Origin of the sequence: Streptomyces sp. NPDC053431, from assembly GCF_044544925.1 — a bacterium.
Lineage (GTDB): Bacteria > Actinomycetota > Actinomycetes > Streptomycetales > Streptomycetaceae > Streptomyces.
The window spans coordinates 56,332-111,580 of sequence record NZ_JBITXX010000019.1; the positions used below are offsets into that span (position 1 = coordinate 56,332).

General features: G+C 72.5%; 53 protein-coding genes and 2 pseudogenes (1 of these 55 cut by a window edge). 28 read left to right on the plus strand and 27 right to left on the minus strand.

Annotated elements, in window-relative coordinates; translation table 11 throughout:
• Positions 1-33 precede the first annotated feature (33 nt).
• Together ACIGXE_RS31730 and ACIGXE_RS31735 are read right to left on the minus strand one after the other, a co-directional pair.
• Positions 34-1,206 carry a peptidoglycan-binding protein gene (locus ACIGXE_RS31730; protein ID WP_399752793.1) on the minus strand — a complete coding sequence of 391 codons (1,173 nt, stop codon included), beginning with the start codon at positions 1,204-1,206 and terminating at the stop codon, positions 34-36.
• Positions 1,203-1,700 carry a hypothetical protein gene (locus ACIGXE_RS31735; RefSeq protein ID WP_399752795.1) on the minus strand — a complete coding sequence of 166 codons (498 nt, stop codon included), beginning with the start codon at positions 1,698-1,700 and terminating at the stop codon, positions 1,203-1,205. Before ACIGXE_RS31735 ends, ACIGXE_RS31730 begins: the two co-directional genes overlap by 4 nt.
• A gap of 89 nt (positions 1,701-1,789) precedes the next feature.
• Between ACIGXE_RS31735 and ACIGXE_RS31740 the strand changes: the two genes are divergently transcribed.
• A complete protein-coding gene (locus ACIGXE_RS31740) occupies positions 1,790-2,449 on the plus strand; it encodes a response regulator transcription factor (protein ID WP_399752797.1) in 660 nt (219 codons plus the stop codon).
• Positions 2,446-3,732, plus strand: a complete 1,287-nt coding sequence (locus ACIGXE_RS31745; RefSeq protein WP_399752798.1) for an ATP-binding protein — start codon at positions 2,446-2,448, stop codon at positions 3,730-3,732. The genes ACIGXE_RS31740 and ACIGXE_RS31745 overlap by 4 nt, the downstream gene beginning before the upstream one ends.
• 28 nt (positions 3,733-3,760) lie before the next feature.
• On the opposite strand, the gene ACIGXE_RS31750 is transcribed toward ACIGXE_RS31745, so the two are convergent.
• Positions 3,761-5,632, minus strand: a complete 1,872-nt coding sequence (locus tag ACIGXE_RS31750) for an AMP-dependent synthetase/ligase (protein ID WP_399752800.1) — start codon at positions 5,630-5,632, stop codon at positions 3,761-3,763.
• Between the two features lie 54 nt (positions 5,633-5,686).
• The gene (locus tag ACIGXE_RS31755) at positions 5,687-6,265 is read right to left on the minus strand and encodes a TetR/AcrR family transcriptional regulator (RefSeq protein WP_399752954.1); all 579 of its coding nucleotides are present in this window, start codon (positions 6,263-6,265) and stop codon (positions 5,687-5,689) included.
• A gap of 174 nt (positions 6,266-6,439) precedes the next feature.
• Between ACIGXE_RS31755 and ACIGXE_RS31760 the strand changes: the two genes are divergently transcribed.
• Positions 6,440-7,012 (plus strand): dihydrofolate reductase family protein, encoded by a 573-nt coding sequence (locus ACIGXE_RS31760; RefSeq protein ID WP_399752802.1) that lies wholly within the window; start codon positions 6,440-6,442, stop codon positions 7,010-7,012.
• A gap of 174 nt (positions 7,013-7,186) precedes the next feature.
• Here ACIGXE_RS31760 and ACIGXE_RS31765 read toward each other — a convergent pair whose 3' ends face one another.
• Together ACIGXE_RS31765 and ACIGXE_RS31770 are read right to left on the minus strand one after the other, a co-directional pair.
• Positions 7,187-8,521, minus strand: coding sequence for a dicarboxylate/amino acid:cation symporter (locus ACIGXE_RS31765; RefSeq protein WP_399752804.1), 1,335 nt, complete (start codon positions 8,519-8,521; stop codon positions 7,187-7,189).
• 372 nt (positions 8,522-8,893) lie between these two features.
• Entirely contained in the window at positions 8,894-9,160 is a 267-nt protein-coding gene (locus tag ACIGXE_RS31770) for a DUF4229 domain-containing protein (protein WP_399752806.1), read from the minus strand.
• Positions 9,161-9,278: 118 nt separating this feature from the next.
• Between ACIGXE_RS31770 and ACIGXE_RS31775 the strand changes: the two genes are divergently transcribed.
• Positions 9,279-9,821 carry a GNAT family N-acetyltransferase gene (locus tag ACIGXE_RS31775; RefSeq protein ID WP_399752807.1) on the plus strand — a complete coding sequence of 181 codons (543 nt, stop codon included), beginning with the start codon at positions 9,279-9,281 and terminating at the stop codon, positions 9,819-9,821.
• Between the two features lie 3 nt (positions 9,822-9,824).
• On the opposite strand, the gene mqnE is transcribed toward ACIGXE_RS31775, so the two are convergent.
• Both mqnE and ACIGXE_RS31785 read right to left on the minus strand, forming a co-directional pair.
• Positions 9,825-10,988 carry an aminofutalosine synthase MqnE gene (mqnE, locus tag ACIGXE_RS31780; RefSeq protein WP_399752809.1) on the minus strand — a complete coding sequence of 388 codons (1,164 nt, stop codon included), beginning with the start codon at positions 10,986-10,988 and terminating at the stop codon, positions 9,825-9,827.
• A 57-nt stretch (positions 10,989-11,045) separates the two neighbouring features.
• Complete coding sequence (locus tag ACIGXE_RS31785) at positions 11,046-11,501, minus strand: Lrp/AsnC family transcriptional regulator (RefSeq protein ID WP_031013392.1); 456 nt, start codon at positions 11,499-11,501, stop codon at positions 11,046-11,048.
• A 113-nt stretch (positions 11,502-11,614) separates the two neighbouring features.
• Here ACIGXE_RS31785 and ACIGXE_RS31790 point away from each other — a divergent pair, with 113 nt between their 5' ends.
• On the plus strand, positions 11,615-11,749 hold the full coding sequence (locus ACIGXE_RS31790; RefSeq protein WP_399752811.1) for a hypothetical protein: 135 nt from the start codon (positions 11,615-11,617) through the stop codon (positions 11,747-11,749).
• Here the strand turns inward: ACIGXE_RS31790 and ACIGXE_RS31795 are convergent.
• The 3 genes from ACIGXE_RS31795 to ACIGXE_RS31805 form a co-directional block, all read right to left on the minus strand.
• Positions 11,746-12,432, minus strand: a complete 687-nt coding sequence (locus tag ACIGXE_RS31795; RefSeq protein WP_399752813.1) for a UbiX family flavin prenyltransferase — start codon at positions 12,430-12,432, stop codon at positions 11,746-11,748. The genes ACIGXE_RS31790 and ACIGXE_RS31795 overlap by 4 nt on opposite strands.
• Before the next feature lie 87 nt (positions 12,433-12,519).
• On the minus strand, positions 12,520-13,422 hold the full coding sequence (mqnP, locus tag ACIGXE_RS31800) for a menaquinone biosynthesis prenyltransferase MqnP (RefSeq protein WP_399752814.1): 903 nt from the start codon (positions 13,420-13,422) through the stop codon (positions 12,520-12,522).
• Positions 13,419-14,876 carry a menaquinone biosynthesis decarboxylase gene (locus ACIGXE_RS31805; RefSeq protein ID WP_399752816.1) on the minus strand — a complete coding sequence of 486 codons (1,458 nt, stop codon included), beginning with the start codon at positions 14,874-14,876 and terminating at the stop codon, positions 13,419-13,421. Before ACIGXE_RS31805 ends, mqnP begins: the two co-directional genes overlap by 4 nt.
• Before the next feature lie 90 nt (positions 14,877-14,966).
• Between ACIGXE_RS31805 and ACIGXE_RS31810 the strand changes: the two genes are divergently transcribed.
• Together ACIGXE_RS31810 and ACIGXE_RS31815 are read left to right on the plus strand one after the other, a co-directional pair.
• A complete protein-coding gene (locus ACIGXE_RS31810; RefSeq protein ID WP_399752818.1) occupies positions 14,967-15,359 on the plus strand; it encodes a PLD nuclease N-terminal domain-containing protein in 393 nt (130 codons plus the stop codon).
• A pseudogene (locus ACIGXE_RS31815) lies at positions 15,359-16,234 on the plus strand (LysR family transcriptional regulator); the annotation flags it as partial. The gene ACIGXE_RS31810 and the pseudogene ACIGXE_RS31815, both read left to right, overlap by 1 nt.
• Here the strand turns inward: ACIGXE_RS31815 and ACIGXE_RS31820 are convergent.
• Entirely contained in the window at positions 16,146-17,126 is a 981-nt protein-coding gene (locus ACIGXE_RS31820; RefSeq protein ID WP_399752820.1) for a DMT family transporter, read from the minus strand. The pseudogene ACIGXE_RS31815 and the gene ACIGXE_RS31820 overlap by 89 nt on opposite strands.
• 133 nt (positions 17,127-17,259) lie before the next feature.
• Complete coding sequence (locus ACIGXE_RS31825; protein WP_399752822.1) at positions 17,260-17,778, minus strand: MarR family winged helix-turn-helix transcriptional regulator; 519 nt, start codon at positions 17,776-17,778, stop codon at positions 17,260-17,262.
• A 128-nt stretch (positions 17,779-17,906) separates the two neighbouring features.
• Here ACIGXE_RS31825 and ACIGXE_RS31830 point away from each other — a divergent pair, with 128 nt between their 5' ends.
• From ACIGXE_RS31830 to ACIGXE_RS31855, 6 genes are all read left to right on the plus strand, one after another.
• A complete protein-coding gene (locus tag ACIGXE_RS31830; RefSeq protein WP_399752823.1) occupies positions 17,907-18,752 on the plus strand; it encodes an NAD(P)H-binding protein in 846 nt (281 codons plus the stop codon).
• Between the two features lie 51 nt (positions 18,753-18,803).
• On the plus strand, positions 18,804-20,213 hold the full coding sequence (locus ACIGXE_RS31835; RefSeq protein WP_399752825.1) for an MFS transporter: 1,410 nt from the start codon (positions 18,804-18,806) through the stop codon (positions 20,211-20,213).
• 30 nt (positions 20,214-20,243) lie between these two features.
• Positions 20,244-20,696, plus strand: a complete 453-nt coding sequence (locus tag ACIGXE_RS31840) for a nucleoside deaminase (RefSeq protein WP_399752826.1) — start codon at positions 20,244-20,246, stop codon at positions 20,694-20,696.
• Positions 20,689-21,597 (plus strand): isopenicillin N synthase family dioxygenase, encoded by a 909-nt coding sequence (locus ACIGXE_RS31845; RefSeq protein ID WP_399752827.1) that lies wholly within the window; start codon positions 20,689-20,691, stop codon positions 21,595-21,597. Before ACIGXE_RS31840 ends, ACIGXE_RS31845 begins: the two co-directional genes overlap by 8 nt.
• A gap of 110 nt (positions 21,598-21,707) precedes the next feature.
• Entirely contained in the window at positions 21,708-23,774 is a 2,067-nt protein-coding gene (locus ACIGXE_RS31850; protein WP_399752829.1) for a hypothetical protein, read from the plus strand.
• Positions 23,775-23,778: 4 nt separating this feature from the next.
• A complete protein-coding gene (locus tag ACIGXE_RS31855; protein ID WP_399752831.1) occupies positions 23,779-25,320 on the plus strand; it encodes an ABC transporter substrate-binding protein in 1,542 nt (513 codons plus the stop codon).
• Between the two features lie 66 nt (positions 25,321-25,386).
• Here ACIGXE_RS31855 and ACIGXE_RS31860 read toward each other — a convergent pair whose 3' ends face one another.
• From ACIGXE_RS31860 to hemL, 8 genes are all read right to left on the minus strand, one after another.
• Positions 25,387-25,917 (minus strand): SRPBCC domain-containing protein, encoded by a 531-nt coding sequence (locus ACIGXE_RS31860; RefSeq protein ID WP_399752832.1) that lies wholly within the window; start codon positions 25,915-25,917, stop codon positions 25,387-25,389.
• Between the two features lie 45 nt (positions 25,918-25,962).
• Positions 25,963-27,039, minus strand: coding sequence for a c-type cytochrome biogenesis protein CcsB (gene ccsB / locus ACIGXE_RS31865; protein ID WP_399752834.1), 1,077 nt, complete (start codon positions 27,037-27,039; stop codon positions 25,963-25,965).
• Positions 27,036-28,706, minus strand: coding sequence for a cytochrome c biogenesis protein ResB (locus ACIGXE_RS31870; RefSeq protein WP_399752836.1), 1,671 nt, complete (start codon positions 28,704-28,706; stop codon positions 27,036-27,038). The genes ccsB and ACIGXE_RS31870 overlap by 4 nt, the downstream gene beginning before the upstream one ends.
• A 10-nt stretch (positions 28,707-28,716) precedes the next feature.
• A complete protein-coding gene (locus ACIGXE_RS31875) occupies positions 28,717-29,454 on the minus strand; it encodes a cytochrome c biogenesis CcdA family protein (RefSeq protein WP_399752838.1) in 738 nt (245 codons plus the stop codon).
• A gap of 1 nt (position 29,455) precedes the next feature.
• Positions 29,456-30,058, minus strand: a complete 603-nt coding sequence (locus ACIGXE_RS31880) for a TlpA family protein disulfide reductase (RefSeq protein ID WP_399752839.1) — start codon at positions 30,056-30,058, stop codon at positions 29,456-29,458.
• Between the two features lie 78 nt (positions 30,059-30,136).
• A complete protein-coding gene (locus ACIGXE_RS31885) occupies positions 30,137-31,408 on the minus strand; it encodes a hypothetical protein (RefSeq protein WP_399752840.1) in 1,272 nt (423 codons plus the stop codon).
• 162 nt (positions 31,409-31,570) lie between these two features.
• Positions 31,571-32,257 (minus strand): histidine phosphatase family protein, encoded by a 687-nt coding sequence (locus ACIGXE_RS31890; protein ID WP_399752842.1) that lies wholly within the window; start codon positions 32,255-32,257, stop codon positions 31,571-31,573.
• Entirely contained in the window at positions 32,254-33,561 is a 1,308-nt protein-coding gene (gene hemL, locus ACIGXE_RS31895) for a glutamate-1-semialdehyde 2,1-aminomutase (RefSeq protein WP_399752843.1), read from the minus strand. The genes ACIGXE_RS31890 and hemL overlap by 4 nt, the downstream gene beginning before the upstream one ends.
• Before the next feature lie 885 nt (positions 33,562-34,446).
• Here hemL and ACIGXE_RS31900 point away from each other — a divergent pair.
• The 5 genes from ACIGXE_RS31900 to ACIGXE_RS31920 all read left to right on the plus strand — a co-directional run bounded on the left by ACIGXE_RS31900 (position 34,447) and on the right by ACIGXE_RS31920 (position 41,672).
• Entirely contained in the window at positions 34,447-34,950 is a 504-nt protein-coding gene (locus ACIGXE_RS31900; RefSeq protein ID WP_365348707.1) for a hypothetical protein, read from the plus strand.
• A gap of 91 nt (positions 34,951-35,041) precedes the next feature.
• The gene (locus tag ACIGXE_RS31905) at positions 35,042-40,093 is read left to right on the plus strand and encodes a caspase family protein (protein ID WP_399752846.1); all 5,052 of its coding nucleotides are present in this window, start codon (positions 35,042-35,044) and stop codon (positions 40,091-40,093) included.
• Complete coding sequence (locus ACIGXE_RS31910) at positions 40,090-40,410, plus strand: hypothetical protein (protein WP_399752848.1); 321 nt, start codon at positions 40,090-40,092, stop codon at positions 40,408-40,410. The genes ACIGXE_RS31905 and ACIGXE_RS31910 overlap by 4 nt, the downstream gene beginning before the upstream one ends.
• Positions 40,407-41,117, plus strand: coding sequence for a hypothetical protein (locus tag ACIGXE_RS31915; RefSeq protein ID WP_399752851.1), 711 nt, complete (start codon positions 40,407-40,409; stop codon positions 41,115-41,117). The genes ACIGXE_RS31910 and ACIGXE_RS31915 overlap by 4 nt, the downstream gene beginning before the upstream one ends.
• Positions 41,118-41,282: 165 nt before the next feature.
• Positions 41,283-41,672: a MerR family transcriptional regulator gene (locus ACIGXE_RS31920; RefSeq protein ID WP_399752957.1), complete on the plus strand. Its 390-nt coding sequence runs from the start codon at positions 41,283-41,285 to the stop codon at positions 41,670-41,672.
• 229 nt (positions 41,673-41,901) lie between these two features.
• Here ACIGXE_RS31920 and ACIGXE_RS31925 read toward each other — a convergent pair whose 3' ends face one another.
• Entirely contained in the window at positions 41,902-42,828 is a 927-nt protein-coding gene (locus ACIGXE_RS31925) for an ABC transporter substrate-binding protein (protein WP_399752960.1), read from the minus strand.
• Between the two features lie 377 nt (positions 42,829-43,205).
• On the opposite strand from ACIGXE_RS31925, the gene ACIGXE_RS31930 reads away from it, so the two are divergent.
• Positions 43,206-43,448 (plus strand): hypothetical protein, encoded by a 243-nt coding sequence (locus ACIGXE_RS31930; RefSeq protein WP_399752852.1) that lies wholly within the window; start codon positions 43,206-43,208, stop codon positions 43,446-43,448.
• Positions 43,449-43,549: 101 nt separating this feature from the next.
• On the opposite strand, the gene ACIGXE_RS31935 is transcribed toward ACIGXE_RS31930, so the two are convergent.
• Positions 43,550-44,125 (minus strand): TIGR03086 family metal-binding protein, encoded by a 576-nt coding sequence (locus ACIGXE_RS31935; RefSeq protein WP_399752854.1) that lies wholly within the window; start codon positions 44,123-44,125, stop codon positions 43,550-43,552.
• Between the two features lie 90 nt (positions 44,126-44,215).
• Here ACIGXE_RS31935 and ACIGXE_RS31940 point away from each other — a divergent pair, with 90 nt between their 5' ends.
• Both ACIGXE_RS31940 and ACIGXE_RS31945 read left to right on the plus strand, forming a co-directional pair.
• The gene (locus tag ACIGXE_RS31940; protein ID WP_399752857.1) at positions 44,216-45,088 is read left to right on the plus strand and encodes a DUF6597 domain-containing transcriptional factor; all 873 of its coding nucleotides are present in this window, start codon (positions 44,216-44,218) and stop codon (positions 45,086-45,088) included.
• 14 nt (positions 45,089-45,102) lie between these two features.
• Positions 45,103-45,615: pseudogene (locus tag ACIGXE_RS31945) on the plus strand (GNAT family N-acetyltransferase); the annotation flags it as partial.
• A gap of 127 nt (positions 45,616-45,742) precedes the next feature.
• Here ACIGXE_RS31945 and ACIGXE_RS31950 read toward each other — a convergent pair.
• Positions 45,743-46,192 (minus strand): GNAT family N-acetyltransferase, encoded by a 450-nt coding sequence (locus ACIGXE_RS31950; RefSeq protein ID WP_399752860.1) that lies wholly within the window; start codon positions 46,190-46,192, stop codon positions 45,743-45,745.
• A gap of 90 nt (positions 46,193-46,282) precedes the next feature.
• On the opposite strand from ACIGXE_RS31950, the gene ACIGXE_RS31955 reads away from it, so the two are divergent.
• A complete protein-coding gene (locus ACIGXE_RS31955) occupies positions 46,283-47,020 on the plus strand; it encodes a Mut7-C RNAse domain-containing protein (RefSeq protein WP_399752863.1) in 738 nt (245 codons plus the stop codon).
• Between the two features lie 127 nt (positions 47,021-47,147).
• On the opposite strand, the gene ACIGXE_RS31960 is transcribed toward ACIGXE_RS31955, so the two are convergent.
• The gene (locus tag ACIGXE_RS31960; RefSeq protein WP_399752866.1) at positions 47,148-47,708 is read right to left on the minus strand and encodes a TetR family transcriptional regulator; all 561 of its coding nucleotides are present in this window, start codon (positions 47,706-47,708) and stop codon (positions 47,148-47,150) included.
• 117 nt (positions 47,709-47,825) lie between these two features.
• Here ACIGXE_RS31960 and ACIGXE_RS31965 point away from each other — a divergent pair, with 117 nt between their 5' ends.
• Positions 47,826-49,253 carry an FAD-dependent oxidoreductase gene (locus tag ACIGXE_RS31965; protein ID WP_399752868.1) on the plus strand — a complete coding sequence of 476 codons (1,428 nt, stop codon included), beginning with the start codon at positions 47,826-47,828 and terminating at the stop codon, positions 49,251-49,253.
• An 86-nt stretch (positions 49,254-49,339) separates the two neighbouring features.
• Here the strand turns inward: ACIGXE_RS31965 and ACIGXE_RS31970 are convergent, their stop codons facing one another.
• The gene (locus tag ACIGXE_RS31970) at positions 49,340-49,813 is read right to left on the minus strand and encodes a hypothetical protein (protein WP_399752871.1); all 474 of its coding nucleotides are present in this window, start codon (positions 49,811-49,813) and stop codon (positions 49,340-49,342) included.
• Positions 49,814-49,931: 118 nt separating this feature from the next.
• Here ACIGXE_RS31970 and ACIGXE_RS31975 point away from each other — a divergent pair, with 118 nt between their 5' ends.
• On the plus strand, positions 49,932-50,267 hold the full coding sequence (locus ACIGXE_RS31975) for a YnfA family protein (RefSeq protein WP_399752874.1): 336 nt from the start codon (positions 49,932-49,934) through the stop codon (positions 50,265-50,267).
• 72 nt (positions 50,268-50,339) lie between these two features.
• Positions 50,340-51,104 (plus strand): SDR family NAD(P)-dependent oxidoreductase, encoded by a 765-nt coding sequence (locus ACIGXE_RS31980; protein WP_399752877.1) that lies wholly within the window; start codon positions 50,340-50,342, stop codon positions 51,102-51,104.
• Positions 51,105-51,183: 79 nt separating this feature from the next.
• Here ACIGXE_RS31980 and ACIGXE_RS31985 read toward each other — a convergent pair whose 3' ends face one another.
• Positions 51,184-52,377: an RtcB family protein gene (locus ACIGXE_RS31985; protein ID WP_399752879.1), complete on the minus strand. Its 1,194-nt coding sequence runs from the start codon at positions 52,375-52,377 to the stop codon at positions 51,184-51,186.
• 175 nt (positions 52,378-52,552) lie between these two features.
• On the opposite strand from ACIGXE_RS31985, the gene ACIGXE_RS31990 reads away from it, so the two are divergent.
• The 3 genes from ACIGXE_RS31990 to ACIGXE_RS32000 form a co-directional block, all read left to right on the plus strand.
• Positions 52,553-53,545, plus strand: a complete 993-nt coding sequence (locus ACIGXE_RS31990) for a DUF3558 domain-containing protein (protein ID WP_399752882.1) — start codon at positions 52,553-52,555, stop codon at positions 53,543-53,545.
• 121 nt (positions 53,546-53,666) lie between these two features.
• The gene (locus ACIGXE_RS31995; RefSeq protein WP_399752885.1) at positions 53,667-54,404 is read left to right on the plus strand and encodes a DUF3558 family protein; all 738 of its coding nucleotides are present in this window, start codon (positions 53,667-53,669) and stop codon (positions 54,402-54,404) included.
• Positions 54,405-54,512: 108 nt separating this feature from the next.
• Positions 54,513-55,249 carry the 5' portion of a DUF2637 domain-containing protein gene (locus ACIGXE_RS32000; protein WP_399752888.1) on the plus strand. 595 nt of this gene lie beyond the right edge of the window, so only the first 737 of its 1,332 coding nucleotides appear in the window; the start codon lies at positions 54,513-54,515; its stop codon lies beyond the right edge, outside the window.

The following is a 55,249-nucleotide window of genomic DNA, read 5'->3' on the forward strand; positions in this document are numbered from 1 at the left end:
TGTCGCCGTTCACGCCCTCGTGCATCTCGCCGTTCATACGGACGGCACCCCGACCTTCATGCCCTCGCGCAGCCCCCCGCCGTCGACCTCGACCCTGCCCTGGCCGAACAGGCCGAGCTCGACCCGGACGTCCCGGGTGCTCCCGCCCGGCTCGACGACCTGCACGCCGAAGCCGCCGCCGGGCAGCGCGAGCAGCGCGTTGACGGGGACGGACAGGACGTCGTGGCGGGTGCGGCCGGTGAGTTCGACGGTGACCGGGGACTGGTCGACGCCCTTGACCCTGCCGGGCTCGTCGAAGGAGACGGTGATCTCGATCTTCGGGGTGCTGTCCTGCGGGTCGGCCCCGGCGGACGCGGTCTTCCCCACCGCGGACACCTTCCCGGGCAGTTCGGTGCCGTCCGGCAGTCGCACCTTCACCCGGGTGCCGGCCTTCGCCGTCTCCGCCTCGGCGACGGGCAGGTCGAAGCGGACGACCCGCTCGGAGCCGGTCACGGTGAGCACCGGGGTGCCGGGGGTGATCCGGTCGCCGGGCGCGAGCCGGCCCTCACCGGAGCCGCCGCCCGTGCCGCCGCCGGAGCCGCCACCGTTCCCGCCGCCCGCGTCCTTGACGCGTACCGCGCTGCCCGCGAAGGCGATCCGGTCGGGGCCGATCGTGCCGGTCTGCTTCAGGTCGTGGGACTTCTGCCAGCGTGCGACGGCGGCGGCGGTCTTCGCCGTGTACTCCTCGTCGACGTCGAAGCCGGTGAACCCGAGCGCGGCCAGGTTCTCCTCCAGCTGCCGTACGTCCCTTCCCTTGTCGCCCGTCCTGAGCGTCCGGTACATGGGCTCGTCCCCGTACATCAGCCGGACCGGCTCGCCGTCGACCTCGTAGAGGCGTCCGTCCCGCTCGACGACCGAGCCGTTCGGGGCGAGCCAGGTGAGCGTGCCGCCGGCGCCGCCGGCGTTGATCCGGCGCTCGCCGAGGTGGCCGAGGGTGCCGTCGCGCTGGGAGCTGTCGCTGAGGTCGCCCCGGGTGACGGGGGCGGTGGCGGGCGGCAGCCCGCGGGAGCCGGCGGACCCGGGCCGCGGTTCCCCCTCGCGGCCGGCGGCCAGGGCGGTGACGGCGGCGCCGGCGCCCGCGACGGCGACGATCGCCACCAGGGCGACGAGCAGCCGGCGCCGGCCGAGCGGGCGTTCGCCCTCGCGGCGGTCGGTGCGCCCGCTCATCGGGCCACGCCCTCGCACGCCTTGGCGGCCTTGTCGAACTTCTGCTTCTCCGCGCCCTGCGGGATCGGGAGGGCCTGCTGCGCGCCGCCGTCGAACTTCGGGTCGGGCATGTTGAAGCCGTTCTCGCGCATGCACCGCGCGTAGGCGAGAGCCTTGTCCTTGTCGGCCTGGGTCGGCTCCTTGCCGAAGCCGGCCCCGCCGGCCTTGTCCTGGCAGGCCTTGAACGCCTGCTCCATCTTCTCCTTGGAGACGCCGTCGCCGCCGATCGTGAGCCCCACGCCGTTCTCCCCCGGCTTGGGCTCCGGCACGTCCAGGCCGTGCTCGCGGAGGCACTTGCGGTGCTCGAAGGCCTGGTCGGCCTTCCTGCCCTCCTCGCTCGCGCCGCCGTCGTCCCCTCCGGTCGGAGCGGCACCCGAACAGGCGGCGGTGAGAAGGGCGAGGGCCGCGGCCAGGGAGCCGGCGGCGGCCACGCGGGTCGTACGTCGCATCGTCATGGCGGCGAGGCTGCCGTGAAGGGATGTTTCGCTTCTCTCAGCGGTTTCGTTTACACCGGCGAAAGGTCCCCTTCGGATACACAGGGGCCATGCGCGTACTGCTGGTGGAGGACGAGGCGTTTCTCGCCGAGATGATCGCCGAGGGGCTGCGCCGCGACGCGCTCGCCGTGGACGTCGCGGGCGACGGCCTCGAAGCGCTGCGGAAGCTCGGGCTCGGGGAGTACGACGTCCTCGTCCTGGACCGTGACCTGCCCGGGATGCACGGCGACGAGGTGTGCCGCCGCGTGGTCGAGCAGCGGCTGATGACCCGGGTGCTGATGCTGACGGCGGCGGGCACCGTACGGGACCGGGTCGAGGGCCTCGGCCTGGGTGCCGACGACTACCTCACCAAGCCCTTCGCGTACGACGAACTCCTCGCCCGGGTCCTGGCCCTGGGCCGGCGCGCCCGGCCCGCGCTGCCGCCCGTCATGGAACGCGGCGGGATCGTCCTGGACACCGCCCGCCGCCAGGCCAGCCGCGACGGCCGCCACCTGCATCTGTCCCGCAAGGAGTTCGGGGTCCTGGAGGCGCTGCTGCGGGCGGAGGGGGCGGTGGTCAGCGGCGAGGACCTGATCGAGCAGGTCTGGGAGGAGCACACCAGCTACCGCACCAACGCGGTACGGGTCACCCTGAGCAAGCTGCGGGCCAAGCTGGGCGAGCCGCCGGTGGTGGAGACGGTGCCGGGCGCCGGCTACCGGATCGCGTCATGAGCCGCCGCCCGGCCGCGCGCCTCCCGCTCGGCGGCGAGCGCACCCGGCTCACCGCCCTGTACGCCGGACTCCTCGTGCTCGCGGGCGCCCTGCTCACCGGCGTCGTGTACGCGCTGGTGCAGGAGGGCCTCTCCTCGTCGATCGGCATGGCCGTCACCACCGCCGTACCGGCCCAGCGCCTGGATCACCTGCCGGACTCCTGGGCGAGCGCCCTGCCCACCACCCCGCTGCCCAGCGCCACCCCCGCGATCCCCGCGCCCACCACGGGCCCCGGGGCGATCCCGGCCCGGACCCTCGCGATCACCCGGACGGTCAGCGAGGCCGCCGAGTCCGCCGCCCTCGACCGGCTCCTCACGGTCTCCGTGACCGTCCTCGCCTGCTACGCGGTCCTCTCGGTCGCGCTCGCCTGGTGGGCGGCGGGCAGGGTGCTCCGGCCGATCGCCGTGATCACCGACACGGCCCGCCGGCTCTCCGGCGCGAACCTGCTGCGGGTCCCCTCGGGCGAGGCCTGGGGACGGATCGCCCTCGACGCGCCGCCCGGCGAACTCAAGCGGCTGGCCGACACCTTCGACGGGATGCTCGGGCGGATGGAGCAGCTCGTCTCGGCCCAGCAGCGGTTCGCCGCGAACGCCGCGCACGAGCTGCGCACCCCGGTCGCCGTGCAGCGAGCGGCGGCGGAGATCGGGCTCGCCGGGGACCCCTCGCCGGAGCGGGTGGCGCGGATCCGGTCGAAGCTGATCGAGGTCGCCGACGCCAGCGAGCGGATCATCGAGGGGCTGCTGCTGCTCGCCGCCTCCGACCAGGGGATCCGGGAGCGTCGCCGGGTGGCCGTGGACGAGCTCGCCCGGGAGACGGCGCACGCCCTCGCCGGCGAGGCGGCCGAGCGCGGCGTGAGCGTCGACGTACGGGCCCGGCCGCTGACCGTCGAAGGAGACCCCGTGCTCCTGGAACGCCTGCTGCACAACCTGCTCGCGAACGGCGTGCGCCACAACGTCCCCGAGGGCGGCCGGGTGGAGGTCCGGACCGGCCCGGACGGCATCGAGGTGACGAACACCGGACCCGTCGTGCCGCCCGGGACCGTGCCGCTGCTCTTCGAGCCCTTCCGCCGCTCGGCCGCCCGCACCCACGCGCCCGGTGAGGGCGCGGGCCTCGGTCTGTCGATCGTCGACTCGATCGCCCGGGCGCACGGGGCGACGGCGTCGGCCACGGCGAACACCGAGGGCGGCGGCCTGACGGTCCGGATCCGCTTCCGGACGGAGGACGCGCCGCTCAGCGCTCCCTAGGGGGTGTCCCGGCGAGCCCGGCGCGACGCTAGCGCGCCCGCGTGCCGTACATCTCGTCGATCTCGCGCGCGAAGTCCCGCAGCACCGCCCGCCGTTTGAGCTTCAGGGACGGGGTGAGGTGGCCGCCGGACTCGGTCCACTCCGTGGTGAGGACGCGGAAGGCGCGGATCGACTCGGCGCGGGAGACGAGCCGGTTGGCGTCGTCGACGGCCCGCTGCACCACCGCGAGGAGCTCCTCGTCGCGGGTGAGCTCCCACAGGGCGAGGTGGTCCTTGTGCCGCATCCGGCGCCAGTGGAGCAGGCCCTCGTGGTCCAGGGTGACGAGGGCGGTGACGTACGGGCGGTCGTCGCCGAGCACCATGCACTGGGCGACCAGCGGGTGGGCGCGGAGCCAGTCCTCCAGCGGGCCGGGGGCGACGTTCTTGCCGGCGGAGGTGACGATCATGTCCTTCTTGCGGCCGGTGATCCGCAGATGCCCCTCGTCGTCGAGGGCGCCGAGGTCGCCGGTGGGGAACCAGCCCTCGTCGGTGTACGGCAGGGCGACCCCGCGCCGGGCGTCCCAGTAGCCGGCGAAGACGTGGCCGCCCTTGAGCCAGATCTCGCCGTCCCGGGCGATCCGTACGGCGGTGCCGGGCAGCGGCCGGCCGACGGTGCCCGGGCGCGGTCCGGTCAGCGGGGTGACGGTGGCGGCGGCGGTGGTCTCCGTGAGCCCGTAGCCCTCGTACACCTCGATGCCCGCGCCCGTGAAGAACTCGGCGAGCCGGGCTCCGAGGGGCGATCCGCCGCAGATGACGTGCCGGACCCTGCCGCCGAGCGCGGCCCGGATGCGCTTGTAGACGAGCGGGTCGTACAGGGCGCGGGCGGCGCGCAGGCCCAGGGAGGGCCCGGCGGCCCTGGCCTGCTCGTGGCCGTAGCGTTCGGCGACCCGGGCGGCCCGGTCGAAGGCGGCGGCGCGGCCCGAGCGTTCGGCGGTGGCGCGGGCCGTGTGGAAGACCTTCTCCAGGACGTACGGGATGGCGAGCAGGAAGGTGGGCCGGAAGCTCGCCAGGTCGGCGAGGAGTTCGTCGCTCTCGACGGAGGGCGCGTGACCGACCCGGACCCGGGCGCGGACGCAGCCGATGGCGACCATGCGTCCGAAGACGTGGGAGAGCGGCAGGAAGAGCAGGGTGGACGCGGGTTCCCTGCTCAGCGAGCGGAAGACGGGGTGGAGGAGTTCGACGGCGTTGTCGACCTCGGCGAAGAAGTTGGCGTGGGTGAGGGCGCAGCCCTTGGGACGGCCGGTGGTGCCGGAGGTGTAGATGAGGGTGGCGAGGGTCTGCGGGGTGAGCAGTCCGCGGCGCGCCGTCACGGCCTCGTCGGGCACCCGCGCACCGGCTCGGCGCAGCTGGTCGACGGCGCCGGTGTCGAGGGCCCACAGCTGCCCGAGGGCGGGCAGCTGCCGCCGCTCGGTGGAGACCAGCCGGGCCTGGGCGGCGTCCTCGACGACACAGGCGGCGGCGCCGGAGTCCTGGAGGATCCAGCGGGTCTGGTAGGCCGAGGAGGTGGGGTAGAGCGGGACGGTGATCAGTCCGGCGGCCCAGGCGGCGAAGTCGAGCAGCGTCCACTCGTAGCGGGTGCGGGACATCAGCGCGAGCCGGTCGCCGGGGCGAAGCCCCTGGGCGATGAGCCCCTTGGCGACGGAGTGCACCTCGGCGGCGAAGGCCGAGGCGGTGACGTCGGCCCAGCCCCCGTCCGGCCGCCTGCGGGAGAAGAGCACCGCCGCCGGTTCCTCGCGGGCGGTGTCGTAGGGCAGGTCGGCGAGGGAGCCGCGCCGTACGGGCGGCACGAGCGCGGGTACGGACACCTCGCGGACGGTCCCGTCGACGCGGACCAGCTCGGGCGGGGGCTCGGAGACGGGCACGTGCGGCTCCTCGGGGCGTCGAGAACCGGACAGTAACCTTACTTCTCGGTAAATCTAAGGTGCCGCAGACGATTTGGACAGATCCCCGCCCTGCCCGGTGAGACTCCCGAGCCCGGCCCACACCAGGTTCATCAGGGTGGCCGCCGCCTGCCCCGGCGCCATCGCGGCCGGCCCGTTCGCCCAGTTGGCCAGCGACTCCGCCGCTCCGACCAGCGCCTGCGCCAGCCCCTCGGCCTCGCACGGCCCCTGCGCCGCGGCCCCGATCAGCTCGGCGACGTAGCCCGCGATCTCCGCCCGCATCCGCTCCGCCTCCGTCGCGAACGGCTCCCCCTGCGCCCGCGCCTGCCGGCTCAGCACCGCCCACGCGTCGGGGTGCTCCGCGGTGTGCGCGAAGAACGCGAGCAGCCCCGCCGACAGGCGCTCCTCCGCCGCCCCCTCGCCCTCCACGGCGGCGGCCACCACACCGAGCAGCGCCCGCGCCTCACGCCGGATGCACGAGGTGAACAGCTCCTCCTTGGAACGCAGATAGAGATAGACCAACGGCTTGGACACCCCGGCCAGTTCGGCGATCTCGTCCATCGACGCCGCCTGGTACCCGCGCCGCCCGAAGGTCCGCACGGCCGCGTCCATCATCTGCCGCTCGCGCACCTCGCGCGGCAGCCTCCTCGTCCCCGCCACGACACCCCACCCTAAGGGGACGCCCGCGACCGATGAGTTCCGCGATGATCGGCAGTCATAGATCACGTAGCACGACGACAGGGCACCACCGAGACGCCGAGACCGGCACCGAGAGACCGAGGAACTCCCATGCGCACTCTGATCAGCACCGCCTTCATCTCGCTCGACGGCGTCGTGGAGGCCCCCGGCGGCGAGCCCGGCTACCGCAACTCCGGCTGGACCTTCAAGCACACCGAGTTCCTCCCCGAGTCCTTCGAGATCAAGGAGCGGGAGCAGAAGGAGGCGGCCGCGATGCTGCTGGGCCGGGTCAGCTACGAGGCCTTCAGCCCCGTGTGGCCGGGCATGCCGGAATTCGCCGACTACAAGGTCATGCCGAAGTACGTCGTCTCCACCACCCTCACCGAGGACGACCTGGTGTCCGACTGGGGCGACACCACGATCCTGCGCACGCTCGACGACGTCGCCGCGCTGAAGCGGACCGAGGGCGGCCCGATCATCGTCCACGGCAGCGCCTCCCTCAACCAGGCCCTGTCCGACGCGGGCCTGATCGACCGCTACCACCTGCTCGTCTTCCCGCTGCTGCTCGGCGCCGGCAAGCGCCTGTTCAGCACCACGGACAAGGACGTCCAGAAGCTGCGGCTCGTCGAGCACGAGGCCTACGCGAACGGCCTGCAGAAGCAGGTCTTCGACGTCGTGCGCTGACCCGCCCCGGCCCTCGCCGACCGCCCCGGAGGGGCGCGTCCGCGCCGCCGGACACACGCCCGAGGCCCCTGCCCCCTTCGAAGGGGGAGGGGCCTCGGGCGTACGGACCAGGCGCGGTCGGCGCCGGCTCAGGCGCGGCTCAGGCGCGGCTCAGGCGCCGGCTCAGCTGGCGGCTCAGGCGGCGGCCGGAACCGTCACCTTCTGCTCGGCGTCGCGCACGTCCACCAGGTCGTCGACCGGGGAGGCCGAGGCGGACTCGTAGGCGGCGAGGTCGAGGATCTTCTCGCGGGCGGAGACGATGACCGGGACCAGCGCCTGGCCGGCGACGTTCGTGGCCGTGCGCATCATGTCGAGGATCGGGTCGATCGCCATGAGCAGGCCGACGCCCTCCAGGGGGAGGCCCAGGGTGGAGAGGGTCAGGGTCAGCATGACCGTCGCGCCGGTGAGACCGGCGGTGGCCGCCGAGCCGATGACCGAGACGAAGGCGATCAGCAGGTACTCCTTGACGCCGAGCTGCACGTCGAAGATCTGCGCGATGAAGATCGCGGCGAGCGCCGGGTAGATCGCGGCGCAGCCGTCCATCTTCGTGGTGGCGCCGAACGGCACGGAGAAGGAGGCGTACTCCTTCGGGACGCCGAGGCGCTCGGTGACCCGCTGGGTGACCGGCATGGTGCCGACCGAGGAGCGGGAGACGAAGGCGAGCTGGATGGCGGGCCAGGCGCCCTTGTAGAACCGGAGCGGGTTCAGCTTGGCGACGGTCGCGAGGAGCAGCGGGTAGACGCCGAAGAGGACCAGGGCGCAGCCGATGTAGACGTCGGCGGTGAAGGTGGCGTACTTGCCGATCAGGTCCCAGCCGTAGTTCACGATGGCGCGGCCGATGAGGCCGGCGGTGCCGATCGGGGCCAGCCGGATGACCCACCACAGGGCCTTCTGCAGCAGCTCCAGGGCGGACTCGGAGAGGGACAGGATGGGCTGGGCCCGGTCGCCGAGCTTGAGGGCGGCGATGCCGGCGACGGCGGCCATGAAGACGATCTGAAGCACGTTCAGCTCGGTGAACGGCGTGATGACGTCGGTGGGGACGATCCCGGTGAGGAAGTCGATCCAGCTGCCCTGGTGCTCGGGGAGCTTGCCGTCCTTCGGGGTGAGGCCGGTGCCGGAGCCGGGGTTGGTCAGCAGGCCGATGGCGAGGCCGATGGCGACCGCGATCAGCGAGGTGATCATGAACCAGACGAGGGTCTGCGCGGCGAGCCGGGCCGCGTTGTTGACCTTACGCAGGTTGGTGATCGAGACGAGGATGGCGAAGAAGACGAGCGGGGCGACGGCCAGCTTGAGCAGCTGGACGAAGATGCCGCCGACCTGGGAGAGGGTCTCCTGCAGCCAGCCGATGTCCTGGCTGCGGGCGAGCCAGCCGAGCAGGACGCCGACGGCGAGACCGGCGACGATCTGGGCCCAGAACGGGACCTTGGGTATGCGGGACTTCGTCACGGACGCGGACGAGGACGCGGACACGGACACACTCCACTGGTGCGTATCGGGGAAATACGGGGACGGGGGTGCGGCACACACGCGCTCCACGCGCGGGCCGCTGCACGATGCCGGGTCAGAGCGAACGGCAACAGACCGCGGACATACAGCGGCACAGATCGACGTGCAGGCGCGCCACGAGCGGGGTGCCCGGGGCATCGAGGAGGCGCACTGCGGTCTTCATGGCCGATACGTTAACACTTGAACTTTGAGAACCTCAAAGCCCTTCTTTGAGACAAAGCCACGCCCGGCGGGCCCTACGGCCTTGGAAACGCAGAAAACCCCAGGCGGGAGCCTGGGATGCTCCTACCTGGGGTGTTTGTACGTGTGAGGAACCTTACGGCTCCTTTATGTCGATCAGGCCGCGTCCTCGGCCGAGCGGTTCGCCTCCAGGCGGACCTTCGCCCGGTCGACCTTCGCCACGATGCCGGCGCTCATCGCGTCCCGCTCCTTGCGCAGCAGCACGAAGCTGAGCGGGGCGGAGACGACCACGGCGAGGAGCAGGACCCAGAGCAGGTTCGAGTCGCCGAGGCCGCGCGGCAGCACGCCGAGCCAGACCAGGCCCCACAGCGCGAGGAAGCTGCCGGCGAAGATGCCGAGGCGCATCAAGGTGTAGCGGAGCATGTCTGTCCCTCCCAAACCGGACGAGCGTCCCTCCAGTGAAGCACGGGGCGGCCCGGCGGCCGGGAGCGGGGGCGGGAAACCGCTTGAGCACCGCATCCGTAATGGTTAATCTCGCCCTATGCCTCTTACTTTCCAGCTGGACCCGCCGGTCGACCGCGCCCTGCGCGACGGCGTCCTCGCCCTCTGGGCGGACGTCTCCAACGCGGGGGGCGCCGTCGGCTTCGTCCCGCCCGTGACCCCCGAGGAGATCCGGCCCGCGCTGCTCCGGCATCTGGTGGGCATGGCGGAGGGCGGCACGCGGCTGCTGGTCGGGCGGGACACCGACGACCCGGCCGGCCGGGTCGTCGCGACCGCCTTCTTCACGCACAACAGCCACCCCCTGATGACGCACTGGGTGTGGCTGTACACGGTGATGGTGCACCCCAGGCACCAGGGCAAGGGGTACGGCCGCGACCTGATGGCCGCGGCCGAGGAGGCGGCCCGGACCGCCGAGGGCTTCGAGCACATCGAGGCGATCCGGCTGACCTGCCGCGGCGGCACCGGCGTCGACGCCTTCTACGCGCGGGCCGGCTACAAGGAGGTCGGGCGCGTCCCGGCCGCCATCCGGGTGGCCCCGGGCGACGACCGCGACGACATCGTCATGCTGCTGCAGCTGACGTAGCGGTCAGAGCCGCATCGGCTGCGGCGCCTCACGGCGGTCGGCGTCCGGGCCCGGGTACTCGCGGATGACCTCGTAGCGCGTGTTGCGCTCGACCGGCCGGAAGCCGGCGTCCCGGATGAGCTCCAGGAGGTCGTCACGGGTGAGCTTGTTCGGGGTGCCGTAGTTGTCGGCGTCGTGGGTGATCTTGTACTCGACGACCGAGCCGTCCATGTCGTCCGCGCCGTGCTGGAGGGCCAGCTGCGCGGTCTGGACGCCGTGCATCACCCAGAACACCTTGACGTGCGGGACGTTGTCGAAGAGCAGCCGGGAGACCGCGAAGGTCTTCAGCGCCTCGGCGCCGGTCGCCATCTGGGTCCGCGCCTGCAGGGTGTTGCGGACCTTGCCGTCCTTCATGTCGACGAAGTCGTGCTGGTAGCGCAGCGGGATGAAGACCTGGAAGCCGCCGGTCTCGTCCTGGAGCTCGCGCAGCCGCAGCACGTGGTCCACGCGGTGGCGGGGCTCCTCGATGTGGCCGTAGAGCATCGTGCACGGGGTCTTCAGACCCTTCTCGTGCGCGAGGCGGTGGATCCGGGACCAGTCCTCCCAGTGGGTCCGGTGGTCCACGATGTGCTGCCGGACCTCCCAGTCGAAGATCTCGGCGCCGCCGCCGGTCAGCGACTCCAGGCCGGCCTCGATCAGCTCGTCGAGGATCTCGGAGGCCGAGAGGCCGGAGATGGTCTCGAAGTGGTGGATCTCGGTGGCGGTGAAGGCCTTGAGGGAGACGTTCGGCAGCGCCTTCTTCAGCTCGGAGAGCGAGCGCGGGTAGTAGCGCCAGGGCAGGTTGGGGTGGAGCCCGTTGACGATGTGGAGCTCGGTGAGGTTCTCGTTCTCCATCGCCTTCGCGAGGCGCACGGCCTCCTCGATGCGCATGGTGTACGCGTCCTTCTCGCCCGGCTTGCGCTGGAAGGAGCAGTAGGCGCAGGAGGCGGTGCAGACGTTGGTCATGTTCAGATGCCGGTTGACATTGAAGTGCACCACGTCGCCGTTCTTGCGGGTCCGGACCTCGTGGGCCAGTCCGCCGAGCCAGGCGAGGTCGTCCGACGCGTACAGGGCGATGCCGTCCTCACGGCTCAGCCGCTCGCCGGCGAGGACCTTCTGCTCCAGCTCACGCTTGAGCCCCACGTCCATAACGCCGCCTCCCACTTTCATCCACACCATCTGCGATCAGGCTCCCCCACCGTACTCTCAGCCCTCTTCCGGCAGATCCCCGACCCGGTTCTCCCACTTGGTGGAGAGCACGATCGTGGTACGGGTCCGCGACACGCCCTTCGTCCCGCTCAGCCGGCGGATCGTCTTCTCCAGGCCGTCCACGTCGTTGGCGCGGACCTTGAGCATGAAGGAGTCGTCGCCGGCGATGAACCAGCAGTCCTCGATCTCGGCGAGGTCCTTCAGGCGGCGGGCCACGTCCTCGTGGTCGGCGGCGTCGGAGAGGGAGATGCCGATGAGGGCGGTGACGCCGAGGCCGAGGGAGGCGGCGTCCACGGTGGCGCGGTAGCCGGTGATGACCCCCGCGGCCTCGAGGCGGTTGATGCGGTCGGTGACGGAGGGGCCGGAGAGCCCGACGAGCCGGCCGAGCTCGGCGTACGAGGCCCTGCCGTTCTCGCGCAGAGCCTGGATGAGCTGCCTGTCCACGGCGTCCATACGTATGAAGCCTTCCATTGTCCAGCGATACCGCGAGTTTAGGTATAGAATCTAAGGTACACAGGGGCGACACCCTGTGAATCTTTCAGCAGATCAAAGACGATCTTTCAGGAGTGGTGTTCACCGTGTACACGATCGAGATGGCCTACGCCCGTATGCGCGAGCTGCAGGACCTGGCCAACCGCTCGCGTGCCCACCAGCCGACCGCCTCGAAGCGCGCCGCGAAGAAGCGCGCCGAGAAGCGCTAACCAGCCGGGAGCGCTCCACCGAGCTCTCCCTTCCAACGGCGGTACAGCTCGTGCGGCACGCCTGCCGCGTCGAGCACCCGCCCGGCGACGAAGTCCACGAGATCCTGGATGTGCGTCGCCCCCGCGTAGAACGCCGGAGAGGCGGGCAGCACCACGGCGCCCGCCTCGTCCAGCGTCACCATGTGCTTCAGCGTCTGCCCGTTCAGCGGGGTCTCCCGTACCGCGACGACCAGCGGACGCCGTTCCTTCAGTGTCACGCTCGCGACCCGCTGCAGCAGGTCCTTCGAGAGCCCGAGCGCGACCCCGGCCACGGCGGCCGTCGACGCCGGCACGATCAGCATCCCCTTGACGGCGTACGACCCGGAGGACGGCCCGGCGGCCAGATCCCCGGCCGGCCAGTACCGCACGTCGTCGAGCGCCGCCGCGTCCACCGCGAAGGTGTCCGGCTTCCCGTCGGCCCCGCGCGCCAGCCATGCCGCCAGGTCCTCGCGCCAGTGCGCGTCCCGGAAGGCGATCCCCGTCTCGTCGAGCAGCGTCAGCCGCGAGGCCCGCGACACGACGAGATCGACACTCTCCCCCGCCGCGAGCAGCCCCCGCAGCACGGCGGCGGCGTAGGGCGTCCCGGACGCCCCTGACACCCCGACCACCCAGGGACGACGCTGCTGCTTGTTCTCCGGCTCCACGCCGACGAGCCTATCCGGCCACCCTCGGACGGGAGCGGGGAGCCGTGGCCTGTCCCCGCTGTCGCGGGGAGCATCGCCTCGAACGAGCTACGGCTTCAGCCCTCGCGCGAGGAGATCGGCGAGCGTGAAGAGGAAGAGCGTGATCCCGATCACGCCGTTGACCGTGAAGAACGCCCTGTTCAGGCGGGACAGGTCGTGCGGCCGCACGATCGAGTGCTCGTAGCAGAAGGCGACCGCCACGATCACCAGGCCGGCCCAGAAGAAGACGCCCGCGTCCGTCGCGAGCGCGTACCAGACCAGCAGTCCCGTGGTGACGACCGCCGACCCCCGGGCCCCCCACAGCGCCGCCGGGACGCCGAAGCGGGCCGGGACCGACATGACGCCGTGCGCGCGGTCCGCCTGGACGTCCTGGCAGGCGAAGATCAGGTCGAAGCCGCCGATCCAGATGCCGACCGCGAGGCCCAGGATCACCGCGTCCCAGGACCACTCGCCGGTCACCGCGAGCCAGGCTCCGACGGGGCCGATGGACTGGGCGAGGCCGAGGATCGCGTGCGGGAAGTTCGTGAACCGCTTGCCGTACGGATAGACCACCATCGGGATGACGGCGAGCGGCGCGAGCGCCAGGCAGAGCGGGTTGAGCAGGGCCGCCGCGCCGAGGAAGACGACGACGGCGACGCCGGCCCCGGTCCACGCCGAGCGCACCGACACCGCGCCGGTCACCAGCTCCCGGTTGGCGGTGCGCGGGTTACGGGCGTCGATCTCGCGGTCGATGATCCGGTTGCAGGCCATGGCGAAGGTCCGCAGGCCCACCATGCAGACGGTGACCAGGAACAGGGTCCACCAGTGGATCCGCCGGTCCAGCTGGTACATCGCGGTGAGCGCGGCGATGTACGCGAAGGGAAGCGCGAAGACCGAGTGCTCGATCATCACCAGGCGCAGGAACGCCTTCGTGCGCCCCGGCCGGGCGCCGGGGACGGCCGCGGTCGTCACAGCCCGTACTCCTTCCAGCGGCGGTCCACCAGGGCCGCCGTCGCCGGGTCCGACTCGACCATGTCCGGCCAGCCGCCGTCCCGCGTGTAGCCCTCCTCGGGCAGCTTCTTCGTCGCGTCGATGCCCGCCTTGCCTCCCCAGAACTGCTGGTAGGAGGCGTGGTCCAGGTGGTCCACCGGGCCCTCGACGACCGTGAGGTCGCGGGCGTAGTCGGTGTTGCCGAGGGCCCGCCAGGACACCTCGTGGAGGTCGTGGACGTCGCAGTCCTTGTCGACCACGACGATCAGCTTGGTCAGCGACATCATGTGCGCGCCCCAGATGGCGTGCATGACCTTCTGCGCGTGCTTCGGGTACTTCTTGTCGATCGAGACGATCGCGCAGTTGTGGAAGCCGCCCGACTCCGGCAGGTGGTAGTCCACGATGTCCGGGACGATGATCTTGAGGAGCGGCAGGAAGAAGCGCTCCGTCGCGCGGCCCAGCGGGCCGTCCTCGGTCGGCGGGCGGCCGACCACGATGGACTGGAGCAGCGGACGCCGCCGCATCGTGATGCAGTCGATCTTCAGCGCGGGGAACGGTTCCTGCGGCGTGTAGAAGCCGGTGTGGTCGCCGAAGGGGCCCTCCGGCAGCATCTCGCCCGGCTCCAGCCAGCCCTCGATCACGACCTCCGCCTGGGCCGGGACCTGGAGCGGGACCGTCTTGCAGTCCACCATCTCGATCCGCTTGCCCTGCACGAAGCCGGCGAACAGGTACTCGTCGATGTCGCCCGGCAGCGGCGCCGTCGAGGCGTACGTGACGGCCGGCGGGCAGCCGAAGGCGATCGCGACCGGCAGCCGCTCGCCGCGCTCCGCGGCCACCGCGTAGTGGTTGCGGCTGTCCTTGTGGATCTGCCAGTGCATGCCGATGGTGCGCCTGTCGTGGCGCTGGAGGCGGTAGAGGCCGAGGTTGCGGACCCCGGTCTCCGGGTGCTTGGTGTGGGTCAGGCCCAGGTTGAAGAAGGAGCCGCCGTCCTTCGGCCAGGTGAAGAGCGCGGGCAGCCGGTCCAGGTCGACGTCGTCGCCGGTGAGCACGACCTCCTGGACCGGGGCGTCCCCGGACTTCACCTTCTTCGGCGGCACGTGGACCATCGAGCCCAGCTTGCCGAAGGCCTCCCGGACCCCGACGAAGCCCTGCGGCAGCTCCGGCTTGAGCAGCCCGCCGATCTTCTCGCTGATCTCCTCGTACGACTTCAGGCCCAGCGCCTTGAGCAGCCGCCGGTCCGTCCCGAAGACGTTCATCGCGAGCGGCATCGAGGAGCCCTTGACGTTCTCGAAGAGCAGCGCCGGGCCTCCCGCCTTGTTCACGCGGTCGACGATCTCCCCGACCTCCAGGTACGGGTCGACTTCGGCCTTGATGCGCTTGAGGTCGCCTTCGCGCTCGAGGGCCCTGAGCAGCGAGCGGAGATCGTCGTAAGCCATAGGGGCCAGTATCGGTCACCGGTTAGGCTGGGCCCGTCACCGGGGCCGCCGAAACGCGCTCCCGCCACCGCTTCCAGGGGGCTGTCCCACATGCTCAGGGCACTGATGTACATCCTGCCGCTGGCGCTGACGATCTACGCGTTCATCGACTGCCTCAACACCCCCGAGGACGAGGCCAAGCACCTGCCCAAGGTGGTCTGGGTCATCATCATCCTGCTCTTCTGGATCGTCGGCCCGATCGTCTGGTTCGCGGCCGGCAAGATGCGCCACGCCCCGGCCGGCGGCCGCACCCCGAGCGAGTGGCACCGCAACCACCGGCACGAGTGGGTCGCCCCCGACGACAACCCCGAGTTCCTGAAGTCGCTCCGCGAGGAGAACAGGAAGGACGAGGCGCTCCTGAAGGACTGGGAGGCCGACCTGCGCCGCCGCGAGGAGGAGCTGAAGCGCCGCGAGCAGGAGCGCGGCGAGGAGAAGGACGGCTGATGGAGCTGCGGCTCCTCGTCACGTTCGAGAAGGTCGCCACGGTCCTCTCCTTCACCCGGGCCGCCACCGAACTCGCCTACGCGCAGTCCAGCGTCACCGCGCAGGTCCGCGCCCTGGAGTCCTCGCTGGGCACCGAGCTCTTCGAGCGGCTCGGCTCCCGCATCCGGCTCACCGAGGCCGGCGAGCGGCTCCTGCCGTACGCCCGGCAGATCATCGAGCTGACCGAGGAGGCCAGGGCCGCGGTCACGGGAGGCGGCGAGCCGGCCGGCACGATCGCCGTCGGCACCATGGAGTCGCTGACCTCCTACCGGCTGCCGCCGCTCCTGGAGCTCTTCCACCACCGCTATCCGGCCGTCCGGCTCGCCCTGCGCCCCACCCTCGGCGACGCGACCCGGCAGGCCCTGCGGGAGGGGACGTACGACCTGGGCCTGCTGATGGAGCGGGAGACCGAGCACGAGGGCCTGGAGAGCGAGGTCCTGACCCGGGAGCCGCTGGTCCTGGTGGCCGGGCCGCGGCACCCGCTGGCCGGGCGGGCCGGCCTGACGGCCGCGGACCTGGCGGCCACCGGCCTGGTGGGGACGGAGCCGGGCTGCGCCTATCGCGACCTCTTCGAGGCGGAACTGGCGCCGTACGGGCCGGTCTTCACCGAGTACGGCACGATCGAGGCGAGCAAGCGCGGCGTGGCCGCCGGGCTCGGGATCGCGCTGCTGCCCCGGATCGCCGTCGCTGCGGAACTGGCGTCCGGGGCGCTGGTGGCGCTGGACTGGGAGCCGCCGTTCAGCCTCTTCACACAGATCGCGTGGCGGCGGGGGAAGCGGCTTCCGGCGCATGTGCGGCTGTTCGTGGAGCAGACGCGACGACTCGTCCGCGAGGAGCCCGCCGAGTTCCCCGGGTCACCTGACTCCCCTGGGTTCCCTGGCTCCCCGACAGGGTCACCCTGAGGCTGGCCAGCACGATCAGCGGGACGCCCAGGGCCTGGACGAGACCGATGTGGTGCCCGTACACGGCCCAGTCGGCGAGCATCGCGACGGCCGGGTAGGTGAAGGCGAGCACCGCGATCCGGGCGGTGGGCAGCTTGGCGTAGGCCGCGTACATCAGCACGTACATCACCCCGGTGTGGACGATCCCGAGCCCGGCCAGCCATGCCCAGCCGGACCCGAGCCGCCCGGCCGCCCCGAAGTCGGCGAAGGGCAGCAGGAGCGGGATGCCGACGGTGACCTGGACGAGCGCGACGAGGTGCGGCCGTACGCCGCTGATCCGCTTGGTGACGATCGTCGACAGCGCGTAGAGCACGGCGGCGCCGAGGGCGAGCCCGAGCCCCTTGAGCGAGGCGGTGTCCCCGGGCCGCACGCCGGACACGAGCACCAGCCCGCCGAAGGCCACCGCGAGCCACCCGAGCTTGGCGGCGCCGATCCGCTCCCGCAGCACGACCGCCCCGAGCAGCACCAGGAAGAACGGCTGCGTGTGGTAGACGACGGTGGCGAAGGAGATCGAGGTGGCCTCGTACGCCTCGAAGAGCAGCACCCAGTTGAGGACGATGAACACCCCGCCGAGGGCGGCGAGTCCCAGCTTGCGCGGGGTGAGCCCGTGTCCGGTGAAGAATCCGCGGGCCAGGCTGTAGGCCCCGAGCGCGACGGCCCCGAAGAGGCAGCGGAAGAACACCACGTCGAAGGGTGACGCCCCGGACTCCACGACGAAGATGCCGAGGGTGCCGGAGAGCACCATGGCGAGGGTGAGTTCGACGGTTCCCCTGGTCTCGTTTCTCATGCCCATGACGCTACGAACGGGGCCGGGTCCGGGTCCACGAGCCAGTGGGGCGTCCTGCCGATGACCCCATCGGCGGGGCCGATGGGGCCGGCGCCCGCCGTCCGGAGCGGGCCCGGGACGCCCCCGGACACTCCTAGGAGCCGGCGCCCTTGCCGGCGCCCTCGTCGGCGCCCTTGTCCTGGGCGCGCCGGGCGAGGCTGTCCTGGGACGCGACGTACTTGATCATGAGGCGGGCGAGCTCCAGGCGCTCGTGCTCGGTCCAGTCCGCGGTGATGTGGTCGTACGCCGCCCGCTGGTGGCGGCCGAAGCGGATCATCAGCTCCCGGCCCTCGGGGCTGAGGTGGAGGACGGTGCGGCGGCCGTCCTGCTGGGAGGCCGCCCGGACGAGGTAGCCGGCCGAGATGCAGTCGGAGACCATGCGGCTGGCCACCGAGGGGTCGACCCCCAGGTGCTTGGCGACCGCGCCGACCGTGACCTCGCCGGTGTCCTCCTGTTCGGCGTCCAGGACGATCCTGAGCACCAGCGTGCGGCTCAGGTCCTTCTCGGAGATCGGGTCCGCGACCTCCAGGAGCGAGGAGCGCCGCAGCTTCCCGAAGGCCGGGCCCACAGCGTCCAGCAGCTCGTCCGCCGTCTTCGGCTCACGCTTCGTCATGCCCTCAGCGTACCGAACATGAATGAGACCCTGAAGGCATGTGTTGACTCTCAAACATGTGCATGTAAGCATGCATATGTCGAACGGCAAACAACTTCCCAACCTCCCTTCTCGAACGGAACCCCTCCATGACCACGCTCGTCACCGGTGCCCGCGGCAAGGTCGGCCAGGGCGTCATCGCCCGCCTGCACGCCACCGGCCACACCGTCCGCGCCGCCAGCGCCGACCCCGCCGCCCTGACCGTCCCCGAGGGCGTCGAGACCGTCGAGCTCTCCCTCGGCCGTCCCGAGGGCCTCGACGCCGCACTCCGCGGTGTCCGCCAGGTCTTCCTCTATCCGGACCCCGCCGGCATCCACGAGCTGATCGCGGCCGCCCGGACCGCGGGCGTCGAGCACGTCGTCCTGCTCTCCTCGTCCTCCGTCCTCGGCCCCGACGCCGCCACCGACCCGCTGGCCCGCCACAGCCTCGAGGTCGAGCGCGCCCTCGCCGCGTCCGGCCTCACCTGCACCTTCCTGCGGCCCGACGCCTTCGCCACCAACTCCTTCGGCTGGACGCACTTCATCGGCGGCTCCCGGCCGGTCCCCCTCGCCTACCCCGACGCGCACATCGCGCCCCTCCACCCCGACGACCTCGCCGACATCGCCTTCGAGGCCCTGACCGGCGACTCCCTCACCGGCCGCGCGCTCACCCTCACCGGCCCCGAGTCGCTCACCTTCCGCGAGCAGCTCGCCGTGCTCTCCGACGCCGTCGGCCGCCCCGTCCGCGTCGAGCACATCTCCCGCGCCGAGGCCGAGCGGCAGATGGGCCGCTTCATGCCCCCGGCCATGGTCGGCTCGCTGCTCGACCTGTGGGCCGCCGCCTGCCACGGCCCCGCCACCGTCGCCGACACCACCGCGACCCTGCTCGGCCGCCCCGCCCGCACCTACCGGCAGTGGGCCCGCGAGAACGCCGCCGCCTTCGCCCCGCAGCACTGACCGGCCACGGCCCCGACCGACCGCCCACCCCCACCCGGAGGACCTCCGACCGTGCCCCCCGCCCACGCCCCCGCCGAGACCGCCGCCCCGCCCGATACCGACCGGCGCCGGTGGGCCGTCCTCGCCGTCGTCCTGTTCGCCGCGGTCCTCGACCTCCTCGACGCCACCATCACCAACATCGCCGCCCCGACCATCGCCGCCGACCTGCACGGCGGGGAGACCCTCGTGCAGTGGCTCGGCGCCTCCTACGCCCTGTCCATGGGCGTCCTGCTGGTGGTCGGCGGCCGGCTCGGCGACAAGTACGGCCGCCGGCGGCTGTTCCTCATCGGCCTCACCGGCTTCACCCTCGCGTCCGTCGCCTGCGGCCTGGCCTTCGACCCGGCCTCCGCCATCTGCTTCCGTCTGCTCCAGGGGGCCTTCGGCGCCCTGGTCGTCCCGCAGGGCTTCGGCATCCTCGGCGCGGTCTTCCCGCCACGGGAGATCGGCAAGGCGTTCGGCGTCTTCGCCCCCTGCCTCGGCCTGTCGGCGATCGGCGGCCCGGTCCTCGCCGGCGTCCTCGTCGACGCCTTCGGCTGGCGCTCCATGTTCCTCGTCAACATCGCGCTCGGCGGCCTCGCCCTCGTCCTGGCCGTGCGGATACTGCCCCGAGACACCGGCGACCGCGCGGTGACCCTCGACGGGCCCGGCGCCGCCCTGCTCGCCGCCACCACGCTCGGCGCGCTGCACGGACTGATCGACGGCGCGGCGCACGGCTGGACCCGCGGCCCGGTCCTCTCCCTCGCCGCGGGCGCCGCCTGCTTCGCCCTGTTCTGCCTGCGCCAGCGCCGCGCCGCCGCGCCCCTCGTCGAGCCCACCCTGCTGCGCAACCGCGGCTTCACCTCGGGACTGGTCCTCGGCCTCGTCTTCTACGCGGCGGTCGCCGGCCTCCTCTTCGTGCTGTCCCTCTACCTCCAGGACGGACTGCGCCGCACGCCGACCGGCGCCTCACTCGGGCTCGCCCCCGTCGCCGCCGGCATCGTCGTCGCCTCGATCGCCGCCCACCGCCTCACGGCCCGCCTCGGCCGCACCCTGATCCTCGTCGGCCTGCTGCTCACGCTCACCGGCACGCTGGCCCTGCTCGCCCTGGTGCTCGCCACCTCCCCGACGGCCTGGACCCTGCTCGCCCCGGTGTTCGTCACCGGCCTCGGCCTCGGCACCTGCTTCGGCACCGTCTACGAGGTCACCCTCGGCGACGTCTCCCCGGAGGAGTCCGGCAGCGCCTCCGGTTCCCTGTCCGCCGTCTCCCAGCTCGCCAACAGCATCGGCGCAGCCGCCGTCACCACCGTCTACTTCCGCGGCCCCGGCACCGCCGCCGACGCCGCCGGCCGCAGCCTCGCCCTGGTCGCCGCCGCCGTCCTCGTCTGCTGCGCCCTCGTCCGTCTCCTGCCCCGCGTGGCCCGGACGCACCACCACCAGGCGTGACACGGCCCCCCACCGGGGAAGAGTCCCGGCATGGATCAGGAACAGGCGCGCCACCGGCTCGCCACCGCCGTCGCCGAGGCGCGGGCCGGGCTCGCCGAGGGCGGGATCCCGATCGGCGCCGCGCTGTACGGGGCCGACGGGGCGCTCCTCGGGCGCGGGCACAACCGGCGGGTGCAGGACGGGGACCCGTCGGCGCACGCGGAGACCGACGCCTTCCGTGCGGCGGGGCGGCAGCGGTCGTACCGGGGGACGACGATGGTGACGACGCTGTCGCCGTGCTGGTACTGCTCCGGGCTCGTCCGGCAGTTCGGCATCTCCCGGCTCGTCGTCGGGGAGGCCCGCACCTTCCACGGCGGGCACGACTGGCTCGCGGAGCACGGCGTCGAGGTGCTGGTGCTGGACGATCCCGAATGCGCCGCGCTGATGGGGGAGTTCATCGAGAAGCACCCCGAGCTGTGGAACGAGGACATCGGCGATGACTGAGGCGAGCCTTCCGACGATCGACCTGCGCCGGGACCCGGCCGGGCAGCTGCCCGCCGTGGACCGCGCCCTGCGGACGGCCGGCTTCCTGCTCGTCGGCGGACATGGCGTCGACCCCGCGCTGCCCGCGGCGATCCGGGAGAGCGCCCGGACCTTCTTCCGGCTGCCCGAGGACGTGAAGCGGCGGTACGCGGTGAAGGTCGGCGGGCGCGGCTGGCTGGGGCCCGGCGCGGAGGCCAACGGGTACGCGGAGGGCACCGCGACCCCGCCGGACCTGAAGGAGTCGCTGTCCTTCGCGGCCGAGGAGCCGACGGGGAACGCGGCCGTGGACGCCGAGTGGTTCCTGCCGAACACCTGGCCCGCCGAGGTGCCGGAGCTGCGGCCGCTCGTCGAGGAGTACCTGGGGCTGATGCGGGAGCTGTCGGACCACGTCCTCGACCTGCTCGGACTCGCGCTCGGCGAGCCGGCGGACTTCTTCACCCGCCACACCGGGCACCCCACCTTCGGCTTCAACATCAACTGGTATCCGGGGCGGGAGCGGACCGGCGAGCCGGAGCCGGGGCAGTTCCGGATCGGCCCGCACACGGACTTCGGCACCGTCACCCTCCTCGACCGGCAGGCCGGCCGGGGCGGACTGCAGCTGTACACGGACTCCGGCGGCTGGCAGGACGCCCCGCACGACCCGGAGGCCTTCACCGTGAACATCGGCGACCTGATGGCCGGCTGGACCGGCGGGCGCTGGCGCTCGGGACGCCACCGGGTGCTGCCGCCGCCGGCGGACGCGCCCGCCGAGGAGCTGATGTCGCTCGTGTACTTCTACGAGTGCGATCCCGGCACCACGATCAACGGCATCGAGTCCCACGCGTACCTGCGCGCACAGCTCGACGCGATCACCGCCGGGTGACGAGTCGGCAGCCACCCTCCGAAAAACCTGGCCCAAGCCCAACCGCCCGTCGATAATTCGGACTTGAAGATGTGACGGGGCACGTCTGGTGGGGATCCAGGGGGTGGCGGGTGGACAGAGTCCTTTACGGCCGCGAGGCGGTGTTCCATCGCACGGGGCTCGCCGCGCGCCTGATCGGGCTCGACGGCGAGTCGCTCGGCCGCGTCCCGTACGAACACGGCGAGGACCCGCCCGTGGTCGTCTTCACCGGCGGGCGCGGCATGGGCAAGACGGCGCTGCTCAAGCAGTTACGGAACGCCTACAAGGGGGCCACTCCGCTCGCGTACCTCGACTGCGCGCACATCGAGCCGCCCGCCGACCACGGGCCCGGCTGGACCGAGCTCACCGGGGCGCTCGCCGAGCTCGCCGTACAGCTGTCGCCGCGGGTCACCGGCGCCCGGCCCGTACAGTTCCCGCGGCTCTCGCTGGGCCTGGTCGCGGTCGCCTCGCTCGGCTGGACCCAGGAGGACGAGGAGCGGGCCCAGCGCGACCTGCAGCGGCTCGGGCCGGTGCTCTCCACCGTCGACGCCACCAAGGGCGCCGCGACCAACTGGGTCACCAAGGTCCTCACCAAGCTCGCCGCCACGTTCGCCGAGACCGCCGCCCCGCTCGCCGGGCTCCTCGCCGAGGCGACGGTCGAGACGGTCCTGGAGGAGGTCTTCGGCCGGGTCCAGCAGAAGTCCGAGAGCTGGTACGGCAGTTACCGCAACGCGGGCGGACGCGGCAAGGCCGGTCTGCAGCAGCTCGCCATCGACTTCGCGCAGGGCGGCCGGCGCCGCCAGGAGGCCGAGGACTTCCTGGTCGGCGCGCTCGTCGAGGACCTCGGCCAGGCGTACAAGGGCCTCACCCGGCTCGGCACCCGGCGCGGCCGGCCCGTCCTCCTGCTCGACGACGCGCACGGCGACCTGGGCCGCCGGCTGGTCGAACCGATTCTGCGCGCCCGCCACGACGGGCGCCGCGACCGGATCGTCGTGCTCGCGACCTCCCGGGTCCGCGAACACGAGGGGATGCGCCACGCCCACCGGCTGCGGCTGCCCGAGACCGCCCACCGGGCGCCGGCCCCGCGCGGCGGCGACGTCACCTCCGGGATCCTCGCCGTCGAACTCACCCCGCTCTCCCCCGCCCAGACCCAGGCCGCCTTCGACCGGCTCGACCCCTCCGGGCTCACCCCCGCCGACCTGGCCCGCGGCGTGCACCGGCTCACCGGCGGCCGCCCGCTCGGCGTGATGCTGCTCGGCCAGGCCGCCGCCGAGGCCCCGCGCGCCGAACGGGCCCGTCTCACCCCCGGCGCCCTGCTCGACCTGACCGTGGAGCTGCGCGAGGACGCCCGTCCGGTGCCGGTCACCCCCGCGCTGCTCGGCGCGCTCCTGCCGCAGCCGCGCCTGGAACCCTTCACCGTGCTCGCCGCCGCCCACGACGAGGAGTCGGCCCGGCTGCTCGCCCGCACCCGGCTGCACACCGAGTCCCGCGACGGCGACATGGCCCTGCTGGTCCGCGACCGGCTGCGCGCCGAGGACTGGCCCGAGGGCCCCGAACACTTCGTCGCCGACCCGCTGCTGCGCGCCCTGCTGCTGCACCGGCTGCGCTTCGAGGACGCCGACCATCCGCGCCACGCCGCCTGGCGCGCCGTCCACGAGACCCTGCACCGGCACTACCGGCGCGACGCGGAGCTCCCGTACCGGCTGCACCACGAACTCGCCCTGGGCCGCGCCGAAGGGGCCGTGGCCCATCTGCGGAGCACGTTCCCCGAGCCGGACGTGGTGGGCTGGCTGGGCCGGCTCCGGTTCGTCGCCTCCGCCCCGTACCCGCGCGACCCGCACGCCGCCGGGCCCGACCCGCGCCGGGCCGCCGCGCTCGGCCGCGACGTGCCGGACCGGCTGCCGGACGGGCTCGACGCCGAGGCGACCGCGCTCCACCTCTCCGTACGGCGTCTGCTGCACGCCGTATGGCTGCTGACCGATCCGCTCGCCCTGCCCGACGGCGAGGTCACCGAGAAGCTGGCGCACGAGCTGCGGCAGCTGTCCGGGCGCCATCTGACGGGCAACAGCCCCCTGTGGGACGCGGCCACCCACTGGCCGAGGGACATCCACGCCTGGCGCCGGCTCTCGCTGCCGCCGGGCCGCGAGGACGGAGTCTGAGCCGATGCCCAACCGGCTGCGCAACCGCTACCTCTACACCCCACGACAGAAGTTCTTCGCCGCCCTGCTGGCCCTGATCGTCGTCGGGCTGCCGCTCGGCTGGCTCGTCAAGCGGGCGACCACCCCGGAGGACCGTTCCTGCGCGCCGGGCGTCGCCCGCCCGCAGGGCTCCGACGAATGCGTCGGGGTCAACGGCCAGGACGGCTACGCCTTCGGCGTGCCCGAACTCGCCGAGGTCGCCGCGCTCATCGGCCGGGAGAACGCCACCCTGAAGCCCGACCAGTACGCCACCGTCGCCGTCCTGCTGCCGCTGACCTCCCCCGACCCCGGGATGCGTGTCAAGGTCCTGCACGAGGTGCAGGGAGCCTACGCCCGCCAGTACCGGGCCAACCACGAGTCCAACAGCGAGACCCCGAAGATCCGGCTGGTGCTCGCCAACACCGGCCGCAACAACGCCCACTGGCAGACCACCGTCGACCGGCTGAAGACCATGACCGCCGCCCCCGACCGGCTGCGCGCGGTCACCGGCGTCGCCACCTCCTCCGCCGAGATACGGCAGGCGGTGGCCGCGCTCACCGGCGCGGGCATCGCCGTGGTCGGCACCACCATCACCGCCGACGACATCGCCAACGGCCCGGGGCCGGGCCACAACCGCTTCCCCGGCCTCGCCCGCGTCTCCCCCACCAACGGCGACGAGGCCAAGGCCCTCGCCCACTTCGGCAGGGTGAACGCGGCCAAGGCCCTGCTCGTCCAGGACACCCGCACCGGCGACCACTACACCGACACCCTCAAGTCGGCCTTCGCCGCCTCCCTCAAGGGCGCCCCCTACGAGCCGCAGCTCTTCACCTCGCCCGCCGACCCCACGGACGAGGGCACCACCGCCAACACGTTCCGGCAGATCACCCACCTCATCTGCGACACCCGCGCCGAGACGGTGTTCTTCGCCGGCCGCCACACCCAGCTGCGCCAGTTCATCAACGCGCTGGGCGCCCGCGGCTGCGCCGAGCGCCCCTTCACCATCCTCACCGGCGACGAGGGCTCCTACCTGGGCGCCGACGCCAAGCTCGACCGCCAGGCCCTCCGGTCGCGGCTGACGGTCCGCTACGCCTCACTCGCCCACCCCGACGCCTGGCTCCCGGCGCCCGGCCGGCCGGTCCCGGCGACCGGCGGTTCGACGGTCGCGTACGAGACCTTCCTGACGGACATCGCCCGCGCCGCGAAGAAGCCGGTCGCGCTCGCCGACGGGCAGGCGATCGTGGCGTACGACGCGATGGCGACCGCCGTCCACGCGATCCGCCAGGCCACCCCGGACGGCGCCGCCTACCCGGAGCTCGCCGACGTGCCCACCCAGTGGCCGCAGGTCAAGGGCTCGCTGCGGGTGCAGGGCGCGAGCGGCTGGATCTGCCTGGACAACTTCGGCAACCCGTACAACAAGGCCGTCCCCATCGTCGAACTCGCCCAGGACGGCTCCCAGCGCTTCGTCGCCGTCGCGTGGCCGGAGGGCGGGCCGCCGGCGGCGAGCTGCCTCCCGCCCCGGAAGGGATGAGCCGTCGGGCCCCCTTCGCCCCAGGAGGGGAGGCCCGGCCTCACGACGGCGCGGCACGCCCCGCGCCTACGGCTCCCACTTGGGCCAGGGCGCGTCGTCCCGCTCGTACAGCTCCCGCAGCGCGCGCCAGCGGTCGGGCGTCCAGTCGCGCCAGTCCGTCGGACGCCCGTCCAGCGCGTCCCGCAACCGCTCCAGGTGCTCGTGCCAGCCCGCCAGCATGTCCAGCTTGGCCTCGCGCGTGCCGCTGAACTCCGCCGTGAAACGCAGCACGGTCGACTCGTCGTGGTCCGGGCCCGGTTCCAGGTGGAAGCGGATCCGGCCGTGCGGCGGGTCGACCGTGTACTCGGCGACGTATTCGGGGTCCCAGGCGGTCACCCGGCCGGAGACCACCGTGTCGCTGTTCAGCCAGCGCAGGGTGACCTTCCCTCCCAGGCGCGGCTCCAGCGGGTCCGCGGCGCAGAGCCAGGCCGGCAGCCCCTCGGGACTGGCGACGGCGGCCCACACCGAGATCAGCGGGTGCGGGAGCTCGACGACGTACCGCAGCAGGTGCGCGTCGCCGGCGTGGGTCTCGCTCCTGCCCCGGGGTATCTCGCTCATACCTCCAGCGTGGCCCCGGGGCTCCCGGCCCGCGAGCTCAGCCGGTCAGACGCCCGCGTAGGAGTGCTTGCTGCTGACGAAGATGTTGACGCCGTAGTAGTTGAAGAGGAAGCAGCCGAAGGCGATGAGCGCGATGTACGCGGCCTTGCGGCCCTTCCAGCCGGCGGTGGCGCGGGCGTGCAGGTAGGCGGCGTAGCCGACCCACGTGATGAAGGACCAGACCTCCTTGGCGTCCCAGCCCCAGTAGCGGCCCCAGGCGTCGCCGGCCCAGATGGCGCCCGCGATGATCGTGAAGGTCCACAGCGGGAAGATCGCCGCGTTGACCCGGTAGGAGAACTTGTCGAGGGTGGCCGCGGCGGGCAGCCGCTCCAGGACGGAGCGGGCGAAGGAGCCGGGGTTGCCGCCGGTCGCCAGCTTGTTCTCGTACGAGTCGCGGAACAGGTAGAGCAGCGTGCCGACGGCGCCGAGGTAGAAGACGGCGCCGCAGAAGATCGCCGTGGACACGTGGATCCACAGCCAGTACGAGTCGAGCGCCGGCACCAGCTGGTCGCTGGGCGTCTTCAGCCAGGTGACGGCCATGCCGAGGTCCAGCAGGACGGTGGTGACCAGCGGCAGGCCGATCCAGCGGACGTTCTTCTTCGCGACGAGGAAGCCGAGGTACGCGCCGACCGCCACCGTGGAGAAGGTGGTGGAGAACTCGTACATGTTGCCCCAGGGCGCCCGCTGCACGGAGAGCGCGCGGCTGATCACGCCGGCCGCCTCGATGAGGAAGGCGAGCGAGGTCAGCGACACGGCGATCCGGCCGTACAGGTCGCCCTTGACGGTGCCGCCGGCCGCGCCGGGGCCGTCCGGAACGTCCCGGGCGCCGGCCGCGGAGCGGGTGACGACCTTCGGCCGGTCGAGCACGGCGGTGCCGCCGGCGGCCGTCCTGACCTGTACGGCCGGGGCCGGGGTGGTCCGCTCGGTCAGGGCGGCGGCGGTGCGGCCGACCTTGCTGCGACTGCCGAACACCCACTCGGCGATGTGGGCGAAAAAGGCCAGGGTGTAGACGGCCATCGACGAGTAGACGAGCAGGTCGCTCAGCTGCGCCAGGCTCTCGTTGGTCTCGGCGGCGAGGATCACTTGTCAGCCTCTCCAGCTTCGGCAGGTTCTTCTGCGGGTTCCGGCGCGGTCGGCGCCTGGGCGTTGAGCGTGACCGCGAGTTCGGCCAGCTCCTCGGGCAGCTTGGCGGACTCGCTCCGGCCAAGGCCTGCCATCTCGACGACGGTGACGCCGTCCGCTCCCCGTACGGCCCGGGCCCAGACCCGGCGGCGCTGGATGAACAGCGAGCCGGCGAGTCCGGAGATGGCGGCGATCGCACCGGCGAGGGCGAGGCCGTTGCCGGGCTGCTGGGAGACCTGGAAGCTCGCCCACTCCTTGATCTCCTTCTCGAAGGTGATCGAGCCGGCGCCGTCCGGCAGCGTCATGGTCTCGCCCGGCAGCAGGCGGTTGGCCTTGCCGGTGCCGCCCGTGACGGCGAACTGCTTCATCTTGGAGGTGTCGAGCTGGTACACGTTCTGCGGCAGACCGGAGTTCACGCGCAGGTCGCCGTGGAAGCCGGTGAGCGCCATGACCGGGAAGTCGAGCGCGGGGAACTGGGAGAACATCGTTCCCTTGCCGGCGCCCGCGAAGGTCGGCACGAAGAAGGCCTGGAAGCCCAGCTGCTCCTTCTTGCCGTTCCTGTCGCGGTAGCCGTCCATCACCTTGATCGCGCCGGTCGAGGTGATGTTGTTGTCGATCGGCAGCAGGGGCACCGCCTGGCGCGAGACCACCTTGCCGCGGCCGTCGCGGACGGTGACCACGGGCGCGTAGCCGTGGGCGATCAGATAGACCTTGGAGCCGCCGACCTTCAGCGGCTCGTTGACCCGGATGACCGCCTTCCGGTCGGGGCCGCCGGCCTCGTAGTAGGTGACGGCGGCCTCGAAGGTGCGCGGGGTGCCGCGCTGCGGGCCGCTCTGCTCGTAGGTGCCGGTGAAGCTGTCGAGCTTGAAGCCGAACGCGGGCAGGTCCTCGACGCCGAACAGCGAGCCCGACTTGAAGTCGTCGTACTGGGTGAGCGTGTTGGAGAAGCCGCCGCCCTCGACGACGAGCTTGCCGCCCTCCGACTTCATCAGCTGGCCCCAGGCGAAGGCGACCAGCATGACGATGAGCGCGACGTGGAAGAGCAGATTGCCGGCCTCGCGCAGGTAGCCCTTCTCGGCGGCGACGGCGTCGCCGACGACGTGGGCGCGGAAGCGGCGCCCCTTGAGCAGGGCGAGGGCGGCCTCCCGGACCTGCTCCGGATCGGTCTCGGTGCGCCAGGTCGTGGAGGCCGGCAGCCGGTCCAGCCGCTTGGGGGCGCCCGGCGGGCGGCCGCGGAGCTGGCCGACGAACTGCCAGCTGCGGGGCACGATGCAGCCGATGAGGGAGACGAACAGCAGGATGTAGATCGCGGAGAACCACACCGAGCTGTAGACGTCGAAGAGCTGGAGCTTCTCGTAGAGCGGCGTGAGGGTCTCGTGCGCCGCCTTGAACTGCTGCACCTTCAGCTCGTCCGCGCTGGTCTGCGGGATGAGGGAGCCGGGGATGGCGCCGAGGGAGAGCAGGAACAGCAGGATCAGCGCGACCCGCATGGAGGTCAGCTGCCGCCAGAACCAGCGGATCCAGCCGACGACCCCGAGGGCCGGGCCGCCGATGACGGGGTCGTCGGGGCTCTCTTCACGGGGCGCGGTGGACAGCCCCTGCTGTTCTGTCGTGTCGGACTTGCTCATCTCGGAACTCTCAGATCCCCACCGTGAAACCGTCGGACCAGCTTTGCATCGTGGAGACCATGCTGTCCCACACGCCTGTGAGGAGCAGGACACCGGTGACGATCATCATGCCGCCGCCGATCCGCATCACCCACGCGTAGTGCCGCTTGACCCAGCCGAACGCGCCGAGCGCCTTGCGGAAGGCGATCGCGGTGAGGACGAAGGGCAGTCCGAGACCGAGGCAGTACGCGAGGGCGAGCACCGCCCCGCGGCCGGCGCTGGCCTGCTCGAAGGCGAGCGCGTTGACGGAGGCGAGGGTGGGGCCGATGCACGGGGTCCAGCCGATGCCGAAGAGCACGCCGAGCACGGGCGCGCCGATGAGGCCGGCGGCGGGCTTCTTGTGGAAGCGGAACTCGCGCTGGGTGAACCAGGGCATGAGGCCCATGAAGAAGACGCCCAGGGCGATCATGAAGACGCCGAGGACGATCCTGAGGGTGTCCTTGTGCTGCTGGAGCGTCCAGCCGAAGCTGCCGAAGAGGGCTCCACCGGAGACGTAGACGGCGGAGAAGCCGAGCACGAAGAGGACCGCGCCCGCGGTCATCCGGCCGCGGCGGGCCTCGGCGAGGTCGGTGCCGGTGACCCCGGTCACATAGCTCAGGTAGCCGGGGACGAGGGGCAGCACGCAGGGCGAGAAGAAGGAGACGAGTCCTCCGAGCACGGCGATGGGCAGGGCGAGGACGAGCGCCCCGCTGAAGACCGTCTCGTTCACGTCACTTCTCCGCGACCAGCGGGTCGATCACGGAACGCAGCTTGGTCTCGTCGAGCGCCATCAGCGAGCGCGCGGCGATCTTGCCGTCCCTGTCGAGCACGATGGTGGACGGAATGGCCTGCGGAGGCATCGAGCCCTTCGGGAATCCGGAGAGGATCAGCTTTCCCGTCGGGTCGAAGAGGCTCGGATACGGGATGCCGAACTCCTCCTCGAAGGAGCGTCCCTTGTCGGTCTCGTCGTCGCGCGTGTTGATGCCGACGAATTCCACGCCCTTGGCCTTCATGTCCTTGGCGACCTTCGCGAAATGCGGCGCCTCGGCGCGGCACGGCGGGCACCAGGAGCCCCAGATGTTGAGGACGACGACCTTGCCCTTGAGGTCGGCGACGTCGAGCCGCTTGCCGTCCAGGGTCTGGCCGGCGATCTTGTTGACCGCCTTGCGCTCGCCCTTGGCGACGGTGGAGACACCGCCCGTGTTGGTCACGAAGTTGGTGTTGCCGCCGCCACCGGACTTGCCGTTGTCGGAGCTGCAGGCGGTCAGCGCGAGCGCGGCGGCCAGGGATCCGACCGCCAGCAGGGTGCGACGCGAGGCACGGCTAAGGCTCATGTGAAAAGTTTCGCATTGGGTGTTTGGGGGATCTTGGGCGCCCCCCTACGTGCCCGTAAAGCCCCTTGTCAAGATCCGTTAAGCGGTGGGCCGGAGGAACGCGTTCCAGCCGCCCGCCGGGGACTGCCCGACCTCCAGCGTCCGCAGCTTGGCGAGGATCTTCGGGTCCTGGACGTCCAGCCAGTCGCAGAACTGCCGGAAGGAGACGAGCCGGACGTCCTTCTTGCCGGCCATGCCCTTGAGGGCCTCCTCGACGGCGTCCATGTAGATGCCGCCGTTCCACTGCTCGAAGTGGTTGCCGATGTAGAAGGGGGCGCGGTTGGACTCGTAGGCCCGGTTGAAGCCGCCGAGGTAGGCCTCGGTGGCCTGCTTGCGCCAGCCGTCGTAGCGCGAGGGCATGCCCTTGGTCGAGTTCTTCGACTGGTTGGCGAGCATGTTGTAGTCCATGGACAGGACCTCGAAGGAGTGCCCGGGGAACGGCACGGCCTGCAGCGGCAGGTCCCACACGCCGCCGCGCTTGACCGGCCACGTCTGGCGGCCGCCGGGCGAGCTGGCGTCGTAGCGCCAGCCGAGCCGCTTGGCGGTGGGCAGCAGGTTGTCCTGGCCGAGCAGGCAGGGGGTGCGGCCGCCGACGAGCTCCTTGGTGTAGTCGAAGGGCAGCGGGTCGAGGTCGGTCCAGCCGCTGTGCGTCTTCCACTTCGTGACGAAACCGATGGCCTGGTCGATCTCGTTCTGCCAGTCGGCCGGGGTCCAGTTGGCGACGGAGCCGGAGCCGCCGCAGAAGTGCCCGTTGAAGTGGGTGCCGATCTCGTGGCCGTCGAGCCAGGCCTGGCGCACGTACTTCAGGGTCTGCTTGACGTGGTCGTCGGTCAGGTAGCCGATGTCGGAGGCGCCGACGCGGTTGTTCGGCGGACGGTAGAGGTCCTTCTTCGACTCGGGCAGGAGATAGATCCCGGAGAGGAAGAAGGTCATGGCGGCGTCGTGGTTCTTGGCGAGCTCCAGGAAGCGCGGGAAGAGGCCGTTGCCGACCTCGCCGGCGCCGTCCCAGGAGAAGATCACGAACTGCGGAGGGGTCTGGCCGGGTTCGAGCGGAACGGGGGCGTCGGGCTGGTGGGGCTGCTTTCCGGTGTCGGCGGTGGAACCGTCACCGATGAGACGGCCGTCGTCCTGGGTGGGCTTGGCGGTGGCGTCCGCACCACCGGCGTCACCCCCCTTGCCCGGACCGGAACCTCCCTTTTTGTCCTGCCCCTTGGTGCTGCAGCCGGCGAGACCGGCCACTCCCAGCGCCGCGGCCGCACCGACTCCCGCCCCGAGAAGCCTCCTCCTGCTGATCCGACTGATCTCGCGCATGACATCCCCATTCGCGCTGACGTATGACCTGCACGTCATCCAAACCGACAATGAGTGAGATGCCGGGAGGAACACGGAGGTTCCGGGAAATAGCACAAAAATTTCAGGGCGACCGGACCGTGTCCGATCGCCCTGATGATGGAGCGGGAGGTGCCCCGGTGGCTACGCCCCGAAGGCCTTCGCCTTCCCCTTGACCGGCTTGGCGCCCGCCCGCAGGTGCACCGGCACCAGATCGAGGGCCGGCTCGCTGTACCCGACCGACACGATCCTGTCGCCCCGGTACGTGAACGAGGTCAGCGAGGCCAGCGTGCACTGCCGGCGCCGCGGGTCGTGCCACAGCCGGCGCTTCTCCACGAAGCTGCGCAGGATCCAGATCGGCAGCTGGTGGCTCACGCAGACCGCCTCGTGGCCGCGCGCCGCGTCCTTCGCCGCGTCCAGCGCGCCCATCATGCGCACGACCTGCTCGACGTACGGCTCGCCCCAGGACGGCTTGAACGGGTTGGTGAGGTGCTTCCAGTTGCCCGGCTTGCGCAGCGCGCCGTCGCCCACGCCGAAGGTCTTGCCCTCGAAGACGTTCGCCGCTTCGATGAGCCGCTCGTCGGTGGCGATGTCCAGGCCGTGGGTCTTGGCGATCGGGGCCGCCGTCTCCTGCGCGCGCTCCAGCGGCGAGGAGACGACGTGGGTGACGTCCCGGCCCGCGAGGTGCTCGGCCACCCGGTCGGCCATCTGCCGCCCCAGGTCGGACAGGTGGTAGCCGCCCCGGCGCCCGTAGAGCACGCCGTCCGGGTTGTGCACCTCGCCGTGCCGCACCACGTGGACGACGGTGATGTCTCCCTCGGTCGCGCTCATGCCGTGGCCTCCGCGGCGGCGCGGGCGGCGGCCGGCAGGGCGGCGGCGATGCGCTCGACCGCCCGCTCGTCGTGGGCCGTGGACACGAACCAGGACTCGAAGGCCGACGGCGGCAGGTAGACGCCGTCCGCGAGCATCGAGTGGAAGAAGGCGTTGAAGCGGAAGGCCTCCTGCTTCTTCGCCTCGTCGTAGTTCCGCACCTCGTCGCCGGTGAAGAACACGGAGAACATGTTGGAGGCGGTCTGCAGCCGGTGCGCGACGCCCTCCTTGGTGAGCGCCTCGCCGACGAGCCCCTGGATCTCCGTCGAGACGGCGTCGACCTTCTCGTACGCGGCGGCGTCGAGCAGCCGGAGCTGCGCGAGCCCGGCGGCGGTGGCGATCGGGTTACCGGAGAGGGTGCCGGCCTGGTAGACGGGGCCGGCCGGGGCGAGGTGCCCCATGACGTCGGCCCGCCCGCCGAACGCGGCCGCCGGGAAACCGCCGCCCATGACCTTGCCGAAGGTCATCAGGTCGGGCTTCACGCCGTCGACCCCGTACCAGCCGGCCCGCGAGGTGCGGAAACCGGTCATGACCTCGTCGGAGATGTAGAGCGCTCCGTTCTTCGCGCACGCGTCCTTGAGCCCCTGGTTGAAGCCCGGCAGCGGCGGGACGACGCCCATGTTGCCCGGCGAGGCCTCGGTGATCACACAGGCGATCTCGCCCGGGTAGCGGTGGAAGGCCTCGTGCACGGCCTCCAGGTCGTTGTACGGCAGCACGATGGTGTCCCCGGCCTGCGCGCCGGTCACGCCGGGCGTGTCGGGCAGCCCGAACGTAGCCACCCCGGAGCCGGCGGCGGCGAGCAGCGCGTCCACGTGACCGTGGTAGCAGCCGGCGAACTTGACGACCTTGGCGCGCCCGGTGAACCCGCGGGCGAGCCGGATGGCGGACATGGTCGCCTCGGTGCCGCTGGAGACCAGCCGGACCTGCTCGACCGGCTCGATCCGCGCGACGATCTCCTCGGCGAGCGCGACCTCGCCCTCACCGGGCGTACCGAACGACGTCCCCCGTGCCACGGCCTCCTGCACGGCCGCGGTCACCTCCGGGTGCGCATGGCCGAGAATCATCGGCCCCCACGAGCAGACCAGGTCGACGTACTCGCGACCGTCCGCGTCGGTGAGGTACGGACCGCTACCGGACACCATGAACCGGGGCGTACCGCCCACGGCCCGGAAGGCTCGCACCGGAGAGTTCACGCCGCCGGGCGTCACAAGGGAGGCGCGGTCGAAAAGCGTCTGTGAGACTGGAGCTTCGTATGAATACGGCACTGTGATCCTGACCTGCGAGAACGACGTCGAGTACGAAGGGGCGGAGGGAGAGCGGACGGGGGGACGGTGTGGGCACCCTGTGAATTACGCCGGGGCGTCTGTCCTCCGCGTCTGCGAAACTGGGGCGTCATAGGGATGGCTCACGGAATCCATGGTGTCAGAGGCCACGGCGATCTTGCGGACAGGTGTTTCACCGCACGGTCGCGGGGGAGGTCATTGTCACGATGATCGGGTCGGGCGGCGGACACGCGCGGCCTGGAACAGCAGTCGGGTGGAGATATGCATCGCGGTGGCGGACCGGGCGAGGGGACTGACGACCTGGGTCCCGACCCTGTCCGGCGGGGGCGGCACCGGCGCCGGAGGACGGAAGAGCCGAGGGCGAACGACCCGCGCACGGGCGGGGAGAGCCTCCGGGGCGGCGACCCGGCCAGAGGCGTCGACGCACCGAGGGGGCTGGAGCCGCTGAGGGGCGGGGAGCCCGTACGGGGCACGGAGCCGCTGAGAGGCGGGGACGCGCCGAGGGCCGGAGAGACGCCGGGGCCGCGACCGGACGCGCGACCGGAGCCCCGGAGCGAGGCGAGGCCGGACGCCAGGCCCGACGCACGATCCGAGGCGCGGCCGGACACGAGGCCGGACGCGCGGCCCGACGCACGATCCGAGGCGAGGCCGGAGACGAGGCCCGACGCGAGGTACGACGCGCGGACCGCTGCCGGGCCCGGCAGCGGGGACCCGAGCCTCGACGACCCCGCACGCCCCGGCCCGCAGTCCCGGCCCGGAAACCAGCCCGCGGACGAGTCCCGTCTCGGCCGCGCTCGCGCCCGCCGGGCCCGGGCGGCGCGCGAGGCCGGTCCGGCGGAGGACTCGACACAGGGCGGGGGCAGCGGGCTGAATGGCCTGAACAGCCTGCGCAGGCTGAGTGGTCCGAGTGGCGGGAGTGGCGGGAGTGGCCGGTTGGGGGTGACGTACAAGTACTTCGGCGCGCCCGACGGCGCGACGGCGGCCCGCGTCCCGATCTCCATGCGCCCGGAGGAGCTGGGCGGCGACGAGCTCGGCATGGGCGGCATGTTCACCAAGATCAAGCCGGAGACCATAGCCGCGATGGTCCTGACCGGCATCCAGGGCATGCCCCTGCACAAGGTGCCGCCGCTGGAACTGGTCGTCCTGCACCCGGACTACGCCGTGGTGAAGCTCCCCATGACCGTCGTCGACCCGCTCCGCGGCATCGGCGAGGAGTCGGTCGGCGCCGCTGCCTTCATCTGGTCCACGGTCCCCGACCGCGGCGGCCCCCAGGACGCCTTCAACGTCTACCAGCTGCTGCACGAGTGGCAGGACTTCAGCCACCGCCTGCACGAGGCGGGACACCAGCCGTACTGCCTGGTGTGGCCGTAGTCGCAGCCGTAGGCGCGGCCGCGGCCCCTGCCATAATGCCGCTCTGCCGAAGAGGCACCGGGGGCCGAGGGACCGGGGGGACTGCTCCGCGATGGGCGCGTTACGGGCACTGCTGATCGCCGTACCGGGGGACGACCTCGGCTTCGCCGTGGACGACGTGGCACGGATCAGGAGGGCGCTGGTCGATTCGGGGTACGCGGAGTCGGACGTGAGGGTCCTGGACAGCGCGGACACGACGACGCGGAACGACATCTACGCGGCGCTCGACACCCTGCTCGGCACCTGCGAGGACGACGACTTCGCTCTCGTCTACTTCTCGGGACACGGCGTGCGGATCGGCGAGGTCGACCACCTCGTGCCCGCCGGCGCTGACCCGCGGGCCCATCGGCGCGGACTCGTCCCCGTGGCGCCCGACGACCTGCTGGAACGCCTGACGTCGCAGGCCACGGTGATGGTGTGCCTGGACGCGTGCCGGGACGACGCCCACGACGAGTTCCAGCCTCCGCAGGGGCTTCCGACCTACCTGAGGATGCGGGAGAACGTCGTCTTCGCCTACGCGACCGCCGCCGGTCTGCCGGCCATGGCGACGGCCGAGGGCAGCTTCATGGGGCGGGCACTCGCCGAGGCCCTCTCCACGGACTACCCGCCCCGCACGGTGGGCGAGGTGCTCGCCCACGTGCGGAAGCGCACCACGGAGCTCGCCGAGGACCTGGGGGTCGACCACGAACCGGAGATCCGCTGGCTCGACGGGTCCACCGGAGGAGCGCACGCGAAGCGCGTCATCTGCGGCTCCGAGCCCGGCGCGGACGGCTGGAAGCGGGCGGTCCGGACCTCGGCGCTGTGGCAGCGGGTCACCACTGGCTGCGACAACCCGGGCGAGCTGAAGCGCCGCCTCGACCTCCTCGTCGACAAGGTCCTCGCCATCCGCGGCGACGCCGGCCGGAAGGACAAGGCCGGTCCCGACCCGTGGGAGGACCCCGCCTTCCCCGAGCGCGTCCTGGTCCAGCTCGACCGCCTGGTCCCTGCCGCCCCCGAGGGAAAGCTCGGCCCGCTGGAAGCCGTCGCGCTCCTCGCCGCGCCGTTCGTCCGGGAGGCCGCGGTGGCGTGCGGCCGGCGGACGCTGGCCGAACTGTACGACCCGTACGGCGAGGAGATCACGGAGAGCGCACCCGGCACGTTCCGGGGCGACCTCGCCGCCGACATGGCGGACGTGCGCAAGGCGTACCGGCAGATCGACGACAAGCGCAGGCGTCTGCGCGCCCGCGCCGTGGGCGCCGACGCCTCCGAGGCCACCGAACAGTGGCTGCGGCACCAGCTCCTCGCCGACTGGGACCAACTGTGGGCCGCGTCCACCGGCTCCGAGGAGACCGTGGGAGCGCTGGAAAGCCTCTCCAGGGTCATGGACCTGCTCACGGAGGCGGCCGTCGCCGCCGTCCACCAGGGGGGCCGGAAGCCGTCCGAGCAGGCCACCCGCAGACTGCGGCTCGCGCTCCAGCAGGTGGTCATGCAGATGCGCACGCGCCCCGGTCTGCGGGCGCCCGACGGCGAGGGATGGGACGACTCGCTGTCCCTGCGCATCGGCCCCGACGTCGGGAAATGGCGTCCCCAGTCCCTGGCCGGCCTGCTGCACGTCGCCGAACTCCTGGCGATCGACCCGCGGTTGCTGGACGGCATCGTGGTCGACCACCTCGGGGTGACCCATCTGCGGGTGGAGCCATCCGACGTGGTGCGCCAGGTCGCGGACAGCGAGTTCGACCGCGTCGAGGGCCCCGGCTGGGCCCTCGACTCCGGCTGCGAGAACGCGGCGCTGCACGTGGCTCTGGAGCGCCAGGCCGAATCGGTCACCGCCGCCGTACGGATCCTGCTCAAGACCTTTCCCAACCAGGACCTGTTCGCCGCGCTCCCCCGCCACGTCAACACGGACGCCCTGGAACCGGCCCACGGCGGCGCCTACGACGCGCCGCCCCCGCGGTTCCAGCTCAGCGAGGACGGCATCAAGCCCCTCATCATGGGCACCCAGCTCTACGGCGACCACACGCTCGCCGTCCGCGAGCTGTACCAGAACGCGCTCGACGCCTGCCGGCGCCGCGAGGCACGCCAGCGGTACGCGGCGGCCGCGCGGGGGAGCGACGCCTCGCGGGTCAAGCCGCTCGCGAACTACACCATCACCTTCACGCTGGGCCGCGACGACGCCGACGGCCGGATCTACATCGAGTGCCACGACCCCGGCATCGGCATGACCGCCGAGGAACTCCGCGACCTCTTCGCCCGCGCCGGCCGCCGCTACGAGCAGTCCCCCGCCCGCGTCCGCGAGATGCGCCGGTGGCGCCGCAAGGGCATCGTCCCCGAACAGAACAGCCGCTTCGGCATCGGCGTCTTCAGCTACTTCATGCTCGCCGAGTCGATCCGGGTCACCACCCGTCCCGCCAGCGACGACGGCCACGCCGCCGGGGAGAGCGGCCACCGCGTCGACGTCGTGGCCGACTCCGGGCTCATGCACATCACCAAGGCCGAGGGCGCCGACGCCGGCACCCGCGTCCGGCTCTACCTGCGCCCCGAATACGGCAAGGAGCCGCCGTCCCTGGTCAAGGTCCTCCGCGAGCAGGTCTGGTACAGCGACGTGGCCGTCAAGGTGGTCGACGAGCTGGACGGCGCCGGCGAACCGGTGCACTGGCGCGCGGGCGAACTCCGCATGCCGGACGCCGTCCCCTGGCCGCGCCGGAACGACAGCCGCGACGACAACGTGTGGTGGGTGCCGGGCCTCGGCGCCCGGCTGGTGGACGGCATCTTCGTCCGGCACGACGAGCGTCCCTTCGGCTACGTCGTCAATCTGCGCCACCAGCACGCACCCGTACTCAGCGCCGACCGGAACCGTCTGCAGGGGTTCAGGGCCGAGGCGGTCCACGAGGACCTGCGCGCGGCCGTCGACGAGCTGCTGCACTGGGAGTTCCTGCAGCTCGACTGGCTGTGGGACCTCACCGGGAGCGACACCCGCGCGGCCGGAATCGTTCTCGAACGCCTGCTGCAGGCCGGGGTGCCGGTGGACGTCCAGCAGTGGTTCGACAAAGCGGTGGCCTCCGCCCAGCGCATCCAGCCCCTCGCCCGGCTGGGCTGCCTGCCGATGGATGCCGACACCTACGTCACTTCGTCGGTCTTCGAGGCCGGCAGCCTGCGCACCGGCTCCCAGTTGTTCCTGCACTGGCGACACGGCCTGGTGGAGACGGAAGACATGTACGGGAAGGAATTGGCCCCGGACATCGGTCGCCCGAAGGGATTCCCCGAACCCCTTCCCGTCGACGCGCTGCTGTTCCGCCACAAGGACAAGCAGATCAGCTGGTGTCCCGGCGAGGCCGCACTGCGCGCGTCGCGAGAGAGCGGACTCGGCCTGCGGAAGGCCGTCCGCGTGTTGCGACGGTACGCCGTCGCCGGTGTCCACGTTCCCGAGACGCCGGACATCCGAGCGCTCGACACCATCGGGTCCGACCCCTTGTCGGACGAGCTGTACACGCAGTACGTCATCGACGGCGCTCTCGCGAGGCGCGCGACGGGGGGCCCGGATGCGGCTCCCCTGCACGCTCCGCTGGCGCATGTCGCCATCACCACCGGGCGGACGATCGGGCAGGTCGCGGAACTCCTGGGGAGACTGCGCTCCTACGACGTCCTGGTCCCTGAGGTCCCGCGGCTCGGCGACCTCCACCACCACTTCCCGGATGCCCGCGAGCAGAAGTTGCTGACCGGGAAATCCGTACCGGGGCTCGCCGAACTGCCCCGAGTGGTCACACCGGTCGTCGCCGCCTACACGGCGAAGCGGACCCGCACGGAACCGGCGGAGGTCGCCGCGGTCGCCCGGAAGTACGCCCCCTTGGGGTACCAGGTCACGGGGAACGCTGAGGAGGCTGCCCTGTCGGACGACGACATGCGCACCCTCGGCCTCACCTCCGACAGCCTCGACACGAACATCGGCCTGCTCAACCTGGTCCGCCTGTCGGCGGAACGCGAGGACCCCGACGTGGCGACGACGGCCACGGCCATGAGCGCCGCCCTCCGGCGGCTGGGCCTGGGCGGGCTCTCCCCGGGGTCGCTCGGCTCCGTGAAGGCTCCCTCGTGGTGGCAGTTCCTCGGAGCGGACAGTGAAGGACCCGCCGGGCCGCTCGGCGTGTGGACCGTCCTGCGCGCCCTCGAACACCGCACGCATGCGGACTCCCCGGAATCCGACCTTCGGGCGGTGACCGCCCTCGCGGAGGAGGGAGTCGTGCACCCGAATGCCGTGGAGGCCGTCCGCAGACGGCTGGACGGCACGGCGCCCCCGCGGCTTCAGCTCCTGCTCGCGGACGACAGGCGCATCGTGGGCCGGGCCGGGAGCTCACGCTTCCCGGTCTCGTTCAGCGAGCCTTCCGACCGGGTGGACGCCGCCTTCCTGGTCCTCCTCGCCGCCGACCGCCGGATCCCCCTCGGCAAGCTGGCCGACATGGTGCGTGCCGAGGCCGAGCCGTTCGGCATCGCCGTCGACGACATACCGGACGAGGCGCACGACCTGCTGCCCGACTTCGCGGAATACCTGGCGCTGTTCACCCGCTCGAGAACCTGGCGCACCGAGATCACGCACCGGGAGATCGTGCAGTACGCCGCGAACCACGGCTGCTCCCTCGACGACGCCGTGGCCCGCCTGCGCGCGTACGAATGCCTCGGCGGGCCCCGGGTCGTCCCCCGGGCAGGTCCGGTGACCGTGCCGGCACCGGAAGAGCGCGATGCGACTCTCGAGCGCCTTCTCTTCTACGCACCCCTGGCCGACGGCACCGTCACCCCCCTCGCCCTCGTCACCACCGCCGTCCGCCTGGAACGCGGCCTCCGTTCGATGCACCGGGCCCTCGCCCCCTACGCCCGCTACGGCCTCGCCCTCGCCTGCCCCGAGCCCGAGGACGACACCTACGAGCCCGACTGGCGGGACGTGATCATCCTCAGCCGGCACCTCACCGGCCGGGAGCCGGCCCTCGGCGGCGACGTGTCCGAGGACCACATCCGCCTGTGCGCGGAGGAGACCGAGCTGACGGTGCCACAGGTCCGGGAACGCCTCAGGTACTACGCCCCGTTGTTCCGACTGAACGTGCCACCGCCCCCGACCGACCAGGAGGAGCCCGTATGAGGAGGAACAACCCCGGCGACCGGCGGTACGAGGAGCAGACGGTCGCGCCGCCCGGCGATCTCCAGTGGCGGCCGGAGGGCGACGACTGGATCGCCTGGGGGACGTGCCCCGTCTGCGCCCACCGCACCGAGAAGGAGCTGGTCGACCTCGTGCCGGGCACCGTCACCAAGGGCAAGCCCTGGGGCCGGAAGAAGCCCGAGGTGCGCCGCGAACGGACGATGGACTGCACCTGCGACATCACCCACCGGGGCGCCGAGGAACGCAGGGGCTGCGGGGCCAGCTGGACGGTGCGGCTCCCCGACGCGGCCGTCTCGTGACCACTCCCCCTCCCTCGCCCCCTCGCCTGAGCCGCCGCGCCGCCCGCGACGCCGCCCAGCAGCGCCTGTTCGACATGCGCCAGTCGCAGCTGGACATCGCCCGGCGCCAGGCCGAGGGCTGGCGGAACTTCCTCGCCACGGCGACCGCCCTGCTCGCCGCCGTCCTCGTGCTCAAGGGCCGGGAGAACGTCGCCGAGCTACCGGTCCCGTACCGGATCGCGGTCGTCGGGATGATGGCGCTGGGGCTGCTCGCCCTGCTGTGCTCGGCGTTCACGGCCGCCACGGCGGCCCACGGGCGGCCGGGTGAGCGGCTCGGGCTCGCCGACGGGGAGGAGCTGCTGCGCTACGAGAAGGAGGCGAGCATCCGCGTGGCCGCCCGGGTCAACCGGGCGCGCTGGCTGGCCGTCACGGGCGTCGTGCTGACCGCCGCCGGGGTGATGACGACCTGGATGGCGCCCGCCGGCGACAAGGACAAGGACGGCGGCGCGTCCGTCTCCGTGCACACCCGGGACGGGGTGGTCTGCGGCGAGCTGGTGGAGCTGGACGGCAAGGGCGTCACCCTGAAGGTGAAGGCACCGGCCGCCAAGGACGGCAAGGCCGAGAAGGACGCCAAGGGTGACAAGGACGGCAAGGGCGGGTCGGAGAGCCTGCGCCGGCTCGACTGGGGCACCCAGGCCGTGAGCGCCACCCCCACCCCTTCCTGCTGACGGACGCCGTAGCGGCAGGCGTTTCGCCGCACTTCCCGCGTACATAAGTGCTGAAGTTAGGACGAATCAGATCTAATGCGCGGAAGCGGTGCCCTGTCGACGTTCCGGCGGGCCCCGCACGAGGAAGGACCCCAAGTGCTGAGCACTGTGCACACGGCGCGCCCCATGAAGATCGGCGAGGTCGCGGAACGGACGGAACTGTCCCTGCGCACCATCCGCCAGTACGAGGACAGCGGTCTCGTCGTGCCGTCCGCCGCCTCCGAGGGCGGCTTCCCGCTCTACACGGACGCCGACGTGGCCCGGCTGATGGTGATCCGCCGGATGAAGCCGCTCGGCTTCACCCTCGACGAGACGCGCGAGCTCCTCACGGCCGTGGACCGCCTGGCCGCCGACGCCCCGGACACCCCCGGCGAACTCGACCCCACCGTCCGCGCCACCCTCGTCGCCCGCGTCCGCGGCTACGAACAGGCCGCGTCCGAACGCGTCGCGGAGCTCCGCGCCCAGCTCGCCCGGGCGGAGGAGTTCGCCGGCTCGCTGCGGGCACGCCTGCCGTAGGGGGTGGGGCGCCGGCCTGAGGTCGGGGTCGGTCCGGACGTTCAAGCCGGGCTCGGGCCAGAATCGGGCCGGGCTCGCGCCGGGTTCAGGCCGGGTTCAGGCCGGGTTCAGGCCGGACTCGCGCCGGACTCGCGCCGGGCTCGGGCCGGGCTCGGGCCGGGCTCGGGCCGGGCTCGGGCCGGGCTCGGGCCGGACTCGCGCCGGGTTCAGGCCGTGGCTCGCCCCGGCCTCAGGACTCCCGGTCCTCCAGGGCCGCCGTCAGGTCCCGGAAGAAGCGGGCGTACGCCGACGGGCTGGGCGGGGTCTCCGGATTCCAGGGCGTGAGGCGGGCGCCCGGTGGCACCCGGTACGGCGGCACCGCGTTCGCGCGGCTGTCGAAGAGCACCAGGTCGGGGCCGAGTTCCACGGTGTGCTCCCAGTCCGTGGTCAGCCAGCTCGCGCCGGGCCCCGGACCCGGTTCGACGAACCGCACACCGAGCTCGGCGAGCCGGGCCAGCTCCGGCCAGGCGTGCGGGCGGGCCAGGTACACCTGCTCCGGGCCTGCGCCCGACAGCGCGAGCACCCTCAGCTCCGTACGCCCGGCCGCGGCGCGCAGCGCGGCCTCGGCGTCCCCCATCCGCCCGCGCTCCCGCCCCGCGGGGCCGTCGGCGGCCCCGAGCGCGTCGGCCAGCTCCGCGAAGCGGCCGACGATCGCCGCCAGCGAGTGCTCGCTCCCGACGGACAGCGCGACGATCGGCACCCCGGCCGCCCCGGGCGCCCCGGCCGCCCCGGGCGCCCCGGCCGCCGCAGACGCCGCAGACGCCGCAGACGCCCCAGACGCCCCGGACGCCGCTGATGCCTCAAGCGCTCCCGTGGCCCCTGCCGCCCCCGGCGCCCCCGCCCCCAGCCGCTCCGCCGCCGTCTCGTCCAGCGCGTACGGGCTCTTGCCGTCGTACGTGACGTCCACGACCAGGTCCACCCCGCCCGGGCCCACGAGCTCGCGCACCCGGCCCTCGTCGAGGGACCGCCCGGGCCCCAGGTACGGCACGCCCGCCGCCGCGAGGGCGCCCGCCTTCACCGGGTCGAGGACGTCGCCGTCGTGCCCGGAGCCGTAGACCGCGACCGGCCGTATGCCCAGGTCGAGCAGGGCGGCCCCGGCCCGTACGTACGCCACCACCCGCTCCGGCCGGCGGCCGGCCGTCAGGGCCGTCCCCCGGTCGTCCGCGAATCCCCACGCGCCCGCGCCCCCTGGGTCCGCGGCCGATGCTCCCGTCCTGCCCGAGCCCGTTGCGTCCGACATGGCGGCTGCTCCCTCCCCGGCCGGAAATCTCCGTCCCCGCCACCTTGAAGCGGTTCCCCGGCCCGCACAAGAGGGCCTGCCCCGCGCAGGCGCCGGGGGACTACGGCCCCCGGCCCCCTGCCGAAAGACCCCCAGGGTGGTGTTAACTGAACGGGTCGGGAGGAAGCAGTAGGAATCGTCAGCGCCGTACGCGCGTGCGCGCCGTCCGCCAGGGCACGTGCCGGTCGTACGCGTCCCCCGCCCTGGAGTCGGTCATGGCCTTGCCCGGACAGTTCTCGGACCCCCGTGTGATCACCCTGGTCGGCCTGCTCGCCGTGTCGGCGGCGGTGTGGGTGGCGCTCGGCCTGCGGGCCCGCGCCCGCCGTGAACGGGCGAGCGGCCCCCTGGAGCGCGTCTGGCACCCGCAGGAGACCGTCGCGCTCACGCCCGCCGAGGAGCGGGCCTTCGGCCAGGTCGTCTCCCGCCTCTCCTTCGGCTCGGCGGGCCGCCTGCGCTGACCGGCCGCGCCCTCACCCGGCTGCGCGATCACCTCGCGGCCCCTCAGCCCGCCGCCCCTCACCTCGGGGCCCCACCCCGTCGCCCTCACCCCACTGCGCCCTCACGCCGCCGCCCACTCCCGCGGATCGCGTCCCGTCGTCGCCAGCAGCCGGTCGAAGGCCGGGGCGTCGGCCGGCAGCGCCACCGGCTCCCCGAAGACGCCCATCTTCCGGGCCGTGGGCGCCATCCGCTCCACCTCCTCCGTCAGCTCCGCCACGACCGCCGGGTCCGGCGCGAAGGCCCGGCCGGTGGCCCGCGACAGGTCCCAGGCGTGCACGGTCAGGTCGAGCAGCACCATCGAGGCGACCGTCCGCGCCGGCAGGTCCATCGCGCCGGTCGTCCCCTCGTCCGCGCCCGGCGCGGCCCACGCGGCGACCAGCTTCGCGGTCTCCTTCTCGAAGCGGGCGCGCCAGTCGGGAGCGGCGAGGTAGTCGGGTTCGCCGGAAAAGTCGGAGGGCTGCTTGGCGGCGAGCAGCTGGAAGTTCACGATCACGTGCGTGAGGTGGTTGAGCAGCCCCCGCACGTCGTAGGCGGCGCAGGGCGTGGGCGCGTCCAGGACGTCGTCGGCGGTGTCGCGCACCAGGGGGACGGCGTGGGCGGCGGCGGTGTCGAGCAGGTCGGCGATGCGATGGGTCATGGACCGACGCTACGGACGGGCGTCCCGTCCCGTCTTGAAGAAACGCGCCAGAGCGGAAACCATGCGACATATGACCGCCCCAGGCCTGACATGACCCCTCCCGGCCCGCGCCGTGACACCCGGGGCATCGTGGACGCCGCGGAGCTCCTCACCCGTGTCCGCTTCCGCCGCCACCTGCCGGCGCCGGGGCTCCGCCCGTATCTGGAGCACTACTGGCTGATCGACTGGGACCTGAGCGAGCCGTACGCGTCCCATGTCGTCCCGCACCCGTCGGTGAATCTCGTCTTCGAGCGCTCGGAGGAGTCCGGGGACACCGGCGTCGTCTCCGGTATCGGGCTCGAACTCTTCACCAAGAAGCTCACCGGCCGGGGCCGGGTCTGCGGCGTGCAGTTCCGCCCGGGCGGCTTCCGCCCCTTCGCGCCGGCGTGGCCGGTCTCGCACTGGACGGGCCGGATCGTGCCGTTCGCCGAGGCCTTCCCGGGCCCGGATCCGCAGGTCCCGGGCCGCGTCCTGTCGCCGGCCGACGACCACGCGCGCGTGGCGGCGCTCGACGCGTTCCTCCTGGCCGCCGCCCACGCCCCCGGCGGCCACGACCCTGCCCTCCTCGCCGCCGCCGAGCAGGCGACGGCCCTGGTCGACCTCGTCCGTACGGACCGCACCATGCGCCGGGTCTCGGCACTCGCCCGCGCGGCCGGGCTCTCGCCGCGCTCGTTGCAGCGCCTGTTCGCCGCCCACGTCGGCGTGGGTCCCAAGTGGGTCATCCTCCGCTACCGCATCCACGAAGCCCTGGAACGCGCCGAGTCCGGCTCCGCCGCCGCTCCTCCGGACTGGGCCCGGCTCGCCGCCGAGCTCGGCTACAGCGATCAGGCGCATCTCGTACGGGACTTCACGGCGACGGTCGGGGTCCCGCCGACCACGTACGCCCGATACGCCCAGCCGACTGGGGCGTTGTCAGACCCGTGACCTACGGTGCGGACATGGACACCAGTGACCTGCCGGTCCGGCTCGCGCCGTGGTCGGACGACGACGTCTCGCTGCTCCACGAGGTCAACGCGCCGGAGTTGACGGCCCATCTGGGCGGTCCGGAGACCGAGGAGCAGCTCGCCGTCCGCCAGCGGCGGTACGTGGAGCTGAGCGCGGACGCCGACCGGCCGGGCGGTATGTTCCGGATCGTGCTGCTGCCCGAGGAGGCGGCGGCCGGGTCGATCGGCTTCTGGGAGACGTCCTGGGAGGGGGAGCCCGTGTACGAGACGGGCTGGACGGTGCTGCCCGGCTTCCAGGGCCGGGGCGTGGCGACGGCCGCCACGCGCGCGGTGGCGGAACGGGCGCGTGCCGAGGGCCGTTTCCGGTTCCTGTACGCCTACCCGTCGACGGACAACGGGCCGTCGAACGCCGTGTGCCGCAAGGCCGGCTTCACGCTCCTCGGGGAGCGGGACTTCGAGTACCCGCCGGGCAACCCGATACGGTGCAACGCCTGGCGGCTCGACCTCACGGAAGAAGGGGCCGTTCCCCTTACCGCCCCGGCTGCTTCCTCGGCTTCCCCTGCTCCCCCGGCCTCCTGGACCGCCCCGGCTCCCTCCACCGCCCCGGTTTCCCCGGCTCCCCCTACCGCCCCCGCTACGCGCCCAGCTTCCTGAGCTCGCGGGTGAAGTGGAAGGCGACGATGTCGAAGCGCTCGCGCAGGTAGAAGCGGTGGGCTCCGGTGCGGTGGGTGCCGGAGTCCAGGTTGAGCTCGTAGCAGCCGGCCTCGCGGGCGTGGCCTTCCAGGTGGGCGACGAGGGCGTGACCGACACCGGTGGAACGGGCGGTCTCCTTGGTCACCAGGTCGTCGACGTACAGCTTCTTCACCGAGCTGGTGTTGACGATGATCCGCCAACCGGCCACGCCGACACAGCCGCCGTCCGCCCCATCCTCGTAAGCGGCGCTGAAGCGCAGCCCCTGGGCGTGGCCCTGGGTGTAGACGTCGGCGAACAGCTCCGGCGTGAGGTGGGGGCGCAGTTCGCGCAGGACGGGCAGGAGCTCGCTCTCCAGGCGGGGGTCGCCGGGCTCAAGGTCGATGATCTTCATGCCGGGACCGTACCGCGCCCGGGTCGCCGCCTGCCGGGGGCGGTTCGAATTCCCTGGCCGCGGCCCCGCGCCCGATGCCATCCTGTCTGCGTGAACGGACCGGAGATCCAGATCAGCTTCGCCCCCGGCCTGCGGCTCTTCGTCTCGGCGGAACGCCGCTCGGGACACACCGCCGTGGCGACCGACGGCGCCTCCTCCCTCGGCCATGTCGTCGAGTCGCTGGGCGTGCCGCTGACCGAGGCGGGGCGGCTGCTCGTGGACGGGCGCCCGGTGGAGCCCTCGCACGTGCCGGTGGCCGGTGAGACGGTCGAGGTCGAGGGCGTCGTGCGTCCCCAGCCGGTGCCCGGCGCCCCGCTGCGCTTCCTGCTCGACGTGCACCTCGGCACGCTGGCCCGGCGCCTCCGGCTGCTCGGGGTCGACGCCGCGTACGAGAGCGAGGACATCGGCGACCCGGCTCTGGCCGCGCTCTCCGCGAAGGAGCGGCGCGTGATGCTCTCCCGGGACCGGGGGCTGCTGCGCCGCCGCGAGCTGTGGGCGGGCGCGTACATCTACAGCGACCGGCCCGACGACCAGCTCCGCGACGTGCTCGGGCGCTTCGCGCCGCGGCTCGCGCCCTGGACCCGCTGCACCGCCTGCAACGGGCGGCTGACGGAGGCCGACAAGGACGCGGTGCGCGACCAGTTGGAGAAGGGCACGGAGAACACCTACGACGTCTTCGCCCGGTGCACCGACTGCGACCGCGTGTACTGGCGGGGCGCCCACCACGCCCGCCTGGAGGCGATCGTCACGGACGCGGTACGCGAGTTCGGCGGCGCGCCCGCCCACTGAGCGCCCCCGAGGGGGAGCCCCGAGGGACCCGGCGCGCGCGAGTGTGCGCGAGTGCGCGCAGGACGCGGGGGCTCCGCCCTGGAGCCCAGGCGGCGCGACCTTCGGGGCACGGTCCGCCGAACAGCCCCTACGGGGCCTCGGCGGTCAGATAGCGCTGCACGGTCGGCCCCAGCCACGCGATGACGTCCTCGCGCGACATCTCCGCCGCGGGCGGCAGCCGCAGCACGTAGCGGGCGAGGGCCATGCCGAGGATCTGCGAGGCCGCGAGGGCCGCCCGGCGCGGCGCCTCGGCGGGGACGGGGCAGACGCCGAGCGCGACCGGGCCCAGCTGCTGGGCGAAGACCGCCTGCATGCGCTCGGCGCCGGCGGCGTTCGTGACGCCGACCCGCAGCAGGCCGGTCAGCACGTCGTCGCGCTCCCACCGGTCGAGGAAGTGGGCGACGAGCGTGGCGCCGACGTGCCGGGCCGGCAGCGCGCCGAGCTCGGGGAGTTCCAGCTCGATCGCGGAGGCCGCGGCGAACAGCCCCTCCTTGTTGCCGTAGTAGCGCATGACCATCGACGGGTCGATCCCGGCGTCGCGGGCGATGGCCCGGATGGTCGCGCGCTCGTACCCGTCGGCGGCGAAGCGCTCGCGGGCGGCCTCGAGGATCGCGGTCCGGGTGGCGTCGGAGCGGCGTGCGGTCGTCATGCCAACAACTGTAGGCCAACAGGCGTTGACACGCCATCGCGGCCGGGTCTACATTTGCCAACAAGCGTTGACCAACAGTCGTTGGCCAACAGGCGTAGGCATCCCTTGGAGGCGGCGATGAGCACCATGGGCACCACGAACACCCCTTCCGGTCACCGGCACACCGACACCGACACCGACGTGCTCGTCGTAGGCGCCGGACCGACCGGCCTCCTGCTCGCCGGCGACCTCGCCGCGGCGGGCCACCGCGTCACGCTGCTCGAACGCAGGCCCGCCGGCATCAGCAATCTGACCCGCGCCTTCAGCGTCCACGCCCGCACACTGGAGCAGCTCGACGCCCGCGGCCTCGCCGACGACCTCGTCGCGACCGGCACCCGGCTCACCTCCCTGCGCCTCTTCGGCCGGCTCTCCCTCGACCTTTCCCGCCTGGCCTCCCGCTTCCCCTTCCTGCTCATCACCCCGCAGTACGAGGTGGAGCGCCTCCTGGAGCGCCGCGCGGTGTCCACAGGTGTGGAATTCCGCTACGGGACGGAGCTGCGCGGGCTGCGCCAGGACGCCGGCACCGTCACCGCCGAGCTGACCGGCCCGGACGGCCCGGCCACCCTCACCGCCCGCTACGCGGTCGGCACCGACGGCGTGCGCAGCGCCGTGCGCGGCGCGCTCGGCCTGCCCTTCCCCGGCGTCTCGGTCATCAAGTCCATCGTCCTGGCCGACGTCCGCCTCAAGGAGGAGCCCGGCAAGCTGCTGACCGTCGCCGCCTCCGGGGACGCCTTCGCCTTCATCGCCCCGTTCGGCGACGGCTGGTACCGGGTGATGGGCTGGGACCGCACCCGCCAGGTGCCCGACAGCGAGCCCGTGGAGCTCGACGAGCTCCGCACCATCGCCCGCCGCGCCCTGGGCAGCGACTACGGCATGCACGACGCCCGCTGGGTCTCCCGCTTCCACAGCGACGAACGCCAGACCCCCGCCTACCGCTCCGGCCGCGTCTTCCTCGCCGGGGACGCCGCCCACGTCCACTCCCCCGCCGGCGGCCAGGGCATGAACACCGGCCTCCAGGACGCCGCCAACCTCTCCTGGAAGCTCGCCGCGGTCCTGCGCGGCGAGGCCCCCGACCCCGAGGCCCTGCTCGACAGCTACCAGGCCGAGCGCCACCCGGTCGGCACCCGGGTGCTGCGCAGCAGCGGCGCCCTGGTCCGGCTCGCGATGGCCCGCACCCCGCTCCAGCGCACCGCCCGGAGCCTCGCCGCCCGGCTCCTGGGCACAGTCCGCCCGGCCGCCGCCCGCGCCCTGGGCCAGATCAGCGGCGTCGGCATCTCCTACGGCACCGGGGCGCGCCGCGTCCCCGACCTGGCCCTGCGCGAGGGCCGGCTCTACGAGCTGCTGCGCGCGGGCGAGTTCGTGCTGATCACCCCCGAGGGCGCCATCCCGGCACCGCCCCGCACGGCACCGACCACCGCCGCCCGCACGATACGGGCCACCTGGGCCGACCCGGCCCGCCGCGACACCCTCCTGGTCCGCCCCGACGGCTACACGGCCACGTGGTAGCCACGCGACCACGGGGTGGCCACGCACCGCCGCCCGGCGCCCGGCGCCCCGGTTCCGCCCGGGCGCGGCGATCTCGGCAGCGGACCTCAGAACACGTACGGGTCGCCGGTCGCCAGAACGAGCACGTGATGCCGGTCGTTCCGCGGATTCGTGTCGGCGACACCGTCCCGCCAGACCGTCCGGATGTCCACGGTCAGCTCGTCCTGACGCCCCGCGGTCCGCAGGTCGAGGGCCAGCTCGTCGGCCGCGCCGGCCGCCCGCAGCGCGCCGGTGCGACACGAGATCACCCGGTCACTGCTCCACAGACAGGCCGGCGGAAGCTCCTGCCCCCTGGCCATCGGCGCCGAGAAGGCGAGCCGCACGGTCGCGTGGGAGACGTTCGACGGCCCGTGGTTCTCACTGACCAGCCACACCGCCAGCCGCCTTCCCCAGAGGGAGACATGACCATGGTGGGCCACATCCGCCTCGGGGGCCGCGGCCGCGGCCGGGACCGCGGCCGTGCCGGTCACCAGGGCAGCGGCCAGGGCCGCTCCGAGCAGCGCCTTGCGCATCGCAGTCATGCCCTGAAGATACCGATCGATCACCATATGTTCTGACTATTGGTCAGTCGCAGCGTGTCACCCGCCACCGAACCCCCCGACCGGGCCGCCGCCGCGACCGCCGTGCCAGTCTTCCCCCATGCTCCTCGCCCGCTCCGTCGCCCTGTTCGCCGTCGCCGCCCTCTTCGAGATCGGCGGCGCCTGGCTCGTCTGGCAGGGCGTACGCGAGCACCGCGGCTGGATCTGGATCGGAGCGGGCGTCCTCGCCCTCGGCGTCTACGGCTTCGTCGCCACCCTGCAGCCCGACGCCGCGTTCGGCCGCATCCTCGCCGCCTACGGCGGCGTGTTCGTCGCCGGCTCGCTCGCCTGGGGCATGGCCGCCGACGGCTACCGCCCCGACCGCTGGGACGTCATCGGCGCACTGATCTGCCTCGCCGGCATGGCCGTGATCATGTACGCCCCCCGCGCCCGCTGATCGGCATCCCGCCCACCCGCCTATCCTGACCAGGCCACCGACGTAATCGACCACACGCGCGAGGAGCACGTCATGACTGCCGCCGGTACCCCCATCGCCGTCGTCACCGGAGCGAGCAGCGGCATCGGCGCGGCCACCGCCAGGCAGCTCGCCGCCGCCGGCTACCGCGTGGTGCTCACCGCCCGCCGCAAGGACCGCATCGAGGCCCTCGCCGCCGAGATCAACGAGGCCGGCCACCAGGCCACCGCCTACGCCCTCGACGTCACCGACCGCGCCGCGGTCGACGAGTTCGCCACCGCCTTCCGCACCCTCGCGGTCCTCGTCAACAACGCCGGCGGCGCACTCGGCGCCGACCCCGTCGCCACCGGCGACCCCGAGGACTGGCGCCAGATGTACGAGGTCAACGTCATCGGCACCCTCAACGTCACCCAGGCCCTGCTCCCGGCCCTCACCGCGAGCGGCGACGGCACCGTCGTCGTCCTCTCCTCCACGGCCGGCCACGCCACCTACGAAGGCGGCGCCGGCTACGTCGCCGCCAAGAACGGCGCCCGCGTCCTCGCCGAGACCCTCCGCCTGGAGATCGTCGGCACCCCGGTCCGCGTCATCGAGATCGCCCCCGGCATGGTCAAGACCGAGGAGTTCGCCACCACCCGCTTCCGCGGCGACACCGACAAGGCCGCCAAGGTCTACGCCGGCGTCGCGGAGCCCCTGAGCGCCGACGACGTCGCCGACACCATCACCTGGGCCTGCACCCGCCCCTCACACGTCAACATCGACCTCCTGGTCGTCCGCCCCCGCGCCCAGGCCTCCAACACCAAGGTCCACCGCGAACTCTGACCCCGCCCGGGCACCAGGGCCGCCAGGTCACGAGCACGCGAAGAACGGGGTGCCGCCGCCGCGGCACCCCGTTCTCGTCTCAGCCCTTCACGCAGATGACCTGCTTCAGCTTCGCGACCACCTCGACCAGGTCCCGCTGCTGCTCCATCACCTGCTCGATGGGCTTGTAGGCGCCGGGGATCTCGTCCACGACCCCCGAATCCTTACGGCACTCCACGCCCCGGGTCTGCTCCTCCAGGTCCCGGGTCGAGAAGCGCCGCTTCGCCGCGCTCCGGCTCATCCGGCGGCCGGCGCCGTGCGAGGCCGAATTGAAGGAGGCCGCGTTGCCGAGACCCTTCACGATGTACGAGCCGGTGCCCATCGAGCCGGGGATGATCCCGTACTCGCCGGAGCCCGCACGGATCGCGCCCTTGCGGGTGACGAGCAGGTCCATTCCCTCGTACCGCTCCTCCGCCACGTAGTTGTGGTGGCAGGAGATCACCGGGTCGAAGGTGACCTTCGCCTTCCGGAACTCCCGCCGGACGACCTCCTGGAAGAGCGCCATCATGATCGCGCGGTTGTACTTCGCGTACTCCTGCGCCCAGAAGAGATCGTTCCGGTAGGCCGCCATCTGCGGGGTGTCCGCGACGAACACCGCGAGGTCGCGATCCACCAGGCCCTGGTTGTGGGGCAGCTTCTGCGCCTCGCCGATGTGGTACTCGGCGAGCTCCTTGCCGATGTTCCGGGAGCCCGAGTGCAGCATGAGCCACACCGAGCCGGACGAATCAACACAGAGTTCAACAAAATGGTTGCCTTGGCCAAGGCTTCCCATCTGCTTCTCGGCCCGCTCACGACGGAACTTGACCGGATCCGCGACGGTGTCGAACCGCGACCAGAAGTCTCCCCACCCCGCCGTCGGGAACTGGTAGAGCCTCCGCGGGTCCACCATCTCCCGATGGATCCCCCGCCCCACCGGAATCGCCTGCTCGATCTTGGAGCGCAGTCGGGAGAGGTCACCCGGAAGGTCGTTCGCCGTCAGCGAGGTCTTGACGGCCGACATGCCGCAGCCGATGTCGACGCCGACCGCGGCCGGGCAGACCGCGCCGTGCATCGCGATCACGGAGCCGACCGTCGCGCCCTTGCCGTAGTGCACGTCCGGCATCACGGCCAGGCCCTTGATCCACGGGAGCGTCGCCACGTTCTGCAGCTGCTGCATGGCGCCGCCCTCGACGGACGACGGATCCGCCCACATCCGGATGGGCACCTTCGCACCCGGCACCTCTACGTACGACATACTTCCTCGATTCCCCCAAAAAGTCTGATAACGCAAAAACCGGCGCCAAAGCCCGTACAGGTGACTGCGGACCGGCATCGACGGCTGCGCGTGCGATAGACATTGTGTTCACCGCGCGAGGCGGAGCAGCAAACAGTTTTCGGGGGATGCCGCCCGAAGAAGGGAGCCTGGGATCGTGCAGCGCAAGGCGTACGCACCCGGTCGATCCGGGCCCGCGGTGGTCTCCGCGGTCGCCCTCGCCCTCGGTCTCGGGATGGGCCTGACCGGCTGTTCCTCCGGCGCCACCGCGGATCGCGAAGCGGTCGACTCCAAGGCGGGGCCCGCCGCTCCCGCCGCGCAGCCGGGTCGCTACCGGACGCTGTTCGAGCCCTGCGGTGCCGTTCCGCGGTCCGCTCTCAAGGATCTGCTGCCGGGTGCGGCCGCGCTGCCGGACGCCGAGCGCGACCGGACGTATCGCGGTACGTCGACCCCGACGTTCGACACCGACCGCCGGGTGGGGTGCAGCTGGAAGTCGGACGCGCCCGACGCGGCGCACCGGCTGGGCCTGGACATCGAGCGGGTGGTCTCGTACGACCCCACGGTGAGCGACGACGACCGGGCGCAGGAGGTGTACGGCCGCAAGCAGGCGGCGGCCGGCATCGTTCCGCCGCCCGCGACGCACCCGGCGACGACTCCGCCGTCGGTTCCGCCGAGCGCGCCGCCGGCCACGGGCCCGGTGAAGCCCTCGGGAGTGACGGGTGCCGGTGGCGCGGCCCCGCTGGCGGGTCATCTGCCGGTCCTTCCGCCCCAGGTGCCTTTCACGGCGGGGCGGCCGGGGCTGCCGGGTGCTCTCGCCGCACCGCATCCGACGGCCGCGACGGCTCCCGCGGCCACGGCGACCGCCACGACGCCGACCACGCCGACGGGCCCGGCGTCCCCGGCCACCGGTCTGGAGCCGCGGATCCTCACGGATCTCGGTGACGTGGCGTTCCTCGACGACACGCTCCTGACCACCGGTCCGTCGGGGTCGAAGCGCCTCGTGAGCGTGGTGTTCCGCACATCCAACGTGATCGTGACGGTGGAGTACGAGGAGCAGACGACGACGTCCGCAGAGGTCCCGGACAGCAGGGAACTGCAGGAAAAGGCCCGGAATCTGGCGCGTCTGCTCGCGGAGCGGCTGGAGGAGTAGGCGTCCGGCGCGGTGCCGTGGGTGCCTCCGGGCCGCGTACCGGACCACGTAACGTGTCGGCGTACCGCGGCCGCCCGGCCGCCGGCCGCCCCGAGCGACTGACCGAGCGACTGAAGGAACCATGCAGCGATCAGCCACGCGACTCTCCCGCATACTCGCCTGTGCCGCCGTCCCGGTGATGCTCGTCGCCGCCGGCTGCTCTTCCGGATCCGACTCCGGTGACAAGGGCTCCGGCGCCCCGGACACGGGCTCGTCCTCGTCGGCCTCCGCCGCCCCGAAGGGCTCGGAGCCGGCGAAGAAGGTGGAGCCGGCGAAGTACGCGAAGCTGCCGGACGTGTGCAAGTCGCTTCCGGCGGAGACGATCGACGCCCTCGTGCCGAAGGTGAAGAACAAGAACGGCACGGCGGCCACGTCCAGCGACGTGACCAGCCGTGGCGGCTGTTCGTGGAACGGCCTGGAGGACAAGGGGGTGAAGGGCTCGCAGTACCGCTGGCTCGACGTCTCCTTCTTCCGGTACGAGTCGGACGCGACGCTGGGCAGCGGTCAGGAGCGGGCCGCGGAGAACTTCACCAAGGAGCTGGGCAAGGTCCAGGCGACCGAGGGCGCGAAGAAGCTGCGGACGACGGTGGCCGGTGGTGTCGGCGAGCAGGCGAACGTGGTGACGTACCAGCTGCGGAAGACCGACGAGGACTTCACGTACGCGTCCGTCGTGGCGCGTACGGGCAACGTGGTGGTCGTCCTGTCGTACAACGGCGCCGGGTACGCGGGTGCGGCCGGCCCGTCGGAGCAGTGGATCATGAATGGCGCGATCAACGCGACCAAGCATGCGGTGGCCTCGGTCGCGGCGGCCAACAAGTAGCCGTTTGTACGTGTTTGCGCGGAGCCCGTCCCTCCCCAGGGGGCCGGGCTCCGCGCACATGTGCCAGTCTGTGCCCGCGAGATGTCGATTGACGGGAGGGGATCGCGGGTGGCCGCGATGCAACTGACACGCACGCACCGGATACTCATCGGCCTGGTCGTGGCCGGCGCGGTGATCATCGCCGGTATCGGTTTCGCCGGCTCGTACGCCGCTGTGCGCGAGCTCGCCGTCGACAAGGGCTTCGGCACCTTCTCGTACTTCTTCCCGATCGGCATCGACGCGGGCATCTGTGTGCTCCTCGCGCTGGACCTGCTGCTGACGTGGATCCGGATACCGTTCCCGCTGCTGCGCCAGACGGCGTGGCTGCTGACGGCGGCGACCATCGCGTTCAACGGTGCGGCGGCCTGGCCGGATCCGCTGGGTGTGGGCATGCACGCGGTGATCCCGGTGCTGTTCGTGGTCGCGGTGGAGGCGGCGCGGCACGCGGTGGGCCGGATCGCGGACATCACGGCCGACAAGCACATGGAGGGCGTGCGGCTGACGCGCTGGCTGCTGTCCCCGGTCCCGACGTTCCGGCTGTGGCGGCGGATGAAGCTGTGGGAGCTGCGTTCGTACGAGCAGGTGATCAAGCTGGAGCAGGACCGGCTGATCTACCAGGCGCGTCTGCAGGCCCGTTTCGGGCGTGCGTGGCGTCGTAAGGCGCCGGTCGAGGCGCTGATGCCGCTGCGGCTGGCCAAGTACGGCGTGCCGCTGGCGGAGACGGCCGCGGCCGGTCTGGCGGCGGCGGGTGTGGAGCCGGTGCTGTTGCCGCCGATGCCGGCGGTGGAGCAGCCGCAGCTCCCGCA

Coding starts and splice junctions, on each gene's coding strand:
- ACIGXE_RS31730 (WP_399752793.1), bottom strand. CDS start 1,206: ATGAGCGGGCGCACCGACCGCCGCGAGGGCGAACGCCCGCTCGGCCGG.
- ACIGXE_RS31735 (WP_399752795.1), bottom strand. CDS start 1,700: ATGACGATGCGACGTACGACCCGCGTGGCCGCCGCCGGCTCCCTGGCC.
- ACIGXE_RS31740 (WP_399752797.1), top strand. CDS start 1,790: ATGCGCGTACTGCTGGTGGAGGACGAGGCGTTTCTCGCCGAGATGATC.
- ACIGXE_RS31745 (WP_399752798.1), top strand. CDS start 2,446: ATGAGCCGCCGCCCGGCCGCGCGCCTCCCGCTCGGCGGCGAGCGCACC.
- ACIGXE_RS31755 (WP_399752954.1), bottom strand. CDS start 6,265: ATGATGGACGCGGCCGTGCGGACCTTCGGGCGGCGCGGGTACCAGGCG.
- ACIGXE_RS31760 (WP_399752802.1), top strand. CDS start 6,440: ATGCGCACTCTGATCAGCACCGCCTTCATCTCGCTCGACGGCGTCGTG.
- ACIGXE_RS31770 (WP_399752806.1), bottom strand. CDS start 9,160: ATGCTCCGCTACACCTTGATGCGCCTCGGCATCTTCGCCGGCAGCTTC.
- ACIGXE_RS31775 (WP_399752807.1), top strand. CDS start 9,279: ATGCCTCTTACTTTCCAGCTGGACCCGCCGGTCGACCGCGCCCTGCGC.
- mqnE (WP_399752809.1), bottom strand. CDS start 10,988: ATGGACGTGGGGCTCAAGCGTGAGCTGGAGCAGAAGGTCCTCGCCGGC.
- ACIGXE_RS31785 (WP_031013392.1), bottom strand. CDS start 11,501: ATGGACGCCGTGGACAGGCAGCTCATCCAGGCTCTGCGCGAGAACGGC.
- ACIGXE_RS31805 (WP_399752816.1), bottom strand. CDS start 14,876: ATGGCTTACGACGATCTCCGCTCGCTGCTCAGGGCCCTCGAGCGCGAA.
- ACIGXE_RS31810 (WP_399752818.1), top strand. CDS start 14,967: ATGCTCAGGGCACTGATGTACATCCTGCCGCTGGCGCTGACGATCTAC.
- ACIGXE_RS31820 (WP_399752820.1), bottom strand. CDS start 17,126: ATGAGAAACGAGACCAGGGGAACCGTCGAACTCACCCTCGCCATGGTG.
- ACIGXE_RS31825 (WP_399752822.1), bottom strand. CDS start 17,778: ATGACGAAGCGTGAGCCGAAGACGGCGGACGAGCTGCTGGACGCTGTG.
- ACIGXE_RS31830 (WP_399752823.1), top strand. CDS start 17,907: ATGACCACGCTCGTCACCGGTGCCCGCGGCAAGGTCGGCCAGGGCGTC.
- ACIGXE_RS31840 (WP_399752826.1), top strand. CDS start 20,244: ATGGATCAGGAACAGGCGCGCCACCGGCTCGCCACCGCCGTCGCCGAG.
- ACIGXE_RS31845 (WP_399752827.1), top strand. CDS start 20,689: ATGACTGAGGCGAGCCTTCCGACGATCGACCTGCGCCGGGACCCGGCC.
- ACIGXE_RS31855 (WP_399752831.1), top strand. CDS start 23,779: ATGCCCAACCGGCTGCGCAACCGCTACCTCTACACCCCACGACAGAAG.
- ACIGXE_RS31860 (WP_399752832.1), bottom strand. CDS start 25,917: ATGAGCGAGATACCCCGGGGCAGGAGCGAGACCCACGCCGGCGACGCG.
- ACIGXE_RS31870 (WP_399752836.1), bottom strand. CDS start 28,706: ATGAGCAAGTCCGACACGACAGAACAGCAGGGGCTGTCCACCGCGCCC.
- ACIGXE_RS31880 (WP_399752839.1), bottom strand. CDS start 30,058: ATGAGCCTTAGCCGTGCCTCGCGTCGCACCCTGCTGGCGGTCGGATCC.
- ACIGXE_RS31885 (WP_399752840.1), bottom strand. CDS start 31,408: ATGCGCGAGATCAGTCGGATCAGCAGGAGGAGGCTTCTCGGGGCGGGA.
- ACIGXE_RS31890 (WP_399752842.1), bottom strand. CDS start 32,257: ATGAGCGCGACCGAGGGAGACATCACCGTCGTCCACGTGGTGCGGCAC.
- ACIGXE_RS31905 (WP_399752846.1), top strand. CDS start 35,042: ATGGGCGCGTTACGGGCACTGCTGATCGCCGTACCGGGGGACGACCTC.
- ACIGXE_RS31910 (WP_399752848.1), top strand. CDS start 40,090: ATGAGGAGGAACAACCCCGGCGACCGGCGGTACGAGGAGCAGACGGTC.
- ACIGXE_RS31920 (WP_399752957.1), top strand. CDS start 41,283: ATGAAGATCGGCGAGGTCGCGGAACGGACGGAACTGTCCCTGCGCACC.
- ACIGXE_RS31930 (WP_399752852.1), top strand. CDS start 43,206: ATGGCCTTGCCCGGACAGTTCTCGGACCCCCGTGTGATCACCCTGGTC.
- ACIGXE_RS31935 (WP_399752854.1), bottom strand. CDS start 44,125: ATGACCCATCGCATCGCCGACCTGCTCGACACCGCCGCCGCCCACGCC.
- ACIGXE_RS31940 (WP_399752857.1), top strand. CDS start 44,216: ATGACCCCTCCCGGCCCGCGCCGTGACACCCGGGGCATCGTGGACGCC.
- ACIGXE_RS31950 (WP_399752860.1), bottom strand. CDS start 46,192: ATGAAGATCATCGACCTTGAGCCCGGCGACCCCCGCCTGGAGAGCGAG.
- ACIGXE_RS31960 (WP_399752866.1), bottom strand. CDS start 47,708: ATGACGACCGCACGCCGCTCCGACGCCACCCGGACCGCGATCCTCGAG.
- ACIGXE_RS31965 (WP_399752868.1), top strand. CDS start 47,826: ATGAGCACCATGGGCACCACGAACACCCCTTCCGGTCACCGGCACACC.
- ACIGXE_RS31970 (WP_399752871.1), bottom strand. CDS start 49,813: ATGACTGCGATGCGCAAGGCGCTGCTCGGAGCGGCCCTGGCCGCTGCC.
- ACIGXE_RS31975 (WP_399752874.1), top strand. CDS start 49,932: ATGCTCCTCGCCCGCTCCGTCGCCCTGTTCGCCGTCGCCGCCCTCTTC.
- ACIGXE_RS31980 (WP_399752877.1), top strand. CDS start 50,340: ATGACTGCCGCCGGTACCCCCATCGCCGTCGTCACCGGAGCGAGCAGC.
- ACIGXE_RS31985 (WP_399752879.1), bottom strand. CDS start 52,377: ATGTCGTACGTAGAGGTGCCGGGTGCGAAGGTGCCCATCCGGATGTGG.
- ACIGXE_RS31995 (WP_399752885.1), top strand. CDS start 53,667: ATGCAGCGATCAGCCACGCGACTCTCCCGCATACTCGCCTGTGCCGCC.